At 42.0% G+C, this 57,671-nt stretch carries 57 protein-coding genes; 23 read left to right on the forward strand and 34 right to left on the reverse strand.

The features are described from left to right. The first annotated feature begins 326 nt into the window (after positions 1–326). Positions 327–515 (forward strand): PA3496 family putative envelope integrity protein, encoded by a 189-nt coding sequence (locus L1D51_RS02080; RefSeq protein ID WP_082389337.1) that lies wholly within the window; start codon positions 327–329, stop codon positions 513–515. 52 nt (positions 516–567) lie between these two features. Here the strand turns inward: L1D51_RS02080 and L1D51_RS02085 are convergent, their stop codons facing one another. From L1D51_RS02085 to L1D51_RS02095, 3 genes are all read right to left on the reverse strand, one after another. Beyond that, positions 568–1,050 carry a glutathione peroxidase gene (locus tag L1D51_RS02085; RefSeq protein WP_054563709.1) on the reverse strand — a complete coding sequence of 161 codons (483 nt, stop codon included), beginning with the start codon at positions 1,048–1,050 and terminating at the stop codon, positions 568–570. A 107-nt stretch (positions 1,051–1,157) separates the two neighbouring features. Further along, positions 1,158–1,457, reverse strand: coding sequence for an AzlD domain-containing protein (locus L1D51_RS02090; RefSeq protein ID WP_063529256.1), 300 nt, complete (start codon positions 1,455–1,457; stop codon positions 1,158–1,160). After that, positions 1,454–2,161: an AzlC family ABC transporter permease gene (locus L1D51_RS02095; RefSeq protein ID WP_239962399.1), complete on the reverse strand. Its 708-nt coding sequence runs from the start codon at positions 2,159–2,161 to the stop codon at positions 1,454–1,456. Before L1D51_RS02095 ends, L1D51_RS02090 begins: the two co-directional genes overlap by 4 nt. Positions 2,162–2,298: 137 nt before the next feature. On the opposite strand from L1D51_RS02095, the gene L1D51_RS02100 reads away from it, so the two are divergent. Beyond that, positions 2,299–2,949 carry a cytochrome b/b6 domain-containing protein gene (locus L1D51_RS02100; protein WP_239962401.1) on the forward strand — a complete coding sequence of 217 codons (651 nt, stop codon included), beginning with the start codon at positions 2,299–2,301 and terminating at the stop codon, positions 2,947–2,949. A 62-nt stretch (positions 2,950–3,011) separates the two neighbouring features. Here L1D51_RS02100 and L1D51_RS02105 read toward each other — a convergent pair whose 3' ends face one another. Both L1D51_RS02105 and L1D51_RS02110 read right to left on the reverse strand, forming a co-directional pair. After that, positions 3,012–3,464 (reverse strand): c-type cytochrome, encoded by a 453-nt coding sequence (locus tag L1D51_RS02105; RefSeq protein ID WP_058585373.1) that lies wholly within the window; start codon positions 3,462–3,464, stop codon positions 3,012–3,014. Between the two features lie 91 nt (positions 3,465–3,555). Next, the gene (locus tag L1D51_RS02110; RefSeq protein WP_054554628.1) at positions 3,556–4,026 is read right to left on the reverse strand and encodes a DUF2721 domain-containing protein; all 471 of its coding nucleotides are present in this window, start codon (positions 4,024–4,026) and stop codon (positions 3,556–3,558) included. 244 nt (positions 4,027–4,270) lie between these two features. Between L1D51_RS02110 and L1D51_RS02115 the strand changes: the two genes are divergently transcribed. After that, on the forward strand, positions 4,271–7,672 hold the full coding sequence (locus L1D51_RS02115; protein ID WP_239962403.1) for a S8 family serine peptidase: 3,402 nt from the start codon (positions 4,271–4,273) through the stop codon (positions 7,670–7,672). A 130-nt stretch (positions 7,673–7,802) separates the two neighbouring features. Then, the gene (locus L1D51_RS02120; protein ID WP_239962405.1) at positions 7,803–9,968 is read left to right on the forward strand and encodes a S9 family peptidase; all 2,166 of its coding nucleotides are present in this window, start codon (positions 7,803–7,805) and stop codon (positions 9,966–9,968) included. Positions 9,969–9,989: 21 nt separating this feature from the next. Here L1D51_RS02120 and L1D51_RS02125 read toward each other — a convergent pair whose 3' ends face one another. Genes L1D51_RS02125 through L1D51_RS02140 form a run of 4 tightly spaced genes read right to left on the reverse strand, consistent with a single transcriptional unit; the run spans position 9,990 to position 13,665 of the window. Beyond that, positions 9,990–11,465, reverse strand: coding sequence for a sensor histidine kinase (locus L1D51_RS02125; RefSeq protein WP_239962407.1), 1,476 nt, complete (start codon positions 11,463–11,465; stop codon positions 9,990–9,992). After that, on the reverse strand, positions 11,465–12,190 hold the full coding sequence (locus L1D51_RS02130) for a response regulator transcription factor (RefSeq protein ID WP_054563702.1): 726 nt from the start codon (positions 12,188–12,190) through the stop codon (positions 11,465–11,467). The genes L1D51_RS02125 and L1D51_RS02130 overlap by 1 nt, the downstream gene beginning before the upstream one ends. Positions 12,191–12,249: 59 nt before the next feature. Then, positions 12,250–12,954, reverse strand: coding sequence for a spondin domain-containing protein (locus L1D51_RS02135; protein WP_239962409.1), 705 nt, complete (start codon positions 12,952–12,954; stop codon positions 12,250–12,252). Between the two features lie 9 nt (positions 12,955–12,963). Next, positions 12,964–13,665, reverse strand: coding sequence for a spondin domain-containing protein (locus tag L1D51_RS02140; protein WP_239962411.1), 702 nt, complete (start codon positions 13,663–13,665; stop codon positions 12,964–12,966). 205 nt (positions 13,666–13,870) lie between these two features. Between L1D51_RS02140 and L1D51_RS02145 the strand changes: the two genes are divergently transcribed. Both L1D51_RS02145 and L1D51_RS02150 read left to right on the forward strand, forming a co-directional pair. Then, positions 13,871–14,242, forward strand: coding sequence for a DUF4870 domain-containing protein (locus L1D51_RS02145; protein ID WP_054563699.1), 372 nt, complete (start codon positions 13,871–13,873; stop codon positions 14,240–14,242). Between the two features lie 57 nt (positions 14,243–14,299). Further along, entirely contained in the window at positions 14,300–14,734 is a 435-nt protein-coding gene (locus tag L1D51_RS02150) for a YqaA family protein (RefSeq protein ID WP_239962413.1), read from the forward strand. Here L1D51_RS02150 and folX read toward each other — a convergent pair. The 6 genes from folX to L1D51_RS02180 form a co-directional block, all read right to left on the reverse strand. After that, complete coding sequence (gene folX / locus L1D51_RS02155) at positions 14,731–15,090, reverse strand: dihydroneopterin triphosphate 2'-epimerase (protein ID WP_054554637.1); 360 nt, start codon at positions 15,088–15,090, stop codon at positions 14,731–14,733. The genes L1D51_RS02150 and folX overlap by 4 nt on opposite strands. 2 nt (positions 15,091–15,092) lie before the next feature. Beyond that, positions 15,093–15,647, reverse strand: coding sequence for a GTP cyclohydrolase I FolE (gene folE / locus L1D51_RS02160; protein WP_058585381.1), 555 nt, complete (start codon positions 15,645–15,647; stop codon positions 15,093–15,095). A gap of 18 nt (positions 15,648–15,665) precedes the next feature. Next, positions 15,666–16,385 (reverse strand): dihydromonapterin reductase, encoded by a 720-nt coding sequence (folM, locus tag L1D51_RS02165; protein WP_054563698.1) that lies wholly within the window; start codon positions 16,383–16,385, stop codon positions 15,666–15,668. Between the two features lie 248 nt (positions 16,386–16,633). Then, on the reverse strand, positions 16,634–17,470 hold the full coding sequence (gene nadE / locus L1D51_RS02170; protein ID WP_054563697.1) for an ammonia-dependent NAD(+) synthetase: 837 nt from the start codon (positions 17,468–17,470) through the stop codon (positions 16,634–16,636). A 66-nt stretch (positions 17,471–17,536) separates the two neighbouring features. After that, positions 17,537–18,163 (reverse strand): YceH family protein, encoded by a 627-nt coding sequence (locus L1D51_RS02175; protein WP_239962415.1) that lies wholly within the window; start codon positions 18,161–18,163, stop codon positions 17,537–17,539. A gap of 15 nt (positions 18,164–18,178) precedes the next feature. Continuing rightward, the gene (locus tag L1D51_RS02180) at positions 18,179–21,544 is read right to left on the reverse strand and encodes an ATP-binding protein (RefSeq protein WP_239962424.1); all 3,366 of its coding nucleotides are present in this window, start codon (positions 21,542–21,544) and stop codon (positions 18,179–18,181) included. Positions 21,545–21,709: 165 nt separating this feature from the next. Between L1D51_RS02180 and L1D51_RS02185 the strand changes: the two genes are divergently transcribed. Further along, positions 21,710–23,992: a penicillin acylase family protein gene (locus L1D51_RS02185; protein WP_239962426.1), complete on the forward strand. Its 2,283-nt coding sequence runs from the start codon at positions 21,710–21,712 to the stop codon at positions 23,990–23,992. Here L1D51_RS02185 and L1D51_RS02190 read toward each other — a convergent pair. Next, positions 23,985–25,085, reverse strand: a complete 1,101-nt coding sequence (locus tag L1D51_RS02190; protein ID WP_239962428.1) for a GGDEF domain-containing protein — start codon at positions 25,083–25,085, stop codon at positions 23,985–23,987. The genes L1D51_RS02185 and L1D51_RS02190 overlap by 8 nt on opposite strands. Positions 25,086–25,345: 260 nt before the next feature. Here L1D51_RS02190 and L1D51_RS02195 point away from each other — a divergent pair, with 260 nt between their 5' ends. Continuing rightward, positions 25,346–26,878 carry a carbon-nitrogen hydrolase family protein gene (locus L1D51_RS02195; RefSeq protein WP_055199243.1) on the forward strand — a complete coding sequence of 511 codons (1,533 nt, stop codon included), beginning with the start codon at positions 25,346–25,348 and terminating at the stop codon, positions 26,876–26,878. Then, positions 26,878–27,195, forward strand: a complete 318-nt coding sequence (locus L1D51_RS02200; RefSeq protein WP_054554646.1) for a DMT family transporter — start codon at positions 26,878–26,880, stop codon at positions 27,193–27,195. The genes L1D51_RS02195 and L1D51_RS02200 overlap by 1 nt, the downstream gene beginning before the upstream one ends. Positions 27,196–27,235: 40 nt before the next feature. On the opposite strand, the gene L1D51_RS02205 is transcribed toward L1D51_RS02200, so the two are convergent. Beyond that, entirely contained in the window at positions 27,236–28,114 is an 879-nt protein-coding gene (locus L1D51_RS02205) for an EamA family transporter (protein ID WP_239962430.1), read from the reverse strand. A gap of 235 nt (positions 28,115–28,349) precedes the next feature. Here L1D51_RS02205 and L1D51_RS02210 point away from each other — a divergent pair, with 235 nt between their 5' ends. Continuing rightward, positions 28,350–28,733 carry an MAPEG family protein gene (locus L1D51_RS02210; RefSeq protein ID WP_055199242.1) on the forward strand — a complete coding sequence of 128 codons (384 nt, stop codon included), beginning with the start codon at positions 28,350–28,352 and terminating at the stop codon, positions 28,731–28,733. Positions 28,734–28,811: 78 nt separating this feature from the next. On the opposite strand, the gene L1D51_RS02215 is transcribed toward L1D51_RS02210, so the two are convergent. From L1D51_RS02215 to L1D51_RS02225, 3 genes are all read right to left on the reverse strand, one after another. Beyond that, positions 28,812–30,017: a M56 family metallopeptidase gene (locus L1D51_RS02215; RefSeq protein WP_239962432.1), complete on the reverse strand. Its 1,206-nt coding sequence runs from the start codon at positions 30,015–30,017 to the stop codon at positions 28,812–28,814. A gap of 8 nt (positions 30,018–30,025) precedes the next feature. Continuing rightward, positions 30,026–30,400, reverse strand: a complete 375-nt coding sequence (locus L1D51_RS02220) for a BlaI/MecI/CopY family transcriptional regulator (protein WP_054554650.1) — start codon at positions 30,398–30,400, stop codon at positions 30,026–30,028. Between the two features lie 68 nt (positions 30,401–30,468). Next, a complete protein-coding gene (locus L1D51_RS02225; protein WP_054563733.1) occupies positions 30,469–31,155 on the reverse strand; it encodes a pseudouridine synthase in 687 nt (228 codons plus the stop codon). 80 nt (positions 31,156–31,235) lie between these two features. Here L1D51_RS02225 and L1D51_RS02230 point away from each other — a divergent pair, with 80 nt between their 5' ends. Both L1D51_RS02230 and L1D51_RS02235 read left to right on the forward strand, forming a co-directional pair. Next, on the forward strand, positions 31,236–31,541 hold the full coding sequence (locus L1D51_RS02230) for a DUF6482 family protein (protein WP_054563690.1): 306 nt from the start codon (positions 31,236–31,238) through the stop codon (positions 31,539–31,541). A 47-nt stretch (positions 31,542–31,588) separates the two neighbouring features. Beyond that, on the forward strand, positions 31,589–31,996 hold the full coding sequence (locus L1D51_RS02235) for a GNAT family N-acetyltransferase (RefSeq protein ID WP_239962434.1): 408 nt from the start codon (positions 31,589–31,591) through the stop codon (positions 31,994–31,996). Positions 31,997–32,009: 13 nt separating this feature from the next. Here the strand turns inward: L1D51_RS02235 and L1D51_RS02240 are convergent, their stop codons facing one another. The 8 genes from L1D51_RS02240 to lptM all read right to left on the reverse strand — a co-directional run bounded on the left by L1D51_RS02240 (position 32,010) and on the right by lptM (position 38,170). Then, complete coding sequence (locus L1D51_RS02240) at positions 32,010–32,369, reverse strand: HopJ type III effector protein (RefSeq protein ID WP_054563688.1); 360 nt, start codon at positions 32,367–32,369, stop codon at positions 32,010–32,012. A gap of 9 nt (positions 32,370–32,378) precedes the next feature. Next, entirely contained in the window at positions 32,379–33,491 is a 1,113-nt protein-coding gene (locus tag L1D51_RS02245) for a retropepsin-like aspartic protease (protein ID WP_055021657.1), read from the reverse strand. 69 nt (positions 33,492–33,560) lie between these two features. Continuing rightward, entirely contained in the window at positions 33,561–34,271 is a 711-nt protein-coding gene (locus L1D51_RS02250; protein WP_055199240.1) for an HAD-IA family hydrolase, read from the reverse strand. Between the two features lie 12 nt (positions 34,272–34,283). Then, positions 34,284–35,237 carry a tyrosine recombinase XerC gene (locus L1D51_RS02255; RefSeq protein WP_054563685.1) on the reverse strand — a complete coding sequence of 318 codons (954 nt, stop codon included), beginning with the start codon at positions 35,235–35,237 and terminating at the stop codon, positions 34,284–34,286. Further along, a complete protein-coding gene (locus L1D51_RS02260; protein WP_239962436.1) occupies positions 35,234–35,845 on the reverse strand; it encodes a DUF484 family protein in 612 nt (203 codons plus the stop codon). Before L1D51_RS02260 ends, L1D51_RS02255 begins: the two co-directional genes overlap by 4 nt. Then, complete coding sequence (gene dapF, locus L1D51_RS02265; RefSeq protein WP_054563683.1) at positions 35,842–36,672, reverse strand: diaminopimelate epimerase; 831 nt, start codon at positions 36,670–36,672, stop codon at positions 35,842–35,844. Before dapF ends, L1D51_RS02260 begins: the two co-directional genes overlap by 4 nt. Positions 36,673–36,736: 64 nt before the next feature. Next, positions 36,737–37,990, reverse strand: a complete 1,254-nt coding sequence (lysA, locus tag L1D51_RS02270; RefSeq protein ID WP_054563682.1) for a diaminopimelate decarboxylase — start codon at positions 37,988–37,990, stop codon at positions 36,737–36,739. Beyond that, positions 37,991–38,170 carry an LPS translocon maturation chaperone LptM gene (gene lptM / locus L1D51_RS02275; RefSeq protein ID WP_054554660.1) on the reverse strand — a complete coding sequence of 60 codons (180 nt, stop codon included), beginning with the start codon at positions 38,168–38,170 and terminating at the stop codon, positions 37,991–37,993. 148 nt (positions 38,171–38,318) lie between these two features. Between lptM and cyaY the strand changes: the two genes are divergently transcribed. From cyaY to add, 8 genes are all read left to right on the forward strand, one after another. Continuing rightward, on the forward strand, positions 38,319–38,642 hold the full coding sequence (gene cyaY / locus L1D51_RS02280; RefSeq protein ID WP_054554661.1) for an iron donor protein CyaY: 324 nt from the start codon (positions 38,319–38,321) through the stop codon (positions 38,640–38,642). Further along, positions 38,639–39,295, forward strand: a complete 657-nt coding sequence (locus tag L1D51_RS02285) for an alpha/beta hydrolase (RefSeq protein ID WP_054563681.1) — start codon at positions 38,639–38,641, stop codon at positions 39,293–39,295. Before cyaY ends, L1D51_RS02285 begins: the two co-directional genes overlap by 4 nt. Positions 39,296–39,316: 21 nt before the next feature. Beyond that, positions 39,317–40,207 carry a DUF2914 domain-containing protein gene (locus tag L1D51_RS02290; RefSeq protein WP_055199239.1) on the forward strand — a complete coding sequence of 297 codons (891 nt, stop codon included), beginning with the start codon at positions 39,317–39,319 and terminating at the stop codon, positions 40,205–40,207. 36 nt (positions 40,208–40,243) lie between these two features. Continuing rightward, the gene (gene hemC, locus L1D51_RS02295; protein ID WP_054554664.1) at positions 40,244–41,182 is read left to right on the forward strand and encodes a hydroxymethylbilane synthase; all 939 of its coding nucleotides are present in this window, start codon (positions 40,244–40,246) and stop codon (positions 41,180–41,182) included. Position 41,183: 1 nt separating this feature from the next. Then, on the forward strand, positions 41,184–42,989 hold the full coding sequence (locus L1D51_RS02300; protein WP_239962438.1) for a uroporphyrinogen-III C-methyltransferase: 1,806 nt from the start codon (positions 41,184–41,186) through the stop codon (positions 42,987–42,989). After that, positions 42,986–44,095, forward strand: a complete 1,110-nt coding sequence (locus L1D51_RS02305) for a heme biosynthesis HemY N-terminal domain-containing protein (protein WP_239962440.1) — start codon at positions 42,986–42,988, stop codon at positions 44,093–44,095. Before L1D51_RS02300 ends, L1D51_RS02305 begins: the two co-directional genes overlap by 4 nt. A gap of 30 nt (positions 44,096–44,125) precedes the next feature. Next, positions 44,126–46,822, forward strand: coding sequence for a CHASE domain-containing protein (locus L1D51_RS02310; RefSeq protein WP_239962442.1), 2,697 nt, complete (start codon positions 44,126–44,128; stop codon positions 46,820–46,822). 103 nt (positions 46,823–46,925) lie between these two features. Beyond that, positions 46,926–47,927: an adenosine deaminase gene (gene add, locus L1D51_RS02315; RefSeq protein WP_055199237.1), complete on the forward strand. Its 1,002-nt coding sequence runs from the start codon at positions 46,926–46,928 to the stop codon at positions 47,925–47,927. 9 nt (positions 47,928–47,936) lie between these two features. On the opposite strand, the gene L1D51_RS02320 is transcribed toward add, so the two are convergent. The 4 genes from L1D51_RS02320 to L1D51_RS02335 all read right to left on the reverse strand — a co-directional run bounded on the left by L1D51_RS02320 (position 47,937) and on the right by L1D51_RS02335 (position 51,139). Next, positions 47,937–48,353, reverse strand: coding sequence for a CBS domain-containing protein (locus tag L1D51_RS02320; protein WP_054563674.1), 417 nt, complete (start codon positions 48,351–48,353; stop codon positions 47,937–47,939). A 145-nt stretch (positions 48,354–48,498) separates the two neighbouring features. After that, positions 48,499–49,212, reverse strand: a complete 714-nt coding sequence (gene fre / locus L1D51_RS02325; RefSeq protein ID WP_062566233.1) for an NAD(P)H-flavin reductase — start codon at positions 49,210–49,212, stop codon at positions 48,499–48,501. A gap of 87 nt (positions 49,213–49,299) precedes the next feature. Continuing rightward, the gene (gene ubiD / locus L1D51_RS02330) at positions 49,300–50,766 is read right to left on the reverse strand and encodes a 4-hydroxy-3-polyprenylbenzoate decarboxylase (protein ID WP_054554671.1); all 1,467 of its coding nucleotides are present in this window, start codon (positions 50,764–50,766) and stop codon (positions 49,300–49,302) included. A gap of 85 nt (positions 50,767–50,851) precedes the next feature. Further along, positions 50,852–51,139: an MliC family protein gene (locus L1D51_RS02335; RefSeq protein ID WP_054563672.1), complete on the reverse strand. Its 288-nt coding sequence runs from the start codon at positions 51,137–51,139 to the stop codon at positions 50,852–50,854. Positions 51,140–51,252: 113 nt separating this feature from the next. Here L1D51_RS02335 and L1D51_RS02340 point away from each other — a divergent pair, with 113 nt between their 5' ends. Together L1D51_RS02340 and L1D51_RS02345 are read left to right on the forward strand one after the other, a co-directional pair. Then, entirely contained in the window at positions 51,253–52,158 is a 906-nt protein-coding gene (locus tag L1D51_RS02340) for a DUF808 domain-containing protein (RefSeq protein WP_239962444.1), read from the forward strand. A gap of 110 nt (positions 52,159–52,268) precedes the next feature. Next, positions 52,269–54,227 (forward strand): alpha/beta hydrolase family protein, encoded by a 1,959-nt coding sequence (locus tag L1D51_RS02345; protein WP_054563671.1) that lies wholly within the window; start codon positions 52,269–52,271, stop codon positions 54,225–54,227. A gap of 278 nt (positions 54,228–54,505) precedes the next feature. On the opposite strand, the gene L1D51_RS02350 is transcribed toward L1D51_RS02345, so the two are convergent. Then, positions 54,506–55,462, reverse strand: a complete 957-nt coding sequence (locus L1D51_RS02350; protein WP_239962446.1) for a tetratricopeptide repeat protein — start codon at positions 55,460–55,462, stop codon at positions 54,506–54,508. Between the two features lie 187 nt (positions 55,463–55,649). Between L1D51_RS02350 and dbpA the strand changes: the two genes are divergently transcribed. Next, positions 55,650–57,038 (forward strand): ATP-dependent RNA helicase DbpA, encoded by a 1,389-nt coding sequence (dbpA, locus tag L1D51_RS02355; RefSeq protein WP_055199234.1) that lies wholly within the window; start codon positions 55,650–55,652, stop codon positions 57,036–57,038. A 9-nt stretch (positions 57,039–57,047) separates the two neighbouring features. On the opposite strand, the gene L1D51_RS02360 is transcribed toward dbpA, so the two are convergent. After that, a complete protein-coding gene (locus L1D51_RS02360; RefSeq protein ID WP_239962454.1) occupies positions 57,048–57,629 on the reverse strand; it encodes a DNA-J related domain-containing protein in 582 nt (193 codons plus the stop codon). Positions 57,630–57,671 lie beyond the last annotated feature (42 nt).

The following is a 57,671-nucleotide window of genomic DNA, read 5'->3' on the forward strand; positions in this document are numbered from 1 at the left end:
CAATTAATTCAATGTCTTGTTGTGTTTTTATGGTTTTTTAAAAATAGCGGGGAATAATTTTTTAACCATTTTTTAGTCAAATTAACTAAAAAATACACATGCATAAATGACTTTTATCGAAACGATAAAAAACTCTCACTTTTCAGAAATCAAATTTAGCGCTATTTATTCACAATATTGACATATGACCTATTTAGCATGGGTGTATGGCTTTATTTTGGTGGTTTTTTAGATACTAAATTACTACTGAGCTTTTTAATCTTTGCCAATTCATCGAGCAAATTTTAATCTCAAGAATTGGTCTCAAACACTTTATGGAGTGGGTTGTGGGTAAGACATTTAGTTATGACGCGCTAGATGACGATTTTGTTGAAGACGAGTACGAAATGGTCGGGCGTAATCAACACGACAAGAAAAAGCAACGCGTAAAGAAGAAGTTGGAAGACTATCTTGAACAAAAACGCTTGCGCAGAAACTTAGGCGATGACGACTTTGACGAGTACTTGAACGACTAAGCATAAATTTAGATAAAGAGGCAATTTGCCTCTTTATTGCTTTTAGGCTTTGTTACTTGCCCAGTGCAGCTGCGATGTCTGACTCGAGCTGTTCAGGTTTTGTCAGTGGCGCATATCGCTTAATGGCCTTGCCATCTTTACCAATTAAAAATTTGGTGAAGTTCCATTTTATTTTGCGGGTGATAAATCCCGGTAACTCTGATTTTAGGTATCTAAAAACAGGGTGAGCATGTTCGCCATTCACATCGACTTTGCTCATCATTAAAAAGCTAACGCCATAGTTAATTAGGCAGCCTTCTTTAATTTCCTTCGCATCCCCAGGCTCTTGTTTACCAAACTGGTTACATGGAAAGCCAATTATTACTAAGCCTTGCTCATGATACTTTTCATGCAGTGCTTGTAAGCCTTCATATTGTGGAGTGAAACCGCATTTACTTGCTGTATTTACAACAAGTACGACCTTGTTTTCAAAATCAGAAAAGTCAACGGTTTGGCCTTGTAGGCTGGTGGCAGAAAGTTGGTGAAATTCGCTCATAATGATAACTTTTTATTATTGTTGCATTGATTCTAACTTGCTTGGCATCTTTCTAAAAGGGTGAATTTTAATCAATGGTTTTTCTTACTTGGCGTTAAGCATCGCAGCTAACTTAAAATTATAAACAATCCCATCCCTGCCAGTGTTGTGTAGTATATGTTATGTGTTTTATAGGCCACGATAACAGACACAACAGCAGCGCTTAGATAGGGATTTTGCCAATCTAGATTTATCCCTTCGTCATTAATAAACACAATGGGCACCCAAATTGCGGTGAGTACGGCTGGGGCGCTAAAACTTAAAAATTGCTGCATTTTCGGACCGACTTTGAATGGTAATGCGCGGTGCAAAAATAAGTAACGTGTGAAGAAGGTAATACACGCCATTAATAAAATGGTGATCATCATAGCGTATGCTCCTCTTTTGCTTGCCAGCGACTAATTAGATAACCAACCGTCATAGCGATAAGAGCCGCGGTGACAAGCCAAAGTTGAAAGCCCTGACTTTTTAATAGTGTTGCTACAACGCCTGCGGTGATCACTGTAGCCAGTGTTGCAAGGTTCTTTACACCCGGAATAACTAAAGCAATAAACGTGGCAGCGATGGCAAAATCAAGACCTAGGTGTGTTAAATCGGGAAGTAAGCTTCCTGCGACAATACCAAGGAGGGTCCAGATATTCCAGGCAATATAAAAACTAAAGCCGGCACTTAGCGCGTAAATAAGGCGCACTTTTGTGCGGTAGGCTTTGTGATGATGCGAAAAAGCAAATAATTCATCTGTTAGTACAAAACTCACTGGCAGTCGCCAACGAAAGGGTTGATCTATTACTTTGTGGCGAATAGCTAAACCATATAAAAAGTGCCGTGAGCTAATAATGAGTGTGGTAAATAAAATAGTTAAAAGCGGCGTGTTTCCTGCCATTAATTCAATCGCAACGAGTTGTGCTGAGCCTGCAAATACCAATAACGACATAGCTTGTGTTTCTAAAGCACTGAAGCCATTTTGAACTGCTAACGAGCCACATAAAATTCCCCAAGGTAACACCGCAAGGCATAAGGGGAGCATGTCGAAAAATCCTTTAAGCAAGGCTCTTGTTGTTGATTTATGCATCTTATCGCTCATGTTTGTTGTTATGGCTCAGATCAAAACAGCTGAAATAGAGGTGTGTCAAAATAACTGAAGTTTGCAATAATGTATAGCCGAGCCTGTTGCTGAAATCATTAGCGTCTTTTAAAGGGAAAGTTACAATGTCTAAAGTTAAAGTATGGGATGGCTTTATAAGAAGCTTCCATTGGTTATTAGTTGCGGCCATCGCAACCCTCTATTTTAGTGCTGAAGAAGGTATGTTGGAGCTGCACTTTGCTGCAGGCTACTTCACTCTAGCGCTTATTATTACACGTCTTGTTTGGGGCATTATTGGTAGTAAAACGGCAAAGCTGTCTGCGCTGATTCATTCACCAATCGCCGCAATTAAATCGTTTACAAGCAATGAACATAAGGCGGGTCATGGCGCGGCGGGTAGTTATATGGTGATAGCCTTTTTTGCGTTACTTATCGTACAGTTAACCTCTGGCTTAATGACCAGTGACGATATCTTAACGGATGGTCCACTCGTCGAGCATGTATCCTCAGATACCGTAGAGTTTGCCGGTTGGTTACATCATTTAAACTTTGATATTTTGTTGTATGCCATTGTGTTGCATGTAATAGCGATTGTGATTTACCGCATTAAAGGAAAAAACTTAGTGAAACCTATGCTTACGGGTAATAGTGAGCAAGTTGCGGTTACTGAGCCTGTCACTAAATCACCGTTGATAGCTTTTGTTATTTTTGCAGTGTGCTTAGTGGTGCTATTTACGACTTGGGGTGCAGAGCCGCTCAGCTATTTGCTTGGGTAGCAACTTCAAAACATGAAAAAAAGGCGCTAATAAGCGCCTTTTTAGTTTAAATCATAACTAGACTAGTCTTTGAAAGACTTATGGCAATCTTTACAGCCTTTAGCCCATGCGCCAAATGCTTTGCCAATTACTTTTTTATCGCCACTTTGTGCTGCAACTGCTAGCTCATCAGCATATTGTTGGAAAGCAACTGCTTTTTTCATAAAGGTTTCGTTGTCGCTCCATACAGCTGCAAGTGCAGATGTATCACCCTTATCAGAGCCCGCTACGAAAGCTTCCCAAGGCATTTTAGATAATGCCGCTGCATTGTCGGCACGCTTTTGAAAACGTTCTGCATCAAAAGGTACTTTGCCTTTTAGCATATCGCCCATGTCACCAATTTGTACGCGGATCATTGAAAATGCTGCCTGACGGTACTCGATTGCATCGCTTGGCTCTTCAAATACAGAATTTGCTGATGCGCCTAGTGCCATTGTAGATAGCATTGCGCCTACTACTAATTGTTTTAATTTCATTCCTTTTGCCCCTTAAGATGTCATAAAAGTAAACTAACTGAGTTGTATCTTAGCTCAATATAATATTCAAGTGTATCGCGGTTAATCTTAACTAATCATTTATATCTATATCGGCGAAGATCATACCACGGCGCATACTTCTCGTTGCTAAGAAAACCTCGCATAGTAAAGATAAAAACCCACATATCAACAGCGCCATAGCGGCCACAAAGCAGCTAGCAATTGTCACGCTTAAGTTGATCGATTGGATATGCGATAAAAATAGACACATAACCACAGCACATACTAATAAGGCACTGAGTACACTTAAACTAAATGCGATATGAATGCAGCGAGAGCGTTTCAACAGCGCCCTTAACTCTGTTGTCAGCGACTTATTGAAGTCTTCATCGGTACTGACTTTAAGCTTACGCTCTAACTGTCTCGCTCGATCGGTAATACGCGCTAAGCGGTTTGAAAGCACGCCTAACGTTGCTGCAATACCGGTAATTAAAAAGACGGGTGCAACAGCCGTTTGAATCACCTTTGCCATGGTAAGAATGTTGATTACTTCTGAATTCATTTTCAATACTCTATTTACTAAAACTCAACACACTGTTCATTTACAAACGTTTACAACTCTAGCTTGCATCTTTAAATCATTTTAAAACAATATGTTACTTAAACTCAGTGTTCTTTGTTTTAGCTGAATGTAATTCTTATGTAACAGAAATGTTGTTCTTGCTAGGGTTTCCGTTTTATATTGGTTCTGAAACTTTGTTTCAATCACTATTTAGACGATAACATAACATATCCCAGGGGAACCCATGTCTAAAAATCTAATAAAAAGAACTGCAGTTGCTTTGGCTGTAACCAGTGCAATGTGCGCTAGTGCACAAGCCAATGACTTTTCTAAATATAATCTTGCCGGCAAAAAATTAATCCAATCGAGCGCGGTAACTAAAAAAGAACAAAAAGCTCATCGCGAAGCTACAAGCTGGTTAATTAAGTTAAATGCTCCAGCATCAGTTAATGCTAAAACAATGGGCTCGGATGTAGCGTCAATTCAAGCGCAAGCAAAAGTAGCGCAAGCAAGCGTAGAGCAAGCAATCAACAGTATGGACTTGCCTGTACAAGTTGTCGCTAAAACATCAACACTAGTAAGCTCAATCGTAGTCAATGGTAATAAGCAAGATGTTGCTAAGTTACTATCGAACTCTCAAGTTGAGGGCATTTACCCAGTATACGATTATGAATTGCATGTCGCTGACAGCGCTGACTATATTGAAGCAACTCCTTTAGTATCTAATGGTTTAGCAACAGGTGAAGGTGTTCGCGTTGCTGTGCTTGATACAGGTATTGACTACACCCATACAGCCTTTGGTGGTGCGGGTACCGACGAAGCATATGCTGCAGCTATTGCTGATCCTGCGTCAGTTGATTGGCCACAAGGTAAAGTATTAGGTGGTTATGATTACATTAACGATGATGCCGATCCTATTGATGTAGATACAAACCACGGTACACACGTTTCTCACTCTGTTAACGGTATTGCACCAAACGTAGATTTATTTGTTTACTCTGTATGTAATAGTGGCTGTCCAGGCCTTGCACAACTTTTAGCTCTTGAAAGTGCAATGGATCCGAATGGTGACGGTGATATGAGCGACCGTGTTGATGTTGTAAATATGTCACTTGGTGGCGATTACGGTGATATTGCAAACGATGCAGTTGGCCTATTCATCAACCAAGCAGTTAAACTTGGTACAAACGTTGTTATCTCTGCTGGTAATGATGGTGCTTATCCATTCATCGTAGGTGGCCCAAGTACAACTGAAAACGCTCTTTCAGTGGGTGCGATGACTCACCCTACCGGTGAAGAATCAGTTGGTAGTGGTACAGTTAATGGTGAAGAAGCTGTTGTGCAGCCAGCCAGCTTTGGTCCACAGATGGCATTTAGCTACACTAATGAAAACTTGGAACTTGTGTACCCAGATGCAAATCAAACGGCTTGTGAAGCGTTTGCTGACGACGTAGATTTTACAGGTAAAGGCGTTATCATCGACCGTGGTGCATGTGCATTTACAGTTAAAGTATTAGCAGCACAAGCTAAAGGCGCAGAGTTTGTTATTATTGCAAACAATAATGACGATGGCACGCCAGCACCTATGGGCGGTTCAGATCCAACTGTTACTATCCCTTCTGTAGGCGTAACGTTTGCAGCTGGTACAGCTCTAAAAGCGGGCGGTACATTTAACCTAACAGTTGAGCGTCTTGTTATGTCTGGCGCGATTGCTGATTTCACATCGCGTGGTCCTTCAATGGGCGGGCTGTTAAAACCAGAGATTACAGCACCAGGTGTAAACATCATGACTGCTCATCCTGGTCTTGGTGATGGTCTTACTGGCGCAACAGGTACTTCATTCTCGGGCCCAATTACTGCTGGTGCGGTGAGCTTATTAAAAGAAGCGCTGCCAGAGCGTAACGCGTTTGAAATTAAAGCGACGTTAATGAACACGGCAAACCTAAATGTAACTATGGAGCCGTTAGCGATTAACCCAGACGCTGAGCTTGCACCAATTAGTTATATCGGTGCGGGTCTTGTTGATGTAAACAAAGCGGCTAACTTACCGGTTGCTGCTTGGGCTGCAGATACCAAACAAGCTGCGCTTTCGTTTGGTTTAGTAAACGCATCAGAAACAGTTGAGCTTACTAAAACAGTTCAAGTTAAGAACTTCTCTAACGAAGACCAAGTGTACACACTTTCTCTTGAACAACGTTATGCAGACGATGTTGAGCGTGGTTCATTCTCACTTGACTACCCAGAGTCAATTACAGTGCCAGCAGGTCAAACAATGTCATTTGACGTGACAGCGACGATTGATCCTGCAACTCTACCTGAGTGGACTTTAACTGAGGAAAATATTGGTTCTCAAGATGCTACGGCTGACTTAACTAACCTAGAGCTTGATGGTGCGCTAATCTTCTCTGATGGCAGCGATGAAGCATTCCACCTTGTTTATCACGTATTACCAAAAGCAAATGCGGCAATGAGCTTCATGCCAGTTGTGACTGATAACGGCGTTGCACATGAAGTAACAAACACAGGTGCGGTAGCACTTGATCCTGTATTTGCTCCTACAGTAATGACTGATGATATTGATGAAGACCAACGTTTTGACTTAGTAGGCGCATCAATCGAAACATTTGCTGTATCAGCTGAAATTTGTGAAAGCGGTTATGTAACACTTACTACATTAGTGCTAAACGAGGGAATTACTCACTCTTACGTGGGTGGTTTCATGGCTGACTTCGATATGGACCAAGATGGTGTTTACGATGTTACAGTACAAAATGGTAAGTTAGAGTGGTTCTACGATGTTGAGCCGGGCACTGCAATTACCTTTACTCACGGCTATGGTAGTGCTTCTGGTTTCTTAGATAATTATTACCAAATTATCGGTAACAACCACCTCACAATGCAAAGCTGTATTGAAGCATTTGGCCTAACAGCCGATGACATTGGTCGAGCAACTGTAGATGTTCGTTTCCGTACAGAAGAAGAAACATGGACACCAATTGCAACTGAAGAAGGTGATGTTGCAATGGGTACTTACACATTCACAGATGCATCAAGTGATGTATATGCAATGTTTGTAGATGAAGCTGGTGAAGCTGTTAGCTCAATTGAACCAGGTGCTTCAGCTACTTTATACAATGCAGGTGAAGACTTCATGATTCTTTCAGACTCGGGTTCTAAAGCGTATGCTGCAACACCTGAATCAGACTCGAATACTCCACCAGTTGTTGTTGATACTGAGTTCTCTGTTGATGAAAACACTGAAAACGGTACGGTAATTGGTACGCTAGAAGCAACTTATGGTGCTGATTTAGCAAGCCCTGTTACAGAGTTCATTGTAATTAGCTCAAGCTCAACAGCTATTTCAGTAACATCTTCAGGTGATGTTGTAGTTATGAATCAAGACGTACTTGATTATGACGCTGGTTTAACATCAATTGAACTAGAAGTTGTTGCAACTGACAGATCAGGTAATGTTTCAGAGTCTGCTATGGTAACTGTTACAGTTAACAACCTAGCTGATGAAGCGTCTGAGCAACCAGTTGTAGTTGAAGAACCAGAGAAGAAAAAATCTTCTTCAGGCTCACTAGCATGGTTAACATTACTTGCTGCACCGTTCGCATTTATGCGTCGTCGTAAGCAAAAGTAATTGTTTGAAAAATAAGTGATAAAAGGGAGCTTCGGCTCCCTTTTTACATTGCTTCACAAAGGCTACTTATAAACTCACGATTAATTACTTATATTAGGGACTTAATAATAAAAATTAATTTAGGATCCCTATGAAAGTTGGCCATTCACTTTGCCTTGCAGCACTCTCTTTAGCTGTTCTATCAGCGTGTAATAAAGTCCCCGATAATAAAGAACAAGCCGTTATTACAGAGCAAGTTCAGATTGCAGCACCCGTCGCCAAAAAAATACCCCATGAAATGACCATTCATGGTGACACTCGTATCGATAACTACTATTGGATGCGTGATGATAAGCGCAAAGATGCCGCTGTTATTGCTCATTTGAATGCTGAAAATGCGTATGTTGAAAGCAAACTGGCACATACTCAAACGCTACAAAACACCCTATTTGAAGAGCTTAAAGGGCGTATTGAGAAGGATGACGATACCGTACCGACAAAAAAAGGGGAGTTTTATTACTTCTTACAAATGCGCGGTGATGACGAATACCCGGTTTATGTGCGAAGCAAAGATAGCCTAGGAGAAGATAAGCAGGTTATCTTAAATGTGAATGAGCTTGCTAAAAATCATGACTATTTTGCCGTAGCTGGTTTAGCTGTCAGCCCAAATGGTAATTTGCTGGCTTATGGCGAAGATACCGTGAGTCGTCGTATTTACACAATTAAAGTAAAAGATTTAACCACAGGTAAAATGCTCACAGAAAGCCTTGAAGGTACAGAAGGTGATGTCGTCTGGGCCAATGACAACAAAACCTTTTACTACATCAAAAAGGACCTACAAACGCTGTTAGGCTACCAAGTATATCGCCATACGCTAGGCACCCCGCAAGCCGACGACGAACTCGTTTACGAAGAGAAAAACACTAGTTATTACACCGGTATTTACAAGAGTAAAGACCAACAAGAAATCTATATTAGTCATGGCAGTACCAGTGCATCGGGTATTTCGGTTATTGATGCCAATGATGTCAAAGCAATGCCAAAGCGTTTTATTGAACGCGAAGCTGGGCTTGAATATGACATCAGTAAATTAGGCGATTGGTACTACATCGTTACTAATTTAAATGCAGTTAATTTTCAACTGATGAAAGTGCGCCGCGATAAGGCTCATGATAAAGCTAACTGGCAAACGCTAATTGCAGGTCGTGATAACGTGAAACTTGAAGGCATTGAGTTATTTAATAATCACTTGGTTTATGAAGAGCGAGAAATGGGGCAAACCCGAATCACTATTCGCGACCTTCGTAACCAACAAGAGCAAGTCGTTGCTTTTAATGACCCAACTTATATGGTCTTTAGCTATGGTAATGGTGAGTTAGATAATCCTAACTTACGTGTTTACTATTCAAGTATGACGACGCCAGGCAGCAGCTACGATATCAACCTAGAAAGTGGCGAAAAAACACTGCTTAAGCAACGTAAAGTATTAGGTGATTTTAATCCTGACAACTATGCCTCTGAGCGAGTTTATGTGACGGCTAGAGATGGTGTCGATGTTCCTGTGAGCCTTGTTTATCGTAAAGACAAGTTCAAAAAAGACGGCTCGAATCCGCTTATGCAATATGGTTATGGTTCGTATGGTGCGACCATGGATCCGAGCTTTTCTAGCTCTCGATTAAGCTTACTTGATCGTGGTTTTGTGTTTGCGATTGCGCATATCCGTGGCTCACAAATGCTGGGTCGTCCTTGGTACGAAGACGGCAAGTTGCTGAAAAAACAAAACACCTTTAATGACTTTGTTGATGTGACTAAATCATTAGCAGCTCAAAAGTATGGTGATAAGGATAATATTTTTGCCATGGGTGGCAGTGCAGGAGGCTTGCTAATGGGGGCTGTTGTGAATCAAGCACCTGAACTTTATAAAGGGGTGATTGCTGCTGTGCCTTTTGTTGATGTAGTTACGACCATGCTAGATGCCAGCTTGCCACTGACAACGAATGAGTATGACGAGTGGGGTAACCCGAACGATAAAGTCTATTACGATTACATGCTGTCATATTCCCCGTACGACCAAGTTAAGAAGCAGGCTTACCCAAATATGCTAGTCACCACCGGCTTACACGACTCTCAAGTTCAGTATTTTGAGCCTGCAAAATGGGTTGCTAAGCTACGTGAATATAAAACCGATGATAACCTGTTGCTGTTCAAAACCGACATGGAAGCAGGGCACGGCGGTGCTTCTGGGCGCTTTAAAAGCTTGCAAGATACCGCTTTATATTACGCCTTTATGCTCGATTTGGCGGGTATCGAAAAATAATAACAACGCAGGCATCCGTGATTAAGCGGGTGCCTGCATAGCTAAATTAAAGCGAAATTCACTGCCTTTTCCTAAGGTACTTTTTACGTTTATTTCACTATCCATTAGGGTGAGCAGTTGCTTGCAAATAGCAAGTCCCAAGCCAGTTGAGCCTCGTTTTATACTATTACGAGCCTGATAGTGAGGTTCGAAAATCGCATTGAGTTCATCCTCATGAATACCAACCCCGGTATCAGACACTGCTACGTATAACTGATCACTTTGCTGGCTAACCTTAACGGCAATTTCACCGCCATGTGGGGTGTGCCGAATGGCATTTTCGATTAAGTTTGTAAGTACCCGCTCTAATTTTGCAATGTCTGCTGTCACGGTAAAATCGCAGATTTCAGGAATAACTTTGAGTGAAATTCCCGCTGATTGCGCTGTTAGAGCAAGCTTTGCCACACAATCATAAATTAACTCGCCCAAATTAAAGGTCTCGGATTGTATTTTCACTTGGCCGCACTCTAAATTAGCCAGCTCAAAAATTTGTTCAATCAGCTGTTTTAGTTGCTGGCAGTTATCCATTGCAAGGTTGAGATAATGACGTTGCTCAGGCTCGTTTAAGTGGCTATCCGGTTTATTGATCACCTCCAAAAAGCCGTGCAGTGAAGATAGCGGCGTACGTAAATCATGTGATAAGTGAGTGAGTAACTCTCTGCGTTGCTTATCGGCTTGCTGTAATGACTGAAACTGCTCATCAATACGCGCCAGCATGGCATTGACGCCTTTGCTTAAATTGCCAATTTCATCATCAGCACTGTAGCTAGAATCCAATGACATTCTGGTTAGGCTGTAGTTCGCTGCTTCTATTTTATTAAGCTCTTTATTGAGTTTTTTTAACGGTAAAGTGAAAAACCGAAACAACAGCAACATCGCAATAAAGAGCGCAACTAAGGCGGCTACAAACCACATTGCGGCTAGCCAAAGGTTATCATTGGCTTTAATGTTTTTAAGGGTTGTATCGTAAGCTTGCCCGCCAATTATCACGTACAAATAGCCTTGCAGTTGTTGCTGATTATAAACTGGTGCGGTCGAAAAAATTTTTACGCCATCCTTGCTACGTGGATCGTCACCATAAATTGGCGTGGCAGTGGGGTTGTCGAGCAGCTGCTGTATCGGGCTTAAGTTTATTTGTTGCCGCACGACTTGCCCCGGTTTGGCGGAATAAGTCAGTAAATGACCTTCTGGATCTACAAAATAAAATTCAAATGCCGGACCAAGTATCATCAGCGTGTGAAATAAGTTTTCTAGTGCCTTATAGTCATACACACCTTGCTGGATCAGTGGGTTATCATGCACTAAATGTTCGGCTAATTGGAGGTGCAAATTTTGCTGAGCATGGTGTACCGAGCTTTGCTCTAGCTGCTTACTCCAATTTAAAACCAGTGCGCACAACAGGCTAAAAATAAGCACTAATGACCAAGCGAGTTTTTGATAAAGCGTCATTGATTTCATTAGTTTGCACTCAATTGACCGGGGTTTAATTTATAGCCTACACCCCAAACTGTTTCGATAAAATTGGCTGAGTGATGTTGCTCAAACTTACTGCGTAAACGGTTTATATGGGAATTAACCGTATGCTCGTAGCCGCTGTGTTGATAACCCCATACTTGGTCAAGTAACTGTTGGCGGCTAAAAACATGGTTTGGGTGTTTGGCAAAGTAGACCAGTAAATCAAATTCGGTGGCGGTTAAGTTAATTGCTTGGTCAGCTAAAAATGCTTGGTGGCTGGCAAATTCAATGTGCAGTTCACCCAACTGGATTGCCGCTTGAGCGTTATCTTCATGGTGTGATTGAGCTGCTATAAGCTGTGACCTATGCCGTAATTGCGTTTTTATTCGTGCTTGTAACTCTCTAGCGAAGAACGGCTTGCAAATGTAATCATCAGCGCCCATCTCCAGACCAATCACTCTGTCCATATCGCTACTGAGTGCGGTCAGTAAAATAACGGCAATACTTGGGTAGTGCTCTTTAATTTTGCGACATAAGCTCAAGCCATCCATTTGTGGCAGGTTAATATCAAGCAGTACTAAGCCATAACTTGAGCTGGCAAGCTTCTTTATTGCAGCTTCTGCGCTCGAGGCTTCATCAATATGTAAGTTTAGGCAGTGCAATTGTGTGCTGATAAGTTGGCGGATTGCTCTATCATCTTCGACGATTAATAATTTTTCTTGGCGCATGGCTCACTCCAAATCACAGAGGCACATCCTTATGACCTTCTGTGTAAGGAGTGCGATTATTATTGCGTCCGCGTTATCGTGATCCGAGCAACCGGGTTATCAAACTTATGCTGGCTGGTGAGCACTGAGTTTGTCAGGCCATCATCTTGACTAACCACACCTGGGTGCATTGCAACACGGTTAATATCGTCACGCATTTCGTTGTAGCCTTCGCCTGAGTCGGCAGGGCCTGGGATCGTGCCTTGTGCTTCAGAGTTAGCCTCTGTGCCTGCATCATAGGCAAAACTAGTGCGAGACAGTGACTCATTAACCGCTAACGAAGACACGTCTATTGCATTAAGACCGGTAAACGCGTCATTTGTATTCACCAACATGGTCGCTAAGCTGATTTTTAATGAATCAAGCTGCTCAGTACTCAGCATTAAAGTGACTTGCTCACCTGGAGGGAGTGGACTCTCAGCTGAGCTTGAGGCCATAGCAAAATCAGTTGCTAATAATTCACTGTTATCTCCTCCTTCAGCCATTAATTCGAGCGCAGCTGAAGCTGGTTCACCTATTTGCCAAAGCATACCCTCAGAGTGAGCAATGGCTGCAATCGGTGACAATGGTTGGGCATTGGTTAAATTCGTAACTTGTACTGTAAACTCATAGCTCATAACGGGCATTACAGGATCTGTTACTTCCACCTCGTCATTATCTGAATCCCCACAGGCCGCAAGGCTGGCACTCAGTACGAGGATAATTAAGCTTTTTGAAAAGCGCATAATAACCTCCTATTTAACCGTAACTGTTAGCATCGCAACTGGGTTTAACCATCTGTGTACGGTGTTATCGAGGTCACTCATACCTGCTTCTAAATCGTCGTCACCTAAATTACCCGGATGAATATGCACCATCATATTGGTTTCGCTACTGGTGACGCCGCTACCATTCATACCCGCATTACCACCCGGTGCGGCAGGAATGCCTGGCGTACCCGGCATACCTGAACCCTCAACAACAAGCTCATCATTGGCTTCGGTGCCCGCATCATAGGCATTAAGATAAATAGTGTAGGTACCAGCTTCTGCTGGGATCATCCAACTATCTAAACCTACAAAGCCATCATTGGTAGGCAGTAGCATGGCTGTTAGAGATAAGTAGTTATTGCCATCCTTGGTGGATAAGCTCGCCATCGTTGAGCTTGCTGGGGCTAATAGACCTTCAGCTGGATTGGCAACCATGTCACTGTTTGCGGCTGTGGCTTCAGTCATTAATGGCTCGAGATTGCCTCCTTCAGCCATAGTCTGTAGGGCTGTAGACGCAGGCATAGCAACGCTGAAAAGTTTGCTGTCACTGTTATGAGCCGTAATGAGAATAGGAGTAAAGTGTAAACCTTGCGTGAGGTTAGTTAGTTTTATATCAAGCTCAGCAGCTTGGCTTGCAAGGCTAGTTACTGCGCATGCAGCGAATAAAGTTAAAGGTAAAGCTTTCATGTGAGATTCCTGTTTTTGATGATTCAAAACCAGTATCGAATAGCAATATCCAGAAACCCTCACGAAGTTATCACATTTTTATCACAACGTTGATTACAGCCTTTTTTGCTGGTTGAGAGTTTTAGATTTAACCAATTTAACTAGGGTAAAAAGTCATTACGGTTTATAGTAGAGAAACAAACAGACCCATAACAAGGAATTTAAAATGGATGATAATCAAAAAGTTGAAATAATTGTGGCAGATAAAGAGCAGCGCACGTGGGCAATGTTTTGTCACTTAAGTGCCTTAGCTGGCTTGCTTTTCCCGTTTGGTTCGGTGATTGGGCCTTTGATTGTTTGGCTTGTAAAAAAAGAAGAAATGCCACTTGTTGCTGAGCATGGTCGCAAATCATTAAACTTTCAATTAACCATGATGATTGCTTACATTGTGTGCTTTATGCTGATGTTTGTTGTCGTTGGAGTCATCCTGCTGCCATTAGTAGCGCTATTCTCATTGATTATGGTGGTAGTATCGGCGATTAAAGCCAATGATGGTAAAGAAGTTAAATACCCTATGGCGATAGAATTTATAAAGTAAACTAATTGCCATATACTAAAAGCTCAGCCATTTGCTGAGCTTTTTTATGTGATGTTTATGGCCTACTTATCGTTATTTTTCAGCGCGTTTATTTCCGCAACCTTATTACCTAGTTCTTCAGAATTAGTGATGACAGCAATGATAGCCAGTGGTGACTATCTACTTTGGCTGTTATGGCTAAGTGCGACTGTGGGTAATGTGCTCGGGAGCTGTGTGAATTATTGGCTGGGCACGCAGGTTATGCGATTAAAAGACCGTAAATGGTTTCCCGTTTCACAAAAGTCGATAGACAAAGCCGAACAGCAATTTAATAAATACGGTATTTACAGTTTGCTATTTGCTTGGCTGCCTATTGTCGGCGACCCTTTAACGGTTGTTGGCGGAATTTTTAGGGTTAAGTTTTCAATCTTTTTGTTACTCGTGAGCCTAGGCAAAGGCGCACGTTATTTAGCTGTGCTTGCCTTTGCGGTAGGGCTAGAAAAGTTATTTTAACTTTTTTGCCAATCAAGGGTCAGTGATACTGAATCTGCAAAGCGCAGCGCATGAGGTTTATCGACGCGTACTTTGGCATAGTGAACACTTTGATGCTGGTGGCAAATTGCTAAAATTTCAGCAACCAGTTTTTCTAACAGCAAAAAGTGGCCTTCTTCGACAAGGCTGATCACTTCTTTAGTAATGGTCTTGTAGTTTAGCGCTTTATCGACTGCGTCAGTTTCACAAGCTTGATCAGCAGGGTAGTGAATTTCTAAGTTAATCACTACATCTTGTTTTTTCTCACGTTCCTCAGGGTTAAAACCTATAAAGGTTCGTAGCCTGAGATTAGTGACATTAATAATTGCATTGGCCATCATTACCCTCTAACTAGTTGTAAAAACTCGTTACGGGTTTTTGGGTCGGCTCTGAAGTTACCTAACATAACCGATGTACGCATGCTTGAGTTTTGCTTTTCAACGCCGCGCATCATCATACACATATGTTTTGCTTCAACGATTACACCAACACCTTTCGCGCCAGTTACTTCTTCAACCGCTTTAGCAATTTGATGGGTTAATTGCTCTTGAATTTGAAAACGGCGCGCATACATGTCAACAATTCGCGCAAACTTAGATAAACCAAGCACTTTGCCATCAGGAATATAAGCAATATGGCAGCGGCCAACAAATGGCAGCAAGTGGTGCTCACACATAGAGTAAAGCTCAATGTCTTGGATCAAGACCATGTCATCGGCATCTGAAGTGAATACCGCATTGTTGGTGATCTCGTCTAACGTTTGACGATAGCCTTTAGTCAGATACTCCATCGCTTTTGCTGCGCGTTTTGGTGTGTCGAGTAATCCTTCACGAGCAGGATCTTCACCTACTGCGGTAATTATTTGTTGGTAACTATTTTTTAAATCATCGTGCATAGCTTTCTCAGTAATTCGTTATTTTAAATGTCTGCCACCATCAACAGGCATAGAACGACCTGTGATGTAGTGACTGCTTAGTAATAGTTCTACGCTGTTAATAATCTCGGCGCAGCCGGGCTCAATGCCCATTAGCGATTTCTTTAATGTTTTGGCTTTGTATTCGTCGCTATCGTGTTCGTTAAAAATAATTAACGAAGGGGCGATAGCATTCACTTTAATGGCTGGTGCAAATTTAGCGGCAAACGACTTGGTTAAATTATCAAGCGCTGCTTTGCTTGCTGCATAAGCAAGGTGCTTAGGGCTGCCTTTTTCAACTACGTAATCGGTTAAGTGAATAATATCTGCGGCTTGGCCACTGTTTTGCTGATAATGCAGTAGCAAATCAGAAGCTGCTAAATTAATTAAATAGGGCGCTTTGGCGTGGATACGCATCATGTTATCGAATAGGTCTGCGTAATCGTGGTTATTTGCTTCGCAATCCCAGCTAGACGCATTATGGATAATTGCCTTGAGCTGGTTGGTATGGGTTTTTAATTCTTCGATAAAATGCCCGATAGCTTGGTCACTATTAAAATCAGCATGGATGCAAATAGCGCCTTTACCTGCAAGCACATCAATTGCTTCATGGCGGGTACGGTAAGTGACTATGATTTCTTGCCCTTGCGCTAAAAAGTGCTCGGCCAGAGCGAGTCCAATACGTTGGCCTGCGCCAGTAATTAAAATGGGCGATGACATAAACTAATATAAAACCTTAGATTTTTGATTTGAAATGTAATGTACTTAACTGTAACAACTATAAACCAAATTACAGAACTATTTCATCTTTACTGCAATCATGTTGCTAACTTTTACGTCAAGCATAGCGCTCTAGATCATTTAGCGCGGCCGATAATGAGTGATTGAAGGTTTTGAATATTGCTAAGGGTCTGTACGAGGAAGGAAAAAGGGCAATGATTATTGCCCTTTTAGTGTTTTAACTGTTTTTAAAGCTCGTCGTATACCGTTGGGATCGCTTGGCGCTTATGTTGAGTACGTAAGTAAATTGCTGTTAGCTTTTCTTCTACTTCATTGCTGACTTCTTTACCTTCTAAGAAATCATCAATTTGATCGTAAGTGAGGCCAAGCGCTTCTTCGTCAGTTAGACCTGGGCGATCACATTCTAAGTCGGCCGTTGGGGCTTTATGCACAAGTACAGCTGGCGCTCCCAAGTGCTCAGCAAGCGCACGAACTTGACGCTTTGATAAACCAAATAAAGGTGCTAAGTCACATGCTCCGTCACCAAATTTTGTGTAGAAGCCAGTGATGTTTTCAGCACTGTGATCGGTACCAACAACTAAGCCTTGGCTGAAACCGGCAATTTCATACTGCGCAACCATGCGCTGGCGTGCTTTTACATTACCTTTGATAAAGTCGATTTTAGCTTGCTCTGGTAATTCAGCACCACCACCAACTACAGCTGCCATTGCTTGTTCATGCATGCCATCAACAGCCGCTTTAATGTTAACCGTCATACGCTTACTTGGTTGAATAAAATCTACGGCTAGTTGTGCTTCGTCTTCATCTGCTTGTACGCCGTAAGGTAAGCGCACAGCAATAAATTGATATTCGTTCGTGTTATGTTCTTGGTTTAATTCATCAACCGCTAATTGGCATAAACGGCCACAGGTTGATGAGTCAACACCGCCACTGATCCCTAATACAAGTGAGCGAGAGTGCGCAGCAATAAGTCGGCTTTTAAGAAAGTTAACACGACGGGTGATTTCCGCTTTTACATCAATAGTTGGTTGGACTTTCATTTCCGCCAGAATGTCGGCACGCATGGTAGAGCTCCTATTTTCGTTGTGGTTGTCAGCGTCTTGTACATTATGTTACGGGCGCGGTTTTTATTAAAGACCTAAATGCGCTTTTATTGCGTTAATTTGTTGCTTAAGATCTTCGATTTCGCTTCGTAATTGTTGCACTTCACTACTGTTACCTTGAACAGGCTCTTTAGCAGCCATTTCTTCAGTAATGTTGTCTGGGTCAACAAATAAGTGCATGTAGCGGCTCTCTCGCTTGCCAGGCTCTCGTGCTAAGCGTGCCACATGTTCTTGCTCTATAAGTGCATTTAATGCGGCTTCGACTTCATTGACGTTACTGAACTCAGCGAGGCGGTTGCTGCGAGTTCTCAGTTCGCCTGGTGTTTGCGGGCCACGTAACAGTAACAAACAGATAATGGCGCGTTGCTGCTCAGTAAATTGCAAACTGCCAAATTCGGTATTACAAAAGCGGTGAGCATATTTATTTACACGCCCTGACAGCCCTTCATCAACAGTGACTAACCGTGATGCAATAAGCTCATCGAGGGTATCTTGTACTTGCGCTTCAGTGAGAGACAATACTGGCTCACGGTTAGATTTTTGATTACATGCATTAGTCAGTGAGTTTAAAGATAACGGGTAATGTTCGGGTGTTGTACTTTGCTTTTCGAGTAAACAGCCAATAACACGTTGTTGAATTGATGATAATTGCATGGTTTTACTCTCTTTTTATTCTTCAGTGCTTAGCCACACTGTTAACTTTTTATTGAGCGAGTCAAATTTAAGGGGTTTGGTGACATAGTCGTTCATACCTGCGTTTAAACAACGCTCTTTGTCACCTTGCATCGCATTTGCAGTGAGTGCGACGATATTAACCCCCTGATGAGCTGCGCCTGCTTCACCTGCCCGAATGGCTCGCGTTGCTTGGTAACCATCCATTTCTGGCATTTGGCAATCCATTAACACTAATTGGTAGGGGCTTTGCTCTCGGCTTGAAAGTTTTGCAATCGCTTCAAGGCCATTTTCAGCGATATCAAAACTAATGCCTGCTTGCTTTAGCAACGAACCTGCCACCATCTGATTCACTTTATTATCTTCAACCAGCAAGACTTGCGACTCAGTATTATCGCTACTGGTCACGACCTTGGTTATTAAGGCTTCTTTATTAACCTGCTGCTGTTCAATGTATTTGTCGTTCGCCAGTGAATTAAATAAATCAGACTGCGTTAATGGTTTAAAGATAATACTCTCAACTTTTAATGTTTGTCTCGTTTGTTTTTCAGTAAGGCTCATTGGGGCCATTAAAATTCGTTTACAGCTGGTGGCATTAAAGTATTTTAAGAATGCTTGTTGGTGCTCTTTTGTTGCGCTGCTATAAAAAAGATAATCCACTAAAATTGCATCGCAGCCATTATCGGTTGGCATTGCAGCACGATTGAGTAAGCTTGGCATATCAGTATAGGTCTCGACCTCAGCCCCCCATAGTTGTAATTGCTTTTTGGCAATATTGATACTGAGCTTACAATTATCAGCAATTAAAATATGCTTTTTATCTATAATGTGGCTTGGCTCTGGCGCTTGCTTTGTATGATCACGTTTAACTTTTACAGTAAAATTAAAGGTGCTGCCTTCCCCGTATGAACTAACCACACTGACATCACCATCCATTAACTGACACAGCTGTTTTACTATTGCAAGGCCAAGCCCTGTACCGCCGTATTGGCGTGTAGTTGATGCATCAGCTTGCGTGAATGAGTCAAATAGAGCGGCTTGTTTTTCAGGCTTAATACCTACACCTGAATCAATAACAGAGCAGTTCAAGAACAATTCTTCGTTGTTTGTTTCGAGTTTGGCGATAACAATTATCTCACCATCTTTCGTGAACTTAACCGCATTGCTAACTAGGTTATTGATAATTTGCCTAATCCGATTAGGGTCGCTAATGATAAAGCCGTGATTAAGGTGTGTGGTATCTAGCAGCAACTTGGTATTGTTTTGTTCTGCTTTAATGGCAAACGATTCGATAGTATCGCCAAGTAGTTTTGATACATTAAAGCTAACATTTTCAATATCGAGCTTACCGGCCTCAATTTTGGAGAAATCTAAAATATCGTTAATGATATGCAATAGTGATTCAGCCGATGATTGCGCCAAATCTATATGGTGGTTTTGCTGGGTGTCTAGTTTGGTTTGTTTGATGATATTGAGCATCCCGATCACGCCATTCATAGGGGTGCGGATCTCATGACTCATGCTTGCTAAAAATTCACTTTTGGCTTTTACTGCTTGTTCAGCAGCTTCTTTTGCTTGAACGAGTTGTTGTTCGGTCTCTATACGGCGCTGACTTGCGTGTAAACTACCAATGAGTGCCGCAACTGCGATTAAAAAGCTTTCTTCATTTTTACTCCAATGTCTGCGGTTATGACATTTTTCGGCGCACACAACTCCCATTGTTTTGCTACCAGTAGGAATGATCACTGTCAGCATTGAGCGTATATTAAACCAATCAAGGTAGTTGCTACGTAGGTCACTAGTCAGTGGATGTTGCTGAGCATCACTGGCGTTAATTACAGCGTGATTGTTAATGGCATCAAAATAATTTTGAAATTCAAATTGTTGCAGTGAAATCGGCTCGCTAAATTCAGGCTGACTTTGGTCGTGAATAGCAAAGGTATTGAGCGATTGGCGATCGTCACTAAATAGCCAAATACTCGCGCGATCAATATCAAATGCGTGACAAATTGCTTGCACAATCACATGTTTAGATAAGTTAAGGTTACCCGTCAGTACAGCATCATTAACGGTAAGAGAGGCTAAAATCTCATTATGTAAGGCTATTTTGTTGTTTTCTATCTCACCTCGCTTACGGGTATCAATATTTTGTAGTGAACCAAAAAGCTTTATACAACGGCCATTTTTATGCTCGGCTTCACCATGTAGCAGCACCCAAACTTCATCACCTTCAGCAGTGATGATTTGCACTTGAGTCTCAAAACTCTCACCATACTTGATTGCACGCTCGTTAAGGCGACGAATTTTATCCCGGCTTTCACCAGCCTTAAAATGTGTAAAGTTAGCAGGCCACTCTGGTTGTACATTAAGAGGAAACTTAAAAATTTGCTTGGTCATATCAGACCAATAGACGGTTCTTGTCTCTAGATTAAAAGACCAAGCGCCGACTTTAGCAAGGCTACTCATAGTTTCTAACATACGTTCGCTTTTGTACTGTCTTTCAACCATGCGTAAAAAGAATACAGAGGCGCCAGCAAACAAGATACAGAATAAAATAATGGCCAGTCTTAGCGGCCAAATAGCAGAACTTGGTGGCTGCCATCCAGATTTTGGTGTGGCGTACATCTGCCACTCACCACCTGGAAAGTTAATTCTAAAGCTCAGAGGGTTGGTATTGAGCACGTCCTTAGAGCCGAAGAAAAAATCACCTTTAGCACCAAGGCCATTTCTGCCTTGTAGGGCAACATCATAATGCTGACTTAGCGCGATTAACCCCGAGTTTGTGTAGATTTTATCTATGTCGAGAACAACAGAGAGGAGCCCCCAAAAAGTGAGTTCTGGTGGAGTGAATACGGGCATTCTTGCTATTAATGCTTGACCACCTTGCACCAACTCTAAGGGGCCGGCCATAACAATACGGTTTTCATCTCGTGCTCTAATTGCGTCGTCACGCTGCGCTGGGTTTTCTAAAAAGTTTAGCCCGATAGATTTCTCATTACCCACAAGAGGATAAGTCATCTGAATAACCATATCAGGGGCCGCGCCGATGTTTCTAAGCTCTGAAGACGTTGAAAATAAAGGGCTGGCAATTTGCGTGAAGCGGGCTTGGTCTAAATTGGGTTCGGCAGCTACAGCAACTGCAAGCCCTCGCACAAGTTGAATGTTAGATATTAAGGTTGCTTCGAGCTCTGCACGATAGGCACTTACTTTTGCCAGTTCCTGTGCACGAAAAGCATCTTTCTCGCGGCTGTAATTAATTTGGTCGATTACAAGACCAATCACGATGATCCAGGCAAGTGAAAACCAGAAGGCTAGCTTCAGTTTTTGTAGTTTTTTATTATCTGTTTCGGTCGCTAGCGGCATGAGAAATATCAGGTTTTATACTATTTACCTACTATAGACAATTTCTGTGGTAATTAACAATGAACAGCAAATCTATAAACCTAATTTCAATTATTTGTATCGCAACACTATTCTTTCACAAAACTCAGGTTAATATAGTGTTACTTTAGCGCAAGGATAATTGGCATGTTTAAGATAATCAAATGGTTACTAATAGGTTTGTTCGTTGTAATGTTACTCGCAACGGGGCTTGTTTATGGCGTATTAAACTTAAGTTTACCGGCACTTGATGGTCGCGGTAAAAGCGACGCTATTTCGCAATCAGTTAAGATTGAGCGAGATACCTTAGGACAGGCTGTTATTCATGCCGAAAACCGATTAGATGCAGCCTATGCTCTTGGTTTTGCTCATGGTCAGGACCGATTCTTTCAAATGGATTTACTGCGCCGTAATGCTGCAGGTGAGCTTAGTGAGTTATTTGGTAAAGCAGCCGTTGGGCTTGATAAAAAAATGCGCTTTCATCAGTTACGTAAACGCAGTCAGATTGCTGTCGCGCAGTTACCTGCTAAAGATAAAGCGCTATTAAAAGCGTACGCGAATGGGGTTAATGAAGGCCATGCGCAAGTGGGTTTCGATAGCTTTGAATATTTACTCACAGGCGCTGAAGCAAAACCTTGGCAAAGCGAAGACAGCTTACTAATCATTTTTAGTATGTATTTAGATTTACAAACGGCCACCTTTGAGCGCGACAAAACACTGATCGAAATCGAAGATTTATATGGTAAGGCGATGGTTGACTTTATTACTCAGCCTAGCCTTTATCAAGCGGCACTCGATAATAGCCAATTAGCGCCTTATAACGGCGGTATTCCTAATCTCAAAGACGCTCAATGGGCTATGACTGACATTGCAGACCGAAAGGAACTTGGCAGTAATAACTGGGCGGTTACTGGACAGTTAACTGAAACAGGTGCTGCAATGCTGTCTGACGATATGCATTTATCGTTTGCTGTGCCAATCATTTGGTACCGAGCCCAGCTCAATTACCCACTCAATGGTGAAATGCAGCAAATCACCGGTGTGTCACTACCTGGGGCTCCTGCCATTGTTGTTGGTACCAATAATAAAATAGCGTGGGGATTCACCAATGGTTATCTAGATACAGCCGACTGGATAGCTCTTGAGAGTAAAGAGAAAACCTGGCAGATAGATGAACCTATCTTACTCAATGACGGCAACAGCGAAAATTACGCTTTAACCATGAGTGAGTATGGCCCAGTTACAGAAATCAACGGCAAACCTTATGCGCTAAGTTGGGTTGCCCACCATGAGTATGCGGTTGATATGGAGTTACTTAAGCTTGAGCAAGCAAACACGGTTGATGATGCACTAGCGCTTGCTGCTGAGGTGGGTATTCCTGTACAAAATCTGATGGTTGTTGATGATAAAGGTAATGCAGCTTGGAAGAATATGGGAGCCGTGCCTGCCCGTAAAGAGCCCCATCAATTAGCTGTGGCTGAGCAAGCGTATCCTGCACAGTGGCACGAAAACGAAACCCAGCGTCCATTTGTTAAAAACCCAGAAAGTGGCCGTTTATGGACGGGCAACTCACGAGTTGTTTCCGCAGAGGATGACCAGCGCTTTGGTAATGGTGCTTATGCCATGGGGGCTCGCTCGGCACAAATTCGCGACCGCTTATTTGAAAAACAACAGTTCAACGAACAAGATTTTTATGACTTACAACATGATAACGAAGCGCGTTTCTTAACGGCTTGGCATAAACTGCTGGTCAAACAGCTTAGCACTGCAGGCGATAAATATGCCCTGTATTTAAAAGAGCTAAATAATTGGCAGGCGTGTGCTTGTAGCGACTCAATTGGCTACACCTTAGTAAAGCGCTACCGCAGTGAAGTGATTAACGGCTTATTTAGCCCGTTAGAGAATAAGCTAAAAGCTCTCGATAGTAGCTTAAAACCAGTAAAACGAGACTTAGAGCCTGCTGTTTGGCAACTTATCGAAGCGCAGCCTGAAGCATGGTTAAACCCTGAGTATGCAAACTGGCAACAACAAATGATAGGAGCTTTTGATCGCGTTATCACTAAACTAACCGAGCAATACGGTAACAACCCGCACAGCTGGAAGTGGGGCAAGGTTAACGAATTAGTGATTGAGCACCCATTTGCCAAGCAAATACCCGCACTTAAAAGTTTATTGAATATGCCAACAGCACCAGGGGTTGGTGATACCTTTATGCCTTCGGTGCAAGGACGTAGCTTTGGTGCTTCACAGCGCTTTATTGTTCAACCTGGGCACTTAGATGAAGCGATCATGGCTATTCCGGGTGGGCAGTCGGGGCATCCATTGTCAGAATTTTATCGTGCCGGGTTTAACGATTATGTCAGTAATGGTTTAACGCCATTATTACCGCAGGAGATTGCCCACAGTATCACTATCGATGCGGTTAATTAACCGCATCAGCATCTTTGAAAGCAGGGCGATGGCCTTTAGCAATAGTTGTTTGGTTGCGCCCTGCATGCTTACTTTTATACAGCGCTTCATCGGCGTGTTGCAGCATTTTTTCTATTGAAGCGAGCGGTTGCCATTCAATAAGCCCAAAACTCATAGTGACATTGAGATCGGGGAATTCATGATGCGCTTTTAGTTCGGCGATTTTGATACGTAAAGTTTCAATTTTTGCGAAGGCTTGTTTTGCATCAGTGTTGGTTAATAAAATTAAAAACTCTTCGCCACCCCAGCGTACCGCTATATCTTCATCATTAATGAATTGGTGAATTAGCTTCGCAATATTAATGAGTATTGTATCTCCCTTATCATGGCCGTAATTGTCGTTAATACTTTTAAACTTATCAATATCAGCCATAACAATACAAAGACTGCTCTCTTGCTCAATACTTTTTTGATGTGCAGCAGTGATTAATTTTTTTGCAAAACGGCGATTGTAGAGCTTAGTGAGTGGATCGCGGGCTGCCATTTCTGTTAACTCAACCCGTTGCGACAAGGTGATTTCTCTAATTAGACCCATGCCATAGACCATAGGTAAACCGGCAATAATAATATTGATTACATTTACATGTGGTAGTAATTCTGGGTAAGCAAAGCTGTACTGAACATCTGAAAAAAATACATATAGCAGGGCGAATATCGCAATCATCACTAAGCTATATAAAGCTGCACGCTTAAAGGTTAATTGATAATCGATCATTAAAATACAAGACACAGTCCAAAGGTAAAACTGGAACCCTGCGCCTAAGCCAAGGGTGGCACAGACAATTACTGCATGAATAATTACTTCAAGACAAAATACTCTAAGTGCTAGCGAAGTTAGTCCTTGCTTAATTAAAAAGATGCCGCTTGCCCAAGCAAGCACACTCAAAATATTCACTAAAGCAAGCGTATTTGCACCTATGTGAGCAAATACGGGGATCAGCAAGACATGAACAATCAACGCGAAATAGGCGATTTTAGAAATAATCAGAAATTTAACGTGTTCAATCTCTTCTAAGCCAGATTGCTTTGATTGTTTTAATAAGTGTTTGATCAATCCAACCTCAAATACACATGGAGAGTAGCGTAATTATAGATGAAAAGTTGAGCAATGCAGGTTTATAATTGCTCGCTTTTGCTTTGTAAACGCATGTCACTGATGTTTATGAATGAGGCTAAGCGCCTGTTCACATCATGTTTGTTAAGCTTGGGGCTTGGCAGAGTGGGCATTTGATGCCACTCTAGTTAAAGCTAATCTAGAAACATGCTGAGCAATGTTTGCTGTGATTATTCTCTCGTGCCTAAAAAGGAGTAGCTATGCCGGCGGAAAAAACGCATTTAGAGATCTGTAATCTAACCAAAGAACAGTACCCACAAATAAAGACCCTCATGGATCAAGCGTACCCAGGGCTTGGTGGTGCTTGGCCAAGCCATACTATTTTTAGGCTAATAGACCAGTTTCCGGAAGGGCAAATAGGTATTGTTGACGATGGTGTTTTAGTGGGCATTGCCTTGAGTGTACAGGTTGATTACGCGCGCTTTTCTAACCCACATACCTACGAAGACATTGTTGATGGTCATGACCGTGTATTTAGTGATCCTGAAGGTGATGCACTTTATGGTTTAGATGTGGTGATTTCATCAACTCACCGAGGGATGCGACTGGGTCGTCGCTTATACGATGCACGTAAAGAGCTGTGTCGTCAGTATAACTTACGCGCTATTTTAGCGGGTGGGCGTATTCCGCGTTATTACAATCACAGTGCAGAGATGTCGCCGATGGAGTACATCGAAAAAGTTGACCACAAAGAGCTGTACGATCCGATTTTAAGCTTTCAGTTATCTAATGATTTCCAAGTTAAACGTTTACTTAAAAAATACCTTCCTGAAGATCAGGAGTCAGTTGGTTATGCCACTTTACTCGAGTGGAATAACATTATGTTTGAGCCGACGGATACGGTACTTGAGTCGACTAAATCAATTGTGCGTGTCGGTGCTGTACAGTGGCAAATGCGCTGTGTTGAGTCTGTCGAAGAGCTGCTCAAGCAAGTGGAATACTTTGTTGATACGGTGTCTGACTATAAGAGTGACTTTATTCTGTTTCCGGAATTTTTCAATGCCCCGTTAATGGGTCTTACCGAACAAAGTAATCAAACGGAAGCTATTCGCTATTTGGCCGAGTACACAGAAACCTTCCGTGATGCAATGTCACGCATGGCGGTTGAATACAATGCCAATATTATCACAGGCTCCATGCCACTCGCAGAAGATGACAAGATTTATAATGTCAGCTATTTGTGCCACCGCAGCGGTAAAATTGATGAGCAGCGTAAAATTCATATTACCCCTCACGAGCAAAATGACTGGGTGATCCAAGGCGGTGATAAAATTGCTGTATTTGAAACGGATGCGGGTCGTGTTGGTATTCAAATTTGTTACGATGTAGAGTTCCCTGAGCTGTCACGTATTCTCGCTAAGCAAGGGTTAGATATTTTGTTCGTGCCATTTTGGACGGATACAAAAAATAGTTACTTACGTGTACGCCATTGTGCACAAGCACGCGCAATTGAAAATGAATGTTATGTTGTGATTGCAGGCTCGGTTGGTAACTTACCTGAAGTAGAAAGCTTAGACGTACAGTATTCGCAATCAGCAGTGCTTACCCCTTCTGACTTTTCGTTCCCGCATGATGCAACCTTGAATGAAGCAACACCGAATACCGAAATGCTGTTATTCAGTGATTTAGATATGGATAAACTGAAAATCCTTCACAGTGAAGGTACTGTTAGAAACTTAAAAGACCGCCGCGAAGATTTGTATGACGTGATCTTGAAAAAGCGAGATCACTAATGGCGTGGTTGTATTTAATTGTCGCAGGTCTTTTAGAAATTGGCTGGCCTGTTGGCCTTAAAATGTCTCAACAGGCAGACAGTCGCTGGTTAGGCATTGCGATAGCCGTCGCATTTATGGTCGCTAGTGGTTTTATGCTGTGGTTGGCGCAAAAGGATATTCCGATGGGAACATCTTATGCGGTATGGACAGGCATAGGAGCAGCAGGCACTTTCTTAGTTGGTATTTTATTTTATGGGGATGCCGCCACATTTGGCCGTATTGCCGGAGTATTGCTGATAATTAGCGGTGTGATAACGCTAAAAATTAGTCATTAAAAAAGCGGCATAGCCGCTTTTTTAATGACTAGGAATAAGCCTAATTTGGTAGCATTACCAGGATGGCTGCCAGTGCAATCAACACAAGCCCAGCCGTGTCTTGGCGCTTTAAAGGTTGTTTTAACCAAAGAATCGATACCAAAATGGTAAAGAATACTTCTATCTGCCCCAGTGTTTTTACATAAGCAACATGCTGCAAGCTCATAGCGCTAAACCAACCGATTGAACCTAAACAGCTACAAACACTAACAGCGGTCGTGGTGCCTTTGTGATGCCACATTTTCTTAAATGTATCGCGTTCTTTGAATGCAATATACACGCACAGCATCAGGGTTTGTAAGCTGATAATCAGTAACAACACCCAAGCGGCCGAGTGTGGGAAAGTCAGCCCTGAATTTAAACTTGCCTCACGGATCCATGACGATGAAAGAGCAAAAGAAGTGCCGCAAGCAAGCCCAAGCAGTGCGGTGCCCAAATTAAAGTGTTTAACATTCGCGATGCCACTTAATAGCAATACCGCAATTGCACCAATAAATACGCCAACCCAACCTAGCAGTGAGAGTGCTGAGCCGAAGAACATAACGCCTAAAATGGCCGCCATCAGCGCTTCACTTTTTGCAAGCCCGGCACCGACTGCAAAGTTATTCATTTTAAACAGTTTTACCATCAAACCGGTGGCAAGGATTTGGACGATACTGGCGCCAACAATGTAGCCAATAAAAGCCAGATTAAAGTCAGGGAGTGCGGCGTCTTGATACTGATAAAGTACAAATAAATACAGGGCAGCAATCGGGCTGGCAATAATAAAGCGAGCAAGCGTTACCCCTGCAACGCTCACTGTTGCACTCAGTTTACTTTGCAGTGCATTGCGCCACGACTGCATAAATGCCGCAAAAATAGTTAAGAAAATCCAAGTCATATTGAAAATAAATTAATGAGGAGAGGCGCTTAGAGTAACAAAACCAAAGTATGAGAGCATTAGCTTATCGACCAACTTGAGAAAAACTCAGCTGTGACAATATGCCGCAGGGCTTTTATGCCGTCATTAGACTATAGTGACAATGATGCTATTGCTGGCCGCTGCTGTTTTAAGTAGCGGCTTTTTTTTGTTTACGCTAGGGTAGGGTATTACAGTTAAAAGATAAGGAAATATCATGACCACACTGATTATCTGTGCACTCATCGCAGTACTCATACCCTATTTAGCCAAAGCGCCTGTGGCTTTTGCACAAAATAAGTTGGCAGGCTACGACAATAAGCACCCACGCGAGCAACAAGCTAAACTAACCGGCTTTGGTGCTCGTGCGTTGGCAGCACATCAAAATAGCTTTGAATCGCTGATTATTTTTGCTGTCGCTCTGGCAGTCGTTATAGGTAGCAATAATGTCTATCAGGTAACTGAGACCCTAGCGATTGTGCATGTTATTGCCCGTGTGTTGTATTGTATTTTCTACTACATAAACCAAGATATTCTGCGCTCATTAGTTTGGCTAGTAGGCTATGTTTGTGCTGTGGCGATGATTGCTGTTTGCCTCTAGTTACAAAGCAATAAGTTAAAAACCACAAAGCAAGCGGCTTAAATAAGGCGCTTGCTTTAGGGTCTTAAGTGGTTACTTTTACTTAGAGCTAACTTTAATTTTTTCTATTAAATCCTTTGCTTGATAGTTTTCGTCTAAGGCGAAATCGAGTTGTACTAAGGCGTTTTGAAAGCCAGATTCAGACGGCGCATATTGCCATTGTTTTAAGGCTCTTTTCGCTTCTCGATTGAAAACTCCTTCAGGCTCTGCACTTACTACACTAACATTGCTGGTGGCGCCACTTGGTAAAATATCGTATTTCAAAACGACTGAACCGCTAATACCTTGCTCTGCCGCTTGAATTGGGTATATCGGCTCTACACGCATAACCGCTTGATAGTCCTTTGTCTTTTCAACGGACATCGGCTGTTTTGCAATGGCAAAGCTGCTAAGCATGCCCGCTGTAAAAATAACTAACGCTGTTTTTGCAATAAATGAGCTGTTGTCGATCTGCTTTATTTGATTTAGACGTTGTAACATGGTGTTTTTATCTCCGTATTGTGAATAAGCCATTAAGCCTGTTCTGCTAAAGCTTGCACAGTGCACTAATGCCTTACTGTATAGAATTCGTTGTTCAGTTGATTTATTTTTGAGTACTTGCTCATCACATGAAAGCTCTTGAATGCGGCGCAGACTTGCATAACCAAGCCAAGCGACAGGGTTAAACCACAGCAAAATAGTGGCACTTAACGCGATGGCATTAATTAGGTTATCTTTGCGTTTAATGTGCACTGATTCATGCTCTAAAATAAGCGCTAAAGCATGGCTGTTGTAATGGCTTTGATAGTTTGTAGGCATTACTAGCTTGGTGTTTATAACTCCTACAACCATAGGTGAGCTCACTTGGTTGCTTTGGTATATGCGTATACTTTGGTTGTTGTGATGATCAAGCGTAATTGGTACTAATTGCAGTTTTGCTAGAAAACGGTAATGAAAATATACGGCAGTGATCAGCAGTGCGGCACTAATAAAGCCATAAATAGCAAACCAAGTGAGCGTAAACTGCGGCATTATTGCTGTGTTTGGTGTGATAGTCAGCTTACTGATAAAGTCGTTTTGAATTGGTTTTAAGTGTTCTGGTAGGTTCGCTAACAATAAACTAATTGGTAAAAGCGCCCACAGTGTATAAACCAAGCGTGCCGATAGCTGGCTTAGTAACTTTCGCTCTAGCAGTAATAAAAACATAATTGCAGATGAGATCAAAAGTTGTTGATCTAACAGCCAATTAAAAAATGCATCTAACATAACAAGCCTTATTTTTGCTGTTTTTCCCAATCATCGATGACCTTTTTCAGCTCATCAATATCATGTTGCGAGAGTTGCTCTGATTTAGCAAAGCCACTCACCAGTGGCGCAATACGGCCATTAAAAAAGCGTTCAATAAAGCTTTGGCTTTCTTTTAATGTGTATTCTTCACGAGCAATACAAGGGGTGTAGTTATATTGGCGACCTTGTTTCTCGAAGCTTAGTGCGCCTTTTTTAACTAAACGGCTTAGTAGCGTTTTAATGGTTTTTTCGTGCCATTCTTTATCGTCACTTAAACGCGCAATTACTTCACTAGCCGTGGCTGGGTAGCCAAGCCATACCGCATCTAATACTTCGAATTCAGCTTTAGAAAGTTCAATCATTTTTATGCCTACAGATGTAATCTTTAATTTAAGATTACACGTGTAATCAATTAATGCAAACTTTTTTGTTAGAGAATGTCACTTTTTTTGATACTGACTATCTGCCCTTCGGGCAAATTCAGCGTGGTGAGTGACAGTTTTGCGATATCTGTGCGGTACAGGTCGATGACTTTGTAGCCACAAAAACGTGCCATTTTACGTATTTGCCGGTTTAAACCTTGTTTTAAGACGATGCAAAACTGTGTTTCGGTGACTTGAGCCACCTCACAAGGGAGGGTTATTTGTTTATCTACAGGCACACCGTTTGCCATTTTTTTACAAAAATCACTATCAAGAGGTTTATCTACGGTGACTAAATAGCGCTTGGGTTGGTGGTAATCAGGGTGGATAAGTTGATTACAAAACTCACCGTCATTGGTCAAAATCAACAAACCTCGGGAGTCTTTGTCGAGCCGGCCAATTGGGTAAACCCGGGTAGTTTTAGGCAGACTATGAATAAGACTGGTTGGGTCGTCAGCATTTAATTTGCAATCTATACCAACGGGTTTGTGATACGCAAAGTAGGTGAGTGGCGCTTTTGCTGAAATTTTTTCGCCAAGTACAATCACATCATCGTGCTCATCAACATGATCTATATGATTTGCGGCACGGCCATTTACTGTTACCTCACCTTGATCTATCAAACGCGATGCTTGCTTTCGAGAGCAAACACCCGCATGGGCAATAAATTTAGCAAGTCGTACTTTTTCTGGCATGAGTGATTTTTGTACAATTAATTTGATCACAGTATACCAAAATCACGTATAGATAGTTCCACCATCAAAGAGGAACGCACATGCCTATCAAGTTATCAGAGCTTGCAGACCATCAGCCACTGCAAAAAGTTATCCTTCATTCGTTGGAAATGGCGCTGTATCAAGTGTCTGTGCTAATAAATAACGTTGAGTATTATGTCACTGATGAGCAAGGTGAGTTTATTCGCGATATTAGCCCGTTGCACATTCAAAAGCGCCTCGATCACTTAAGTTATGGTGATATGGTTTTACGCCACACCAGTGCTTATGATGAAATGTGCGGTCAGCCCGAAAAGCTGGCGAGTAACATGCTCGAAGTACCTTATGGCAAGAACCACTTATACTGATTAACGATATAAGCGTATACTGAGTCATAACATTTTATAGGTATGCTATGTATCAATTAAAAAGTGATGACTCAGCTGATCTAAACAATCAGCTAAGAGAACATATTGTGGCTTTCAACGCCGCGCATTTTAATGCCGAGCGTATTCCTTTAGGCTTTAAGTTCGTTAATAAACATAACAGTGTTGTAGCTGGTATTCATGGCCAAGTATTTGGTAATTGGCTGCTTATTAGTTGGCTTTGGTGTGATGATAAGACGCGTGGTAAAGGGCTTGCGACACGATTGTTAGCTGAATTAGAGAGCAAAGCTAAAGCGTTTGGTGCAAATACCGCTCAACTTGATACGCTCGATTTTCAAGCCAAACCCTTTTACGAAAAAAACGGCTACCAAGTCAAATACGAAATGAGTAACTACCCACTCGACGGCTGCCGTTATTTTATGGAAAAACCCCTTTAATTTTTGGTTTTAATCACTTCGCTTTAAGCACGTCTTGCTCGGTAAATGTAACTCCTAAGAAAGGGGTCGCTTCAGGGGCAAGCATAAAGGTGCGAATGTTCATGTGGTCTTGCCCTTCAGGATTGTGTAATACATCATCACGATAAAACGCGCCAAAACAATCGAGGGTATTTTGTTTGCTTAGTTGATTAAGCTTTGCAAAGGCAAAAATTTTACATGAGCCATTATTTTCATTTGCCTCGCTAAGCAAGCCATGATTATTAAAAGCGCTTGGGGTAAAATCATAATTGCTGTCAATTACCGCCATGGTATCGGTAAACTCAATTTGCTGTGGTGTGCTTGCTAATTTCGAAAGAAATTCGTTAAGAGTCATTGCTTGTCCTTAAAAATTGTTCTTTATCAACTCTAACTCATTCACTTGCTGATTGATATTAAACTTAAAATTCTCTAAAAAGTTCATACCTAATAAGCCATAGCCAGCATGATTTTCTATTACCAGCACTTCAAAATTACGAATACGTTGTTGTCCGACTTGAAAGGATTCGAGCTGATACCGCTGTGCTTCAACAATGCCATTAGCTGTGTTTACCTTAAGTGCGCCAAGAAAATTTGCTGGAGTGTTAAGCGAGTTTAATAATGTTTGGTTGATTACAGTAAAGCTAGCGCCTGTGTCGATCATCAGTTCGGTTTCAATATCATCGTTGATAATACTGTTTACTAAATAATGTGAACCTCGAGCGGTTAATTTTATAACTTCAACACCTGCTAAGGCTTGTTGAATCAATAGGTGTAATTGCTCGGCCTGTTGTTTATAGTCATGATCTTCAGGCAGTTGATCTAGGGTTATTTGGCTCGCGACGTAATCTTCTAAATGATAGTTAGCTAATGCATAGTTATATAAGTACTGCGCATTGCCAGGCGTGTAATCAAGCCATTGTTGACTAATATTAAGCAGGGCTTGCCATTGTTGCGTCGCAATAAGTTCATCAATATAGGATGTGCTTAGCTCGTCTATTTGTTTGTTAAGTTGTTGTTTATCATTGCTGTCTAACTGGTTGCTAAGAGCCAGTAAATTGATGATTCCTTGTTGGGTATCACCTTGTGCGATTAAACGCTTAGCTTCAAGTTCAAGCATGGTGACATCGTAAGGGTGGCTATTTAAAAAGGCCGTTAAAAATTGCTCACTTAAAGTGAATTTTTTATGGGAAAGCCATGATTCTAGTTGCTGTTGCCAAGCTTGCTTTAGCTGCCTTGCATAGCGAGGTTCATTCACAAGTAATTGAGTGTACTCAGCGACGGCTTTATCAAATAACTGATTGCTAAATAGTGCAACTGCTTGCTGGAAGTGGGCAGGTAAGACCGTGCCTTTTTGTACTTTAGGCGCTGGTGCGACAGTTTCTATTTCTATAGGCTTTGCTGGGTTAAAAAGCTGCCAAATAAAGTAACCATTTAAACTAAGAGAAAGTAGCAATATTAATTTAAGAAAAGCATTCATCCGTTTCGCCCACCAGTTTTAAATCTTTGTTGCCTACTTGCTCAGCATAAAACAAATTTCTCAAAGTCGTTACTTTTTAATCAAATGATTGAGCGCCATGATATTGCTTATTTCAATATCTGCTAATCCTTGATAACGATATTGCGTTGCTTGGTTATTTAGCCAAACGCTTTGGCATCCGGCATTATTGGCGCCTTGGACATCAGTATCTAGGCTATCGCCAATGTGCAAAATTTCCTTGTGAGGCACTTCTAATTTTTTGGCTGCGCTATCAAATAAGGCGCTGTGCGGCTTTGCTTTTCCGTGTGGGCCTGCTTGTAAAACTAACTCAAACACACCATTAAGGTTAAACTTTTCTACTTCGACATTACCATTGGTGATGGCGATGAGGCGGTAGTGTTTACTGAGGTTAGCAAGTAATTCAAGCACTTCATCAGTCACGGTTATTTGACTGCGGGCATCAGCGAATGCCTGATAAGCGTTTTCGGCATGCAACTGAGCTTGCTCTGCTGAAAAACCCAGATCGGTCATGGCATAGTGTAATGCTGCTTGTCGCCAGCGTGTAACGTCATCAATTAAAGTTGCATCATGTTTTAAAGCATTATCGCGGCATGTTAACCAGTAGCTCATGCTATCGTCTGGCCATTGGTCTAATGCTTCTAAGTAATCAGCTTGTGCTTGTAAGGCTGATTTTATGATCGGATGGTTGTTGTAAAGTGTGTCGTCTAAATCAAAACTTAAAACTGAAACTGGCGATAGGGCACGGTTAAATCGGATCATAATGACAAGGGTTTACTCTGATGTTGAGCGCTTTTTAGCGCGTGGATGGGTGTTATCGTACACTTTAGCTAAATGCTGAAAATCTAAATGCGTATAAACTTGCGTTGCAGACAAACTACTGTGTCCTAAGAGTTCTTGTACGGCACGCAGATCCCCTGATGATTCTAAGATATGTGATGCAAACGAGTGGCGTAATTTATGCGGATGCACTTGCGAGCTGATCCCTTGCTTAATTCCCCATTCTTGCATCCGTAAGCGAACTTGGCGTACGGAAATTCGCTTTTTTTGGCTGCTAACAAACACGGCTATTTCATCAGGATGTGCAAATTGAGGGCGAATTTTCAGCCATGCTTTTAATGCACTGAGCGCTTTGCTGCCTACAGGTAATAAGCGTTCTTTGTTACCTTTACCACGGACTAAAATTTCGCCTTCAGTTGGATTTATATCCTGTATGTTAGCACCAACTAACTCGCTAATGCGCAGACCCGAAGAGTACATTAATTCCATCATGGCTTTGTCACGAATAGCTAAAGGCTCATCATCTGGCAGTTCTAAAAGCTTAGCCATTTGATCTACGTCTAAATTTTTGGGTAAAGGCTTGGAAAATTTTGGCCCTTTAATGGCCTCTGCCGGATTGTGATAATGTACCTGACTGGCTATATTTTTGGCTTTTAAGAATTTATATAAACTGCGAATACAGCTTAGTTTTAAACTGATTGTGCGACCACTCAATTGTTTGCTGCGCATTTGCATGCTGTAACGGCGAATATGCTCACCTTGAACAGCAAACCAGTCTTCACATAGTTTACTAAAGTACAAAGCTGCGAAGCCTAGTTGGCTCGTATATTGGTTTACTGTGTGCGCTGAGTATTGTTTTTCGTAGCGTAAGTAGTCTGCAAAAAGTTGGATGGGTGTTCGCCAAGCATCACTTAATTCATTAATGTCTGGCGTTGTCACATCGCTCATGCAAGTTCCAATAAGCGCAGTTGCAATGAGCGCACAAACTCAAGGACAAAAAAGCTGTCTTTTGCCGGTTCGAAGTGATTTACGTCATCACTACCAAACGCCAAAATAGCCACAGGGTGTTTCGTGTTACCAATTAGATATAAAGCAGTCGATTGAGTCGTGTCTGAAAACAGTAAGTCTCTTTCTTGTTGGCTTACTCGACCCAAGTAAATGCCGTCGTTTTGCAGGCGATGAGCAATTAATTCATCAAACTTTTTATCGTACTTAACTAACTGGCATTCGTTAATGGATGGGTTCGTGCAGATAATATTGCGCAAGTTGCTAGCCAGTGTCGTAAAGTCGTAGTTAGTCCATAACTGACGATGACAGTCGCTAAATAAGCGGTAAATTAACTCGTTTTCTTTTGCTTGTTCAACGAGCTGCTCAATTTTATTTTTTAATAGCGTATTGTGTTCACGTAATTGGCGCTGTTGAATATGCACCAAAGACGTTGTCCCAGCCGTTTGCTGTTGTAGTTCAACTTCAGCGAGCACATCAGGGTTTTTAATAAAAAAATCAGGGTGTGCTTTTAAATATTCAGCAATTTGTTGTTCTGTTAGTTTGCTCATAGTGCCACTTGTCCATCAAAAACATGCTCAGCAGGGCCTGTCATTCGTACAGGGTGGCCTTCGCCTTGCCAGCGTACTTGCAAACTGCCGCCGGGTAAGTCAACTTGTACGGTAGTAGCAAGTTTACTCTGAATTTGACCAACCACGACCGCAGCACAGGCACCTGTACCACAGGCCAAGGTTTCACTAACGCCACGTTCCCACACTCTTAGTTTAATGTGATCTTGCGAAATTACCTGCATAAAACCAACATTTGCGCGTTGTGGAAAGCGTTCATGATTTTCAAGCAGTGGGCCTAAGGTGGCGACTTCTGCGCTATGAATGTCATCAACTTCTAAAACGCAGTGCGGGTTACCCATCGATACTGCGCCACTAAATACCGTATGTTCTTCCGTGCGAAGAATATAGGTCAACTCACGCTTGCTGGCTTTTAATGGGATTTTGTTCGGTTCAAAATTGGGGTGGCCCATATTTACCGTTACTTGGCCATCTTTCTCTATATAAAGCGTGAGGTTACCAGATTTTGTTGAAACCGAGATTTTATGCTTATTGGTCAGGCCTTTCATACGTACAAAGCGGGCGAAACAGCGCGCACCGTTGCCGCACTGTTCAACTTCGTTACCATCGGCATTGAAAATTCGATAATGAAAATCGAGATCAGGAGAGTAAGGGGCTTCAACCATAAGCAGTTGATCGAAGCCAATGCCGAAATGGCGATCTGCCAGCTTCTTTATTTGATCACGTGATAAAAAAACATTTTGAGTAATGTTATCAATAACGACAAAGTCATTACCTAGGCCGTGCATTTTTGAAAAATTAACTAACATAACGCTCTAATTCGGGTTTGCTCTGAGCTAATCATGCCACAGAGCAGGGCGGTTATAAAAACGTTTATGGTAAAATTTTCTCACCTTGCCAAAGGCTTTCTAAGGTTTCGCGTTGGCGAATTAAATGGCTTTGTTGGCCATCCACCATAATCTCTGCAACACGCGGGCGTGAGTTGTAGTTTGAGCTCATGGTAAAACCATATGCGCCAGCGCTGCGCTGCGCTAAAAGGTCACCGGCTTGAAGTGCAAGCTCACGGTCTTTACCTAAAAAGTCACCGGTTTCACAGACAGGGCCGACAATGTCGTAGTTGTAAGTAGGCGTATCATCTGCGCGAGGTTCAACTGGTACAATACTTTGCCAAGCTTGATACAGCGATGGACGCAACATATCGTTCATGCCTGCATCAACAATAGCAAAGAACTTATCTTGGTTTTGTTTAATAAACTCAACTTTAGTAACTAAAATACCTGCGTTGGCTGCAATCGCACGACCAGGTTCAAAAATAAGTTCTAAATCTTGGTAGTCTGCTAATCGAGCGGTAATTTTATCAACATACTCGCTTGGATGAGGAGGTGTTTCGCCATTATAAGGCACCCCAAGACCACCACCGATATCTAGGTGAGTTAGCTTGATGCCAACCGCTTTTAACTCTTCGATAAGAGTCAGTACTTTTTCAAGGGCTGCTAAGAAAGGTTTTATTTCCGTTAGCTGCGAACCGATGTGGCAATCTACACCGGTAATTTTTAAACCGGGTAATGATGCTGCATGTTGATACACAGTTACCGCAGTTTGAATATCAATACCAAACTTATTCTCTTTTAAGCCGGTTGAGATATAAGGGTGCGTTTTTGCATCTATATCTGGGTTTACGCGAATCGAAATCGGTGCCACTAAGTTAAGATCCGTTGCCACTTTTGAAATACGCTCAAGCTCAGCCACTGACTCAACGTTAAAACACTTGATCCCCAATTCAAGTGCATAGGCAATTTCGTCAGCGGTTTTTGCAACGCCAGAAAAAACAACCTTACTTGCGTCTCCGCCTGCTTGGATAACGCGCGCAAGCTCACCTTTTGAGACAATATCAAAACCTGACCCAAGTCGCGCTAAAATATTCAGCACGGCAATATTTGAGTTGGCTTTTACGGCATAGCACACCAAGCTCTTATGTGACTTAGCAGCTTCAGCGAATGCTAGATAATGACGTTCAAAGGTTTTGCGAGAATAGATATAACAAGGCGTACCATATTGTTCGGCAAGCTCTTTGACAGCGATGTCTTCAGCGAACAGCTGATTATTATTGTAGTTAAAAAAGTCCATCTATTGGTCCTGTTTTTGCTCTGGTTGTTCGGATGGATCAGCTTGCGGCTGAGACTTTGCAGGCGGCTTAGTATCATCTGGCAGATAAAGAGCACCACTTTGTCCGCAACCTGCTAGGGTTAGTAGAAGGGCGCTTAGAGGTAAAATGGTTTTTAATTTTTGGCTATGAGTCTCTTTCATTAGATTAATACGGTTGCTGGCTTTATAATCGCAGAGTAACAGAATATTTAAAAAATGCAGCTATTCGCGGATGAATTTATTCCTGTTACACTTGATGTACACAATCTGCCCCCAGATCTAGGCTTAAAGCCAGTTAAAGGACACTAAAATGACTGATCATGAATACCACACACTAGCCGATGCATTAATGCTAACTATTGAAGAGCAAATCGATGAATGTGATGCCGATTTAGACTATGAATCAGCGTCAGGTATTTTAGAAATCATCTTTCCTGATCGCAGTAAAATTGTGATCAACAAGCAAGCACCATTACACCAAGTTTGGGTTGCGACTAAATTTAATGGTCACCATTTTGAACTACGCGACGATAAGTGGATTGATAACCGCTCAGGTGCAGAGTTTTGGCAATTTATGTGTGATGCGGCAACTCGCCAAGCAGGTCAAACAATTGAATGGCGTTCTGAACTATGAGTTTAGAGTTTGTTGAGTACTCAGCACAAGGCGACCACAAAGCAACGGTTATCTGGCTACATGGTTTAGGTGATTCGGGTGATGGTTTTGCCCCAGTTGCACCGCAACTTGCTCTACCAAAAGAGCTTGGCGTACGTTTTGTGTTTCCACATGCGCCAGTGCAGCCGGTCACCATAAATGGTGGTATGGCAATGCGTTCTTGGTACGATATTAAATCGATGGATTTAGATAAGCGTGCTGACGAGCAAGGGGTTCGCGAATCCGCTGCAAAAGTGGCTGCAATTATTGATCAAGAAATAGCAAATGGTATCGCCCCAAACAAAATTATTCTTGCCGGTTTTTCGCAAGGGGGTGTGGTATCTCTGCACTTAGCGCCACGTCTAGATTATAAATTAGCGGGTGTAATGGCACTTTCAACCTATATGTGTGTGCCTGCAAAATTTGCCGATGAAGCCAAGCAGCAGGGGTTAAATATTTTTATGGCACATGGTCGATTTGACGATGTGGTACCGCATAGTGCAGGCAGACAAGCATTTGACGTGCTTAGCGCTAACAACATGGAAGTAAGCTGGCAAGACTATCCGATGGCGCACCAAGTTTGTGGTGAAGAGTTAATGGCTATTCGTGAATGGTTAATTGCTCGCTTGAGTTAATTTTTGGTTTTAGAGGCCAACATGACAAAGAAACTTGTAATTACAGCAAATATGAATGCCGTTGAATCGGCAGGTTCAACTCCTACAGCAGTGACTTACCAATGGCATTGGCGACGCATTTTTATGGTTAGCAGTGTTATCTTAGTAGCATTGGCTATTTTAGTGTATAGCTTTACTGGTGCTGTAAATGCTGAACAATCTCCGCAAGATGAACCGCAAGCAGAGTTTACAAATGCTGAATTACAAGCTTCTTTAAATGACGCTGAGCAAGAAGAGCCAAAAGAAGTCGATGCTTCGTTAATGAATGAGCAAACACCGCAGGCTGATAGCACAGAAACTACTAAAGCAGAGGTTGTGAGTTCAAACATTGTAGAACCTGACGTTACAACAGCAGAGACTGAGTTCGACAGTGAAGAGGTTGTTGATGAGCAACAACCTGAAACACCAGCTGTCACCCCTGATGGTGAAGAAGCACCACAAACTGAACAGCAAGTAGAGATTGCTGCTGCTCCTGATGCTCAGCAGCAGTTTTCGCAGTCAGCACATATTGCCAGTGTCGCAATTGGCGCTAAAATAGACACAGATAAAGTAAGCCGCGCGGTATTAACAACCGATGTTGTTGATCGAGAACCAGTAAACGTTTTAAAAAACGATGTAAAATTAGCGCAAATAAGCAATAGCCTGAGCTTTTTTAGCGAGCTTAGAAATATGCAGGGACAAGCTGTTCGTCACCAATGGTATTACCAAGGTCAACAGCTTGCTTCGATTGAATTGGCCGTAAGTAGTCCACGTTTTCGTACTTATTCAACGAAAAACATTATGCCAGAACAACTGGGTGATTGGCGTGTTGAAGTTATTGACGCAGATGGCAACTTACTGGCCCAAAAAGAATTTAGAATTTTAGCTGAGTAATATTTAGTATCAGCCTGATAATTAATTGGATTTTTCATGACACAGACAACAAAACTAGTTCGTATCGCTACCCGTAAAAGTGCACTTGCTTTATGGCAGGCTGAATTTGTAAAAGCTCAACTAGAGCACTTCCACGACGATGTAACGGTAGAGTTGGTTCCTATGTCGACGCAAGGCGATATTATCCTTGATACACCACTGGCCAAGATTGGTGGTAAAGGCTTATTCGTAAAAGAGCTTGAGCAAGCCATGCTTGATGGTCGTGCAGATATCGCGGTGCATTCAATGAAAGATGTGCCTGTTGAGTTTCCTGAAGGGTTAGCGTTACACACAATTTGTGAGCGTGAAGACCCGCGCGATGCGTTTGTATCAAACAACTACAAAAGCTTAGATGAGTTACCACAAGGCGCTATTGTTGGTACATCAAGCTTACGCCGCCAATGCCAAATTCGCGAAGCTCGCCCAGATTTAGACATTCGTGATTTACGCGGTAATGTTAATACTCGTTTAGCAAAACTAGATGATGGTCAATATGATGCAATCATCCTAGCTGCAGCGGGTCTAATTCGTTTAGAAATGCCTGAGCGTATTACAGCTTTTATCGAGCCAGAGGTATCATTACCTGCAAATGGTCAAGGTGCTGTGGGTATTGAGTGCCGTATTGATGATGAAGTGACAAAAGCACTGTTAGCGCCACTCGAACATAATGAAACACGTATTCGTGTTAATGCTGAGCGTGCTATGAATCGCCGTTTAGAAGGTGGTTGCCAAGTGCCAATTGGTGCATTTGCATTGGTTGATGGTGAGCAAGTGCATTTACGTGGTTTAGTGGGCGCTATTGATGGCAGCCAAATGCTGCGTGATGAAGTGACAGGCCCTGTGGCTGACGCAGAGCAGTTAGGTATTACACTTGCTGAAAAGCTACTTGAGCAAGGTGCTGATAAAATTTTAGCTGAAGTATATAGAGACGCTTAATATGCATATTTTGATAACTCGTCCAGAAGGAAAAGGCACTGAGCTTGCTCTTGAGCTTCAGCAGGCGGGTTATCAAACAACCCTGTGTCCAGTCCTTACCTTAGATTACCTCACCGTAAATAGTAGTGAGCTCGCGCCGCTAGAAAATGCCGATAAAATCATTTTTATCTCGCAAGATGCCGTGCATGCCTTATTAAAACTCACACCAACCATCAACAAAGCAGCGCAACTTTATGCGGTCGGTCAGCAAACGGCTGATGCGGTTTATGAAGCCTTTGGGCGACGAGCCGCAGTGCCCAAACAGCATGATTCAGAAGGTCTGCTTGAATTAAAAACACTACAAGATGTTGAACTAAGTAACATCGTTTTAGTGAAAGGTGAAGGTGGGCGAACGACCATAGCAAAAACCTTAAAACAACGTGGTGCTTTATTAAATCAGTTGGTTGTTTACAAGCGGAGCGCAATTGAGAGCGAACCGGGCAAGTGGATGGACCACTGGCAAACAATTGATGTAGAAGGTATAGTCATTACCAGTAATGCAGCGGTGGATGCCATTTTTAATGGCCTAAATGAGCCTCAGCTTGCATGGTTGAAAGAGCGACAATTTTTCGTTGCCAGTGAGCGTATCGCTGATTATTTAAAGCAACAGAATGTCGCAAGAACACAGATACATATTGCTGCAGGGGCGAGCGACAGCGCTATGTTCACCTGCATTAATCAGCAAGGTAGCAAAATGAGTGAAGCAGAATCAAAACAACCCGCAAAGCCAGAGAAAAAAGCGCAAACGGCAAATATTGGGGCGAAAGCGCCTGTACAAGCTAAAAGAGGCATCAGCAAAACAGGTAGCTTAGCGTTACTTATTTCACTTTTAGTGGCTGGTGCAGTTGGCTATGAGTTTTATCTAAAATTAAATAGCGATCAGCAATCGGCTGTGGCATTGACTGAGCTGACAGATGAAAACCTACGCTTACAGCAGCAAATTGATGCATTAAAAAGTGCCCAACAAACAATGCAGCACTCGCTTTATAACAGTGAACAAAAGGTCACTGATGCACTAAATGAAAGTGCAGAGCAAACACAGCAGCAATTACAAGCGGCTTTAAAGCGCGCCGAGCAGCAAACTTTCACGCTTAATCCGCAAGAAGTCAAAAGCCTGCAGCGTATGGCCGAGTTTAAATTGTGGGCAGAGCACGATTACCAAGGGGCTGCTGCTGTGCTATCTCGCTTAGATAGCTTACTTGCAGAACACCCGGGTACAGGCGCTATTCGCCAAGCAATTCACCAAGATTTACAAACCTTGAATGCCATAGAACCTGTGGCTGTTGAAGCAATTTATTTAAAACTGCATGGCATTAATCAAAAAGTTGATGAACTGGTATTTAATGCTATTTCACTCCCTGAAGAGGTCGTCAAAGAAGACCCAAATCAATTAAGTGAAAATGTGAGTGAGTGGCGTCAAAACCTTGCGAAGTCGTGGCAGCAGTTTAAAGACTTCTTTGTAGAAGTACGCACACGTGAAGATATGGTTATCGCACCATTTTTAAGTGAGCAAGAGCGTCACCTAGTAAAACAGCGCTTAAGTTTATACTTAGCTCAAGCACAAGATGCTGTATTAAGTAAACAAAGCAGTGTGTATTTTAGTGCTGTTGATGCTGCTCATAGCTTGGTAAAAGATTACTTTAAACAAGATGATGCGCAAACAAAAGCGGCCTTAAAAAGTCTTGCTGAGCTTTCGAAAGAACAGCTCAATTTTAGTCCAAAAGTGTCATTACAAAGTACTGAGCAGGTGAAGGAGTGGGCACAATGATCCGCTTTTTATTAATCATTATTGCAATAGCAGTCTGCTTAGGGATTGCCCCTTTTTTTATAGATCAAAAGGGTTATGTACTAATTGCCTTTAATAAAACAACCATTGAAGGGACTATTTGGGGCGTTACTGCACTTTTAATATTGGCATTCGCTGCACTGTTTTTACTTTATAAGCTTTGCCGTTACGTAATATCTTTATATAGCCATACACGCCATGGTTTCTTTGCGCGCAGTGAAGAGCGTAAACAAGCGGCTATTGAGCAAGGTGTATGGAGCTTAATAAATAACGATTATACGGAGCTTGAGCTTGCACTTGATAACAACAGTGTTGCACAAAAGTGGAGCGATATACGTTTTGCGCTTCTAGCTAAAGCGGCACTGGCGAATAATGAAAATGAAAAAGCAATTAGCTATCTTGATAAAATAAGCCAAGATAAGCAGCTAAAAGTGGCTAATTTATGGATTGCTAGCGGCGAAACCAGCACTATTTTTGCTGACCTTAAAGCGTTAGCTGAACGCAAAAAAGCCTCTCGTTTAGAGCTTAAAATGTATGCCCATGTTTTAGTGCAAGAGCAAAAGTGGGCGGCACTTAATGACTTTATGCCACGTTTATTACGCAAAAAAGTACTTTCAGAGCAAGAGTGGCAACAATTGTTCGACCGTTACTTTGCAGCTCAGTCAAACGGGGATTTAACTGAGCGTTATGAGCAATTAGCCAAAAACTTGAAGCCACACGCAGAGGTAAGCTATTTAACGGCGATGGCGAAGGCAGGTGAGTTAAACAAAATTGAGCTAAGCTTAATTAAAATGATCAAAAAACCGCTACAGCATAAAGATTTAGCACGTATTTTACGTACTAGTAGCGCTGGCGATGCACTCAAGCTGCAATCAAGTTTGCAGGATGTATTAAAAAAAGACACCGAAAATACAGACTTATTACTAGCCCTTGCATGTTTAGCTAATGCTCACGGTGAATACGACTTAGCCGCGCGAGTGTTTGATAAAGCGCTTAATGCAGATAATCGCCATGCTTATTTGCAGCAAGCGGTGCTAAGCTACAGTAAGAGTGCCCAACCAGAAAAAGCATTGGTACTCTATCAATAATTTTACTCCAGCCAGCAAAGGAGCGATGGCTTGAAGAACTTATTTACACTGACAATAAGCATTGCACTTGCTTACTTTCTTACAGGGTACTTAAGTAATTCATTGCTGGCGATTGATGGCTATGCGGTTGCAGCATGGCCGCCTTCAGGTATTGCGCTTGCCAGTATCTTGCTACTTAGAAATCGTGCCTTGCCAGGGGTTCTGCTAGGGGCATTCTTTGTAAACCTTATTCACCTTGATAAAGCCACTGATATTTTTCACTGGCAAATGATGCTGCAGGCAATTGGCGTAACAACTGCATCTACATTCCAAGCTTGGCTTGCCTATTACATTATCATTCATGTCGTTAAACGCCCGATTGAATTATCATCATTAAAGCAAAGTATGCTTGGTTTAATGATTGGCGGCCCTTTGTGTAGCTTGATTGCTGCATCAATTGGCACCGGCTTACTGGTCATTAACAATGTTATTCCGAGTTATGCGGCGCTTAATAATTTTATCGCATGGTGGATTGGCGATAGCATTGGGGTACTGATATTCACGCCATTAATTTTAGCGGCATTTAGTTACCATCATACTCGCCAACGGCTGCAAATCATTGTGCCGTCGCTATTAATTTACGTGGTTATTTGTGTCAGCTTTTATGGTGCAGCTAGTGTAAAAAAAGACAAAGACTTACAGCGCCAGCAAGCTAAAGTCAGTGCTATTCACACGAACCTTGAACATAAAGTCGATGAAATTAAGTCGCACTTAGCCTTACTCGCAACTTTTTTTGCTAGTAGTGACATGGTTGATTTTGACGAATTTAAGCGCTTCACATCAAGGCAACTACAATACAGCGAAGAAATTCTTGCCCTTGAGTGGGCACCTAAGGTTATTCACTCACAACTAAATAATTATCAAAATTTACTGCGTGATGAACTGGGCGCTGACTATTATGTGAAAGAAAAAAGTGCTGCAGGGCAGTGGCAGCCGGTGAGTAAGCGAACGGTTTATTTTCCGGTGCAATATATTCATCCTTTAGCAGGGAACGAACCAGCACAAGGCTTTGATTTAGCCTCAAACGAGTTACGTAAACAAGCGTTAACTGACTCTCGGTTAATTAAGAATGTCACCGTCAGTGAGCCTATTACCCTGATGCAAGGTGATGGTAACGAAAAGGGCGTTTTATTCTTCAACCCAGTTTATTCAGACATTAATCACCAGGTCGGATTTAGAGGTTATGTTGTCGCCGTGGTCAATTTAGAAGTGTTAGCACAAACACTTAATTTTAATCAGAACACTGATATCGATGCCAGCTTCTATGACGTTACTGACGGCAGTAATCCTGTCGAAATTTACAGCCCACACCGTGTAGGTACAACAGCTATTGCGAGCTTCAACTTTATTATTGGTGAGCGCGTTTGGCAGGTAAAATTATGGGAGTCAGTTGCACAGTCGTCATGGTTGCCTTATTGGTTGGCGCAAATAGTCGGTATGCTGTTTGTTTGGTTATTGATCACCTTTTTGATTTCTGTAACTGGTACTAATATTCAAATTCGTCAGCAAGTGGCAAAGCAAACTCAAAGCCTTCGCGAAGAAAAATTAAAAGCCGATAAAGCCAGCCAAATTAAAAGTGAGTTCTTGGCGAATATGAGCCATGAAATACGCACGCCTATTAATGGTATTAAGGGTTTGCATTATTTAGCAATGCAAGAGCCTGACTGGCAACAAGCCCGTGGTTATATTGATCAAGCCGATGGTGCACTGAATGTACTATTACGGGTAATCAATGATGTTTTAGATTTTTCTAAAATAGAAGCTGGGCGATTGGAGCTACATCAAGAGCCTATTGATGTGAATGCGTTGGTTAGTGAGCTGACTAACTTATTGCAGTTTGAGCTTAACTCACGCTCTTTAGAATTTAGAGTTGAGCTTGATGCTTCTGAACACTTACTGATCCACACCGACCCAATTCGTTTAAAACAAGTATTGTTGAATTTGTTAAACAATGCGGTGAAGTTCACTCAAGAAGGCACGATTACATTACGTATTTGGCAGCAGGGTGAATTTACTTACTTTAGTGTTATTGATACAGGCATCGGCATCAGTAAAGAGGCTCAGCAGCGCCTGTTTAAACCATTTTCACAAGCCGATAGCTCAACCTCTCGTCGTTTTGGTGGCACAGGTTTAGGCTTAAGCATTTGTCAAAAACTCATTGTTATGATGGGAGGCGAGATAAGCCTAACTAGCTCTGAGGGGCAAGGTTCAACGTTTACAATTTCGCTGCCATTTGAGTCTCCTCTTGAAGAGGTGATTCATAGTGATGATGAGTTAGCTGATATTGATGTGACTGCTGTTTCATTTGCCAATGATGCAATTTTATTGGTTGAAGATAACCCATTGAATCAACATGTGGCGAGTTCGATTTTAAAAACTAAAGGCTGCCAACCTGATATCGCTAAAGATGGCCACGAGGCTATTAAGATGATCAGTGAAAAAAGCTATGACCTTGTGCTTATGGATATTCAAATGCCGAATATGGATGGCTTACAAGCGACTAAGGTTATTCGTAATGAACTGCTGATCACCGATTTACCGATTATTGGCTTATCGGCAAATGCTCATGATGATGACCTAAAGAAAGGCTTAGCCAGTGGTATGAATGGTTATTTAACTAAACCAATTGATGCAGATAAACTTTTTAAAACTTTGTGGCATTTTTTGCATAATGCTAGCAGCCATTAAAGCAGACATTTGACCTCTAAAAAGTAAATAAAATCATCTAAACTTGAAATATCGCCGTGGGTACGTATGATCCGCGCAAATTTACTGAACCTGAGTGCTAATTATGATCAATAACAAACTCCCTTTGCTTGATATTCACCGTCATCTAGATGGTAATGTTCGCCCACAAACGATCTTAGACCTTGGTCGTCAGTTTAATCTTGAATTACCTGCTGACAACATTGAAGCGCTTATTCCGCACGTACAGGTTATCGACCCTGAACCAAATTTAGTGGCGTTTTTACAAAAGCTAGATTGGGGTGTAAAAGTATTGGGTGATTACGATGCTTGTCGTCGTATTGCTATCGAAAACGTTGAAGATGCGATTGCCCAAAACCTCGATTACGTTGAGCTTCGTTTTAGCCCATATTATATGGCGCAAAGCCAAGGCCTACACCCGCAAGGTGTTGTTGAAGCAGTGGTTGATGGTGTAAAAAGTGCGTGTCATAACGCACCAATTAAAGCTAACTTAATCGGCATCATGTCGCGTACATATGGCACCAAAATCTGTCAGCAAGAGCTTGATGCGCTTCTTGCTTTTAAAAATGATTTAGTCGCGGTTGATTTAGCTGGCGATGAAATTGGTTTCCCGGGTGAGCTATTTGTTGATCACTTTAAACAAGTTCATGATGCATACTTAGCTGCCACTATTCATGCCGGTGAAGCGCGAGGTAGCGAAAGCATTTGGCAAGCAATTAACGAGCTTGGTGCAACGCGTATTGGTCATGGTGTAAAAGCGATTGAAGATGCTGCACTAATGGATTACTTACGTGATAAGCGCATTGGTATTGAGTCTTGCTTAACCAGTAACATTCAAACCAGCACTGTTGCTGAGCTTGCAAAACACCCGTTAAAAACCTTCTTAGACCATGGTATTTTGGCATCAATTAATACTGATGATCCAGCCGTTGAAGGTATTGAAATAGCGTATGAGTATCAAGTAGCAGCACCTGCGGCAGGCTTAAGCCAAGCCGATATGGAAAAAGCGCAAGCTAATGCGCTTGAAATTGCTTATTTAAGCGATGCAGATAAAGCTGCTTTAAAACAGTTAGCTGTTAATCGTTAAGCAGCTAACTTACACTTGGTGCTCTTGGCATGAGACATAGTTTTCATACAATGCCTTGAGCACGTCTCCTCGGCTGATCATGCCAACAACCTTACCATCCTCGATAACCGGGTAGTTTTTTGGCTTTCCAGTTTGCATGCCATCTGCCAGTTCTATGATGTTTTGATCGCTACTTACCGTGACAACATCGGTGCGCATTAGCTGTTTTACCTTCACTACACCATCACAGAAATAACTGTTTTGCATGAGCGGTTGCAGCAGCTCTTGTTCAGAAATAAAGCCAACTAGGCTTTTGTTGTCATCGAATACAGGTGCGCCTAGTAATTTAAACTTTTGCAGCTCGCTAATCGCGGTGGTCATTTCAGTTTCAGGCGTAATGTGTGGCAACTTACGTTGCATAAAGTCTTGTACTTTTGTATTTAGCATTTGGGTCTCTCCCCATCGTTATTCTAATCAGAGTATGGTCAAGGAAATGCAGTTTGTGAAATCGTTTAGACGGATTAAGGCGATAGGTAAAACAAATAAAAAAGGCATCCAATTGGATGCCTTAAAAATAACCGGTATGAGTTAGTTATTTAATGAATGCAAATGCATCGGCGTACATGTTCTCACGTACCGCACCATGATTAATAAAATCATCGCGAACCACGCCAATCATGTCGAAGCGGCCTGCCATGTATATATCATATGGTTCTAAAGACACGATATCTTCCATAACAGCCTTGTGGACGTAACCGGTTTTGCCATTCCAGCTTTGCGGCGCATTTTCAACTACTGGAATGTATTGGAAATGTGGGTTGCTGTTTGCCCATGCTTGCATTTCATCATGAGCATAAAGTGCAGCTTGCTCACGTACACCCCAGTAAAATAATACAGGACGCTCACAGCCGATTTCAGCAAGGTGATCAGCCATTGATTTGGCATAAGAAAAACCTGTACCGCCAGCAAGTAGAATAATTGGGCGCTCACCCTCAACTCGCAGCTGTGATACACCTAAGCCTACTTCAACATTAACTTGCTGTTGCTCTGTATGAGCTTGACGTAAATGGTCAAGCGCTTGCATTGCATACGAATCAGCACCCGCGGCACCAATATGTAGTTCAATCTGTTCAGTTTGCGACGGGCGGCTTGCAATAGAAAAGGCACGCTTATCTTTTTCGCCTAATACAAGTTGCATATATTGGCCTGCCTCGAATGACACAGGTTGCTGTGGTTTCAAAATGACCTTATGTACATGGTCTGTAAGCGGGCTGATCGCAACAACGTCAGCGAGTAGTGTTTGCATAGTTTACCTTTATAAGCACAGAAGCAAATTCGGTTATGAATCGCACTCATAACCGTTAAATTTTGAGCAGTTTAACATAGACACAGCCTAGAGAATATCTAAGCTGTCCCATAATTCATCAACACGTTCTTTGATTTTTGGATCCATAACAATGGGTTCACCCCATTCACGATCTGTTTCGCCTGGCCATTTATTGGTTGCATCCATGCCCATTTTTGAGCCAAGGCCAGAAACTGGTGATGCAAAATCTAAATAATCAATTGGCGTGTTTTCGATCATCGTCGTATCGCGAGCAGGGTCCATACGCGTGGTAATTGCCCAGATCACGTCGTTCCAATCGCGTGCGTTTACATCATCATCGCAAACAATCACGAACTTGGTATACATGAATTGACGCAAGAAAGACCACACCCCCATCATCACGCGCTTGGCATGACCTGGATATTGTTTTTTCATGGTGACCACAGCCATACGGTATGAACAGCCTTCAGGTGGTAGGTAAAAATCTACAATTTCCGGGAATTGCTTTTGCAGAATTGGCACGAACACTTCGTTCAAAGCAACCCCGAGTACTGCTGGCTCATCTGGTGGACGGCCAGTGTAAGTGCTGTGATAAATTGGGTTTTCACGATGTGTAATGTGAGTGACCGTCATCACCGGAAACTCGTCTACTTCGTTGTAGTAACCGGTGTGATCGCCATAAGGGCCTTCTGGTGCTGTTTCACCCGGCATAATATAACCTTCAAGTACGAACTCAGCAGTAGCAGGTACTTGTAGGTCATTTGAAACCGATTTAACAACTTCAGTCTTACTACCGCGTAGTAAACCAGCAAATGCATATTCGCTTAGGGTGTCTGGTACTGGTGTTACAGCGCCTAGGATTGTCGCAGGATCGGCACCTAATGCGACAGATACAGGGTAAGGTTCGCCTGGGTGCTCTTTACACCATTCACGAAAATCTAATGCGCCACCGCGGTGCGATAGCCAACGCATAATAATTTTGTTTTTACCCAATAGCTGCTGACGGTAAATGCCTAAGTTTTGGCGCTTTTTATAAGGCCCTTTGGTAACCGTTAGACCCCATGTGATCAAGGGAGCAGCATCACCTGGCCAGCAATGTTGGATAGGTAACTTAGTTAAATCAACATCATCGCCTTCAAGTATAACTTGCTGACAAGGTGCTTTTTTTACTTCTTTAGCTGGCATATTCAGTACTTGTTTGAATACTGGGATTTGCCCTAGTGCCTCTTTAATGCCTTTTGGTGGCTCAGGCTCTTTTAGAAAAGCTAATAACTTACCCACTTCGCGCAGTTCACTAACATCATCTTGCCCCATGCCCATTGCAACGCGCTTAGGCGTACCAAAAAGGTTGGCAAGAACGGGAATAGTGTGGCCTTTAGGGTTTTCGAATAACAGAGCTGGGCCTTCGGCACGTAAAGTACGGTCGGCAATTTCGGTCATTTCAAGGTAAGGATCAATTTCTTGTTTGATCCGTTTTAATTCACCTTTTTGTTCTAATAACTCGATAAATTCGCGAAGATCTTTGTATTTCATTATAGCCGCTTAAACGCTGAATAAACTGTCGCTATTATACTCAAAACCACTGATTAAGCTAATTTAGCCACGAAAGCTTTTGCTATTACTGAGTTAAGCTACATTGGTACTTTTTACCTTTTAAAATCAGCATGGCTTCATCGCCTTTTGACCAAAACAGCACATTATCGGCACTGTATTTAACCCCTGAGCCGCTTACTTGGCGATTGAGTAAAAATTCACTCTCCTTAAATGTCAGTCTTGCTTCCTCATCACTGTATTCAACAATACTGGCGCTGAGGGTCTCATCGCACAGATAATTGCTTGGTGCACTTTGCTCAGCACACGCGCACAAGGTAACTAAAGCGAGCCCTGAGAGAAGTGGTTTAATCATAGAAACACCTCTATTTTTGAATGAGCTATAAGCCTAACAAAGAAAAATTAACCGTTGGTGAAAATGGCAGGATAAGTTATGTTGATAGTGTATTTAATGGGCAAGGAACCACCATGGCAGGCACAAATTTACTAACCTTACTTGATGATATTACAACACTTTTAGACGACATTGCGACGATGAGTAAAGTCGCAACAAAAAAAACAGCAGGGGTGTTAGGTGATGATCTGGCTCTTAATGCTCAGCAAGTCACAGGGGTAACTGCCGATAGAGAGTTGCCTGTGGTTTGGGCTGTGGCAAAAGGCTCGTTTATTAACAAAGCCATCTTAGTGCCCGCAGCATTATTGATTAGTGTTTGGTTGCCTTGGTTAATTACTCCGCTGTTAATGGTTGGCGGGCTGTTTTTGTGCTTTGAAGGTGCAGAGAAAATTATCGAAAAGCTGTTTGGTCATGCTCAACAAGAAGATGAAACTCTGGCTGAACAACAAGACTTACAAGAATACGAAAAGCAAAAAGTGAAAGGGGCGATCCGCACTGATTTTATCCTCTCAGCAGAAATTATCGTGATAACGCTAGGCACGGTTGCTGGCGCTACACTGGTGAATCAAGCTTTAGTGCTTAGTGTAATAGCAATTATTATGACCATTGGCGTGTATGGGTTAGTTGCAGGGATTGTTAAACTAGATGATGCTGGTTTGTATTTACTGCAAAAAGCGCAGCAAAGTGGCGGTAAGTTTAAAGAGTTAGTAGGTAAGTTTTTACTTGCTGCAGCGCCTAAGTTAATGCGCTTTTTAGCCTTTGCAGGAACGGTTGCTATGTTTTTAGTTGGCGGAGGCATATTGGTACATGGGATCCCCGTTTTACATCACGCCCAGCAAGGCAGCACTGAGTTTGTTACGGATTTAGTTGGTAAAACGGGTGAGCTGGCTACGCCGATTATATTTGATGGTTTATTAGGCGTTATTGCCGGGGTTATCGTTGTGTTAGTGGTTGAACTTTGGCACAAAATTCGTCGCTAAATAGCATCCATTATTGGGTTGTTTTGTTAAATTTTTGTAGCAAATATAGGGTCTTTGCTTTATTATTGCTCAGTTAAAAATAACAATTAAATCGTTAAATGGAGTTAATCATGTCTCGATATCTCACTTTTGTGCTGGGACTAGCGTTATTTACGCTATCATTTACCAGCTTCGCTAAACCTGCAAAATTATCAGTAGAAGACTTTAGTAAAGGTAATGACTTTAGTCGTGTAACTATCTCTCCTGATGGCAACTACGTCGCAGCTATAAAAAAACACGAAGGTAAAAATTCACTCATCATTGTTGATACAACCAAGTTTGCAGTAACCCATGCGGTTGCTTTTCCGGGTAATGCACAGGTTGGCGAATACCATTGGGTTAACAACGAGCGTGTTATTCTTGAAAAAGAGTATTTAAAAGGTTGGCAAGATACCCCTATTTATTATGGTGAGTTATTTGCCGTGAACGTCGATGGTAGCCGTGGCGCATACGTAATTGGTTACCATGGTGAACAGCAAACTGGTACTCGGTTAAAAAAGCAAACACCAGTTCAAGGAACGTCATACCTTTTAGATCCCCTACTTCATGATGATAAAAAAGTTTTGGTTGTCACTTACCCGTGGACTGCAACCAATGAACCAACTACCGTTGTTTATGAAGTCGATGTATATCGCGGTCTGCGCACTTTAATTACGCGATCACCAGCACCTATGGGTGAATTTCTAACGGACCATGATGGTAACGTTCGTATCGCTGAATCAAGTGACGATTACCTCAATGCGACACTTCATGTACGAGAGCCCGAAGGCGGTTTTTGGAAAGAGCTCGATTTAGAAGGTATTAATTACACCGATATTTCATTAAAGGCATTTGATAAATCTGGCGAGTCTGTATATGCCACTGCATCAAAGGGTGGAGAAGCAGAAAGCCTTATTAAGATTAACCTAAAAACCAAAGAAGTGACGAAAATCTTTCAAGATAAGCATGTTTCACCGTCACATATTTGGGTTGATGAAATCTCTAAAGAGTTATTTGCCATAGAAACCGAGGCTGACTACCCAAGCTATGCGTTTGTTGATAGCAATTCGCCTAAATCGCAGCGTCTTAAAGATTTATTGGGCGCACTGCCAGGCAGTCAAGTACAGCTAGTTAGCAGTACAGAAGATGATTCAAAAAATATTATTTTCGCATCGAGCGATATAAACCCTGGGCAATATTATCTATATGACGCGAATACCAATAAATTACGAGCGTTATTCTCTGCGCGTGGCTGGATAAACCAAAAAGATATGGCGCAAACCACACCACTGCGTTTTAAAAGCCGCGATGGTTTAACAATTCTTGCTTATTTAACTGTGCCAAATGGCAAAGCTGAGAAAAACTTACCTTTAGTTGTTATGCCACATGGTGGCCCAATTGCACGTGATAACTGGGGCTACGATCCAGAAGTACAAATGTTAGCCAATAAAGGTATGGCGGTATTAAAGGTTAACTTCCGAGGCTCGAAAGGGTTTGGTATGAACTTCCAAGAAGCTGGCTATCGCCAGTGGGGGCAAAATATTCAACACGATATTATTGATGGTGTGAAACTATTAATTAATGACGGCACAGTTGATAAAGATAATATTTGTATTATGGGAACCAGCTTCGGTGGTTACTCAGCACTACAAAGCGCGATTATCGAGCCGGATATGTTCAAGTGTGCAATTGGCCTGATGGGGGTTTACGACTTGCCTCTTATGTATGAAGAAGGTGACACGCAAGCCCGAAGCTATGGTGTTAATTTCCTAAAAACAGTGATTGGTACAGATGAGGCTGAGTTAAAAGCATTCTCGCCTGCTTATAATGTCGATAAGCTAAAAGCACCTGTGCTTATTGTGCATGGTGGTGAAGATGAACGTGCGCCAATTGAGCAAGCAGAATCATTAGAAGCAGCGTTGAAAAAAGCTAAGCATCCATATGAAATCACTATTCTAGATGATGAAGGCCACGGTTTTTATAAAGAAGAGCACCGTACTCTTTACTATAAAAAAGTATTGGCTTTCTTAGATGATCATTTAAAGCTTTAAAAGAAAAGTGCCGGCGAGCAAGCTCGCCGGCAAGGATTTAGCACGGGAACGTAAGCGTGCTAGTGTGCAAGGTCTTCCTTCAAGTTATACAAACTCAAAAGATGATTCTTTCATCAGGCTGCGTAATCTCAAAAGCAGAGCAGGGAGAGTAACTCGGCTTTAAAAGAGTATAAATACTACGTCAGTACAAAAATGTTATAACATAACAAATTAAAAGTAAATAGTGAGAACCATATAATTTGGCTGGTTTCTTATGTGTGATATTTATGGGTAATAGATTATTGAGTATTCAATTTACTACAATCGTAACTCAAGCATAGCTCTGCGAGCTCAATCTTTGCTTTAGGATTCCCTTGTAAGGTAGCTTTGTTGAGCCAGTAAGCTGCTTTTTCGTTATTCACTTCTGTCCCTTGGCCATCACGATACATCTGACCCAAGTTTAATTGCCCCCATGCATAACCATCTTCCGCAGACAGCGTAAAACTTTTCAACGCTTCCTCGTATAGGCCATCTTTGAAGTAAGTAATCCCTTCCTGATTATGTTTATCGAGCTTAACGCCCGTATATAAAGGCTTAGGTCTAGGCGGGTGCATAACAAAACCACCAAATAAACTATAAAGCTCAGGTCGCATAATTTTATAAATGCTGCCTTCATCATAAAGCTGCTTTATTTGTGACTTACTGAAAGTCAGGGTTTTACTAGAAAAGTAATCATCTTGAACTAGCATGCTGGTACGCATCGCAATTTCGATGTCTTTGTTGTACTTGTAAGTGTAGTTAGCAACTCTAAAAGTCATGTCCTTGTCATCGAATTCAACGAGCTGAGCTACTTTTAAGTTATTAATACGTTTTGGTTTGCCAGTAAATTTATCTGAATAGACAAAATAGGTATCAAATAACTTTGGCTCGTTTAAGTAATTTTGCTCATTTTCAGTTTGTTCATTCGCACCGATTAATGCATTTGTTAATAGGTAAACGATAATGAATAGGCCAATAAAGTATTTTATAAACGACGCTAACTCTAAGGCGGGCAGTGAATACCAAGGTGCAGGAGTAACATAGCCACAGTCATCACATTGTCTTTGATAATTAATAGAAAGTGGCATGATTGGCAAAATAGTAAAGCGCAAAACTTTACTGTGATTGCTTAAAGAATAATGTTCACTATGACAGTGAGGGCACGTTTTTTGTTTTTTATAGAAAACATCAGCTGCAGCGGTATTAAATAGAAGCATAGTTTCTTCCTGAAGGTTGCTATCAATAAACTAGAACAAATGCAGAGAGTTAGAAAGCAGCAAACTGTAAGCAAATATGAATTAAATATGCTGAACAGTGTTTTCGTTTAGAGAAACAGCACATTCTCTGCTATGATCCACAGCATCTTCGAGGATGTCCCTCAATTATCAAGTTTGGAATATTACTGTGACTGCTACTGCTTTTTCATCTTTGGCTTTGCCGCGAGAGTTAACCGATAACTTATCAACTTTAGGTTATACGCAAATGACGCCAGTGCAAGCGCAAAGTTTGCCAGTGATCTTGCAAGGCAAAGATATTATTGCCCAAGCCAAAACGGGGTCGGGTAAAACGGCTGCATTTAGTTTAGGTGTGCTGGCTAAGTTAAATGTGAAACGCTTTCGTATTCAGTCTCTCATTTTATGTCCAACCCGAGAGTTAGCAGAGCAGGTAGCTGAAGAAGTTCGTAAGCTTGCCCGTGGTATTCATAACATTAAAGTTTTAACATTATGTGGTGGTGTCTCTATTGGTCCACAAATTGGCTCATTAGAACATGGCGCACATATCATCGTTGGTACTCCAGGTCGTGTTGATGACCATATTCGCAAAGGCACATTGCGTTTAGATGATGTTGAGACCCTAGTGTTAGATGAAGCTGATCAAATGCTAGATATGGGCTTCCAAGATACCCTTGATGCTATTGTTGAGTGCATTCCTAACCAACGCCAAACATTATTGTTTAGTGCGACTTATCCAAAATCAATTGCTGCGATAGCTGAGCGAGTGCTTAGCAACCCAGAAATGATTAAGGTAGAAGAAGAGCAAACAAAAAGCACAATCAAGCAATACTTTTACAAGCTAGATAATAATAAACAGCGCTTTAATACATTGAAGCTGTTGTTGTTGAAGTTCCAACCAGAAAGCTGTGTGGTTTTTTGTAACACCAAGGTTGAAACACAGCAGATTTGTGATGATCTTTATGCTGAAGGGTTTAGTGCTGTTGCCTTACACGGTGATTTAGATCAACGTGAACGTGAGCGTACTTTAATTCGCTTTGCTAATAAAAGCGCCTGTATTCTTGTTGCAACGGATGTTGCCGCGCGTGGCTTAGATATCAACGATATGGACATGGTAGTGAATTACCACCTAGCGCATGACCCACAAACCCATGTACACCGTGTTGGCCGTACTGGTCGAGCAGGTAAAAAGGGTATTGCATGTTCTATTTATGGTGAAGCTGAGCAATTTAAAGTGGCACAAATTGGCGACCACTACGAGCGTGATTTTGACCCTGAACCAATTCCGCCATTTAGCTTGCTAGAAAAGCCCGCTTATAAGCCAACCATGGCAACTATTATGATTGATGCAGGCAAGAAGCAAAAAATTCGTGCCGGTGATATTTTAGGAGCATTAACAGGCAAAGAGGGAATTGCCGGTCATCAGGTAGGTAAAATTAACGTACTTGATAATGTGGCCTTTATTGCTGTTGAGCGAGCTGCTGCAAAACCTGCGTTACGTAAATTGACTGAAGGTAATATTAAAAAACGCAAGATCCGTGCGCGACGTTTGAGCAGGTAAATTGTTGAGTTATGAGCAGCTTGCTTTAAGTTGCTCATATTCGAGTTGTATTTTCTTAAACTCAGTTGCACAGCCTTGGCGGTCTGGGTGGTGTTTTAATGCCAGTTGTCGCCAACGCTTTTGTAACTGTTTTTCTGAAAAATCAGTAGGTAGCTGCCACGCCTGTTGTAATTCTAATAGCTGCTGCTGAGGTAATGAGTGAATGCCCTTGTTTGGGCTAAATGACGAAAAACGCTGCCAAAAATCACTTAACAACGCATCTATTTCATCGCTCGTTGTATCAAAGTTTTGCCAATCTAAATAGTAATCTCGTAGTGGATCATGACTTTCTAATGCGTTACCCGTTTGCTTACTAACAAGTTCAATGTGAAGTGACGCAATCTGTAGCTGTTGCTCAGGTGCAAGTTGTGCTTGTAGTTGATAAAGACCATTCATAACTAAAAAGTTGCGTTTAAACAGATCTTTTTGTGGGTCATTGTCTAATTGCTCTATTTTTCCTGATTCACTAAGTGCGCTGGCAAGCGTATGAACCTTCCAAATAGGCTGTTCCAAAAGAAGGTAAAAAATCTCATCAATCAGTGGGTTAACCATTGTTCGCAAGCCTATCTTTAGTGTAATCTACAGTGGTATACG

This window comes from Pseudoalteromonas shioyasakiensis, assembly GCF_022398475.1.
GTDB lineage: Bacteria > Pseudomonadota > Gammaproteobacteria > Enterobacterales > Alteromonadaceae > Pseudoalteromonas.

Bases quoted from the DNA above. Each gene is read 5' to 3' on its own strand.
- L1D51_RS02100 (WP_239962401.1), top strand. From the start codon at position 2,299: ATGTCTAAAGTTAAAGTATGGGATGGCTTTATAAGAAGCTTCCATTGG.
- L1D51_RS02115 (WP_239962403.1), top strand. From the start codon at position 4,271: ATGTCTAAAAATCTAATAAAAAGAACTGCAGTTGCTTTGGCTGTAACC.
- L1D51_RS02240 (WP_054563688.1), bottom strand. From the start codon at position 32,369: ATGACTCTTAACGAATTTCTTTCGAAATTAGCAAGCACACCACAGCAA.
- L1D51_RS02360 (WP_239962454.1), bottom strand. From the start codon at position 57,629: ATGGTTAACCCACTGATTGATGAGATTTTTTACCTTCTTTTGGAACAG.
- folM (WP_054563698.1), bottom strand. From the start codon at position 16,385: ATGTCATCGCCCATTTTAATTACTGGCGCAGGCCAACGTATTGGACTC.
- folE (WP_058585381.1), bottom strand. From the start codon at position 15,647: ATGCACGATGATTTAAAAAATAGTTACCAACAAATAATTACCGCAGTA.
- L1D51_RS02285 (WP_054563681.1), top strand. From the start codon at position 38,639: ATGAGTTTAGAGTTTGTTGAGTACTCAGCACAAGGCGACCACAAAGCA.
- L1D51_RS02195 (WP_055199243.1), top strand. From the start codon at position 25,346: ATGCCGGCGGAAAAAACGCATTTAGAGATCTGTAATCTAACCAAAGAA.
- fre (WP_062566233.1), bottom strand. From the start codon at position 49,212: ATGCAAACACTACTCGCTGACGTTGTTGCGATCAGCCCGCTTACAGAC.
- L1D51_RS02200 (WP_054554646.1), top strand. From the start codon at position 26,878: ATGGCGTGGTTGTATTTAATTGTCGCAGGTCTTTTAGAAATTGGCTGG.
- L1D51_RS02225 (WP_054563733.1), bottom strand. From the start codon at position 31,155: ATGCCAGAAAAAGTACGACTTGCTAAATTTATTGCCCATGCGGGTGTT.
- L1D51_RS02350 (WP_239962446.1), bottom strand. From the start codon at position 55,462: ATGCTTCTATTTAATACCGCTGCAGCTGATGTTTTCTATAAAAAACAA.
- L1D51_RS02205 (WP_239962430.1), bottom strand. From the start codon at position 28,114: ATGACTTGGATTTTCTTAACTATTTTTGCGGCATTTATGCAGTCGTGG.
- folX (WP_054554637.1), bottom strand. From the start codon at position 15,090: ATGGCCAATGCAATTATTAATGTCACTAATCTCAGGCTACGAACCTTT.
- L1D51_RS02085 (WP_054563709.1), bottom strand. From the start codon at position 1,050: ATGAGCGAATTTCACCAACTTTCTGCCACCAGCCTACAAGGCCAAACC.
- L1D51_RS02215 (WP_239962432.1), bottom strand. From the start codon at position 30,017: ATGTTAGATGCATTTTTTAATTGGCTGTTAGATCAACAACTTTTGATC.
- add (WP_055199237.1), top strand. From the start codon at position 46,926: ATGATCAATAACAAACTCCCTTTGCTTGATATTCACCGTCATCTAGAT.
- L1D51_RS02230 (WP_054563690.1), top strand. From the start codon at position 31,236: ATGCCTATCAAGTTATCAGAGCTTGCAGACCATCAGCCACTGCAAAAA.
- ubiD (WP_054554671.1), bottom strand. From the start codon at position 50,766: ATGAAATACAAAGATCTTCGCGAATTTATCGAGTTATTAGAACAAAAA.
- L1D51_RS02255 (WP_054563685.1), bottom strand. From the start codon at position 35,237: ATGAGCGATGTGACAACGCCAGACATTAATGAATTAAGTGATGCTTGG.
- hemC (WP_054554664.1), top strand. From the start codon at position 40,244: ATGACACAGACAACAAAACTAGTTCGTATCGCTACCCGTAAAAGTGCA.
- L1D51_RS02150 (WP_239962413.1), top strand. From the start codon at position 14,300: ATGGCCTACTTATCGTTATTTTTCAGCGCGTTTATTTCCGCAACCTTA.
- L1D51_RS02335 (WP_054563672.1), bottom strand. From the start codon at position 51,139: ATGATTAAACCACTTCTCTCAGGGCTCGCTTTAGTTACCTTGTGCGCG.
- L1D51_RS02095 (WP_239962399.1), bottom strand. From the start codon at position 2,161: ATGCATAAATCAACAACAAGAGCCTTGCTTAAAGGATTTTTCGACATG.
- nadE (WP_054563697.1), bottom strand. From the start codon at position 17,470: ATGCGTGCCGACATTCTGGCGGAAATGAAAGTCCAACCAACTATTGAT.
- L1D51_RS02130 (WP_054563702.1), bottom strand. From the start codon at position 12,190: ATGCGCCAAGAAAAATTATTAATCGTCGAAGATGATAGAGCAATCCGC.
- lysA (WP_054563682.1), bottom strand. From the start codon at position 37,990: ATGGACTTTTTTAACTACAATAATAATCAGCTGTTCGCTGAAGACATC.
- L1D51_RS02090 (WP_063529256.1), bottom strand. From the start codon at position 1,457: ATGATGATCACCATTTTATTAATGGCGTGTATTACCTTCTTCACACGT.
- L1D51_RS02120 (WP_239962405.1), top strand. From the start codon at position 7,803: ATGAAAGTTGGCCATTCACTTTGCCTTGCAGCACTCTCTTTAGCTGTT.
- L1D51_RS02145 (WP_054563699.1), top strand. From the start codon at position 13,871: ATGGATGATAATCAAAAAGTTGAAATAATTGTGGCAGATAAAGAGCAG.
- L1D51_RS02185 (WP_239962426.1), top strand. From the start codon at position 21,710: ATGTTTAAGATAATCAAATGGTTACTAATAGGTTTGTTCGTTGTAATG.
- L1D51_RS02300 (WP_239962438.1), top strand. From the start codon at position 41,184: ATGCATATTTTGATAACTCGTCCAGAAGGAAAAGGCACTGAGCTTGCT.
- L1D51_RS02175 (WP_239962415.1), bottom strand. From the start codon at position 18,163: ATGCAATTATCATCAATTCAACAACGTGTTATTGGCTGTTTACTCGAA.
- dapF (WP_054563683.1), bottom strand. From the start codon at position 36,672: ATGTTAGTTAATTTTTCAAAAATGCACGGCCTAGGTAATGACTTTGTC.
- L1D51_RS02210 (WP_055199242.1), top strand. From the start codon at position 28,350: ATGACCACACTGATTATCTGTGCACTCATCGCAGTACTCATACCCTAT.
- L1D51_RS02135 (WP_239962409.1), bottom strand. From the start codon at position 12,954: ATGCGCTTTTCAAAAAGCTTAATTATCCTCGTACTGAGTGCCAGCCTT.
- L1D51_RS02110 (WP_054554628.1), bottom strand. From the start codon at position 4,026: ATGAATTCAGAAGTAATCAACATTCTTACCATGGCAAAGGTGATTCAA.
- L1D51_RS02220 (WP_054554650.1), bottom strand. From the start codon at position 30,400: ATGATTGAACTTTCTAAAGCTGAATTCGAAGTATTAGATGCGGTATGG.
- L1D51_RS02260 (WP_239962436.1), bottom strand. From the start codon at position 35,845: ATGAGCAAACTAACAGAACAACAAATTGCTGAATATTTAAAAGCACAC.
- L1D51_RS02340 (WP_239962444.1), top strand. From the start codon at position 51,253: ATGGCAGGCACAAATTTACTAACCTTACTTGATGATATTACAACACTT.
- L1D51_RS02305 (WP_239962440.1), top strand. From the start codon at position 42,986: ATGATCCGCTTTTTATTAATCATTATTGCAATAGCAGTCTGCTTAGGG.
- L1D51_RS02125 (WP_239962407.1), bottom strand. From the start codon at position 11,465: ATGAAATCAATGACGCTTTATCAAAAACTCGCTTGGTCATTAGTGCTT.
- L1D51_RS02105 (WP_058585373.1), bottom strand. From the start codon at position 3,464: ATGAAATTAAAACAATTAGTAGTAGGCGCAATGCTATCTACAATGGCA.
- L1D51_RS02290 (WP_055199239.1), top strand. From the start codon at position 39,317: ATGACAAAGAAACTTGTAATTACAGCAAATATGAATGCCGTTGAATCG.
- L1D51_RS02180 (WP_239962424.1), bottom strand. From the start codon at position 21,544: ATGCCGCTAGCGACCGAAACAGATAATAAAAAACTACAAAAACTGAAG.
- L1D51_RS02235 (WP_239962434.1), top strand. From the start codon at position 31,589: ATGTATCAATTAAAAAGTGATGACTCAGCTGATCTAAACAATCAGCTA.
- L1D51_RS02250 (WP_055199240.1), bottom strand. From the start codon at position 34,271: ATGATCCGATTTAACCGTGCCCTATCGCCAGTTTCAGTTTTAAGTTTT.
- L1D51_RS02140 (WP_239962411.1), bottom strand. From the start codon at position 13,665: ATGAAAGCTTTACCTTTAACTTTATTCGCTGCATGCGCAGTAACTAGC.
- lptM (WP_054554660.1), bottom strand. From the start codon at position 38,170: ATGAAAGAGACTCATAGCCAAAAATTAAAAACCATTTTACCTCTAAGC.
- L1D51_RS02345 (WP_054563671.1), top strand. From the start codon at position 52,269: ATGTCTCGATATCTCACTTTTGTGCTGGGACTAGCGTTATTTACGCTA.
- cyaY (WP_054554661.1), top strand. From the start codon at position 38,319: ATGACTGATCATGAATACCACACACTAGCCGATGCATTAATGCTAACT.
- L1D51_RS02245 (WP_055021657.1), bottom strand. From the start codon at position 33,491: ATGAATGCTTTTCTTAAATTAATATTGCTACTTTCTCTTAGTTTAAAT.
- L1D51_RS02320 (WP_054563674.1), bottom strand. From the start codon at position 48,353: ATGCTAAATACAAAAGTACAAGACTTTATGCAACGTAAGTTGCCACAC.